Consider the following 57,671-nt stretch of genomic DNA (forward strand, 5'->3'; position numbering starts at 1 on the left):
CCGCAGTTGCTAAAATCGCATCTAAGTCTTCAATGGTGCGATAGACATGACAGTGTGCATGTTGGTTGCCTTTGACAGGCGGGACAAAAGGATAAGAACCAGTGGCGAGTACCAATTTGTCAAACTCAAGCGTATTGCCTTTGGCCGTTGTTACGATTTTACTTTGCGCATCGATTTGGTTAACCGCTTCGCCTAAATGCAAAGTAATGCCCGCTTGCTCATAGTTTGCCAAATCCACTAAATTAAGCTGACTGGCGTCTTTGTGTTCAAAGTAACTGGATAAATAGACACGGTCATAGGCTGGGCGACTCTCAGCACTAAACACATGGATTTGGTAAGTTTGGTGTAGGCGTTTTTCAATCGCTTTTTCGATAAAGTGATGACCGACCATGCCATTACCGATGACGATAAGATTTTTCATGTATTTATCCCTTCTAACGAAACATTGGCTTCTTGACTAGGATAATGACTGGCTTTTGGCGTGTATTATCCTAAGTTTTTCTATACTGCTATGTAAGCAAAATTTATGCCAATATTTAAATTAACTATAAATTTCAATGGGTTAAAAAATATAGGTTAATTGTCTATCAAGCATAACCTAAATTACATTGTTAGTAATTTAACGCAACCAGTAGCCAAGTGATGAGCAACAGCACCGTTAATATGCCACTGACCAGTTGCCAAAATAGCACAGGATGTTTGTCAATCAGCGGCTGTTTGGCTTTATCGTCGGCATGGCTTTTGGGGTCAAGGTCGGTGAGAAAATCACCAATGCTCTGATAACGGCGGTTGCTATCTGCTTGCAGCGCACGAATAAGCACGTCATTGACCCAAAATGGCAAATCCGTGCGCACTTGTCGCACGTTTTTGAACGCCAGTTTTTGGTTGGTTTGGGCGGTCATCGCAGTGGTCAAGGTGTCGACATCGAATGGTTGTAGCCCCGTCAGCATCTCATAAGTCACTACACCCAGCGAGAAAATATCGGAATACACCCCTTTTGGTGCATCGCTAAAATATTCGGGGGCAATATAATGCAAATCGCCCACAGGCGGTGTATGCGCTGTTTTTAGGAGTAACGAGCCAACCGAACCAAAGTCAATGAGCTTGATATGACCCGATGGCAGCAGCATGATATTTTCGGGCTTGATATCTTGATGGAGAAGATAATTACGGTGCATGGCTCGCAGCGCCATGCCGATTTGATTGACAATAGCAAAGGTTTGGGCAACCGATAACGGCGGCTGGGTGTCGATAAATTCACGCAAGCTCATGCCTTGCAAAAATTCGGTGACATGGTACAGATACTGGCTATTCATCGGCTTGGGGTAAAATTTTAGTAAGCTTGGGTGATTGAGGCTTAACCCTATTTTTTCTTCTTTTAAAAACAGCCGTAAAAATCCGCTATCGTCTTCATAGTAAGCAGATGGCACTTTGATAATACGCTGATTATCGGCTGTGTCAGCGGTGCTGTCGGTTGCCAAATACACGCTACTGCGTGGCGTGTTTTGCACTACTTTGTCAATGGTAAAATGATCAAGCTTGTCACCGACAGTCAGCACAGGCGGAATGCGTAAACGGGTAACCGCATGACGACTGTCTGTATGTTCGGCAAAGTCAGCTTTGTCAAAATCTGCATTCGCCAAAATTCTCGCAACTTTTGGCAACACCGCTATCATCACGCAACTGACATTGTCGTTACTGCCATTTTCCAATGCCACCTGACACAAGTTTTCTGGCAAATTTTCTAAGTCTAAGGTGGTGGAGTTATCCAGCGCCAACAATTTGCCCAATGCCGATTGGGTGAGTAACAATAATTCATCATCACCGATAAATTCATACACGCCATCGGTCATTATCAAAAACACATCTTCGGGCAACACATCGATTTGGGCAAGTTGTAATTCTACTTGGGCATCTGCGCCAAGTGCAGCGGCTAACGCGCCTTTGTCTCGCCCTCGTTTGTGTCTGTGGTCTTGGGTGAGTACGTGCAGTTTGTTGTGCCTTAGCCGATAGATACGGCTATCACCCGTGTGGAATAACATTGCCGAGTGCTCGGATAATAAAGGCTCGGTAAACAGCATACCAGATAAGGTTGAGAGTAATTTGGGCAAATACCGCTGCGAGGCTGAATCAAAGCTGTCATGGTGATCACTAAAATACAAAAAATCATTGATAATATGCACGCTTTTGGTGAGCATTTGGGCCAGCGTTTCGGCACTGTTGTTATTCAATGAATCGCTAGTAACAGGGCTAGTAATAGAGGTTGTCACCATGTCAGCTTGGTGCATGGTCAATTGGTCGATCAGCGTATCAATCACCCATTGACTGGCGAGCTTTGGCTGTCCGCAGCTGCTGACGCCGTCAGCTAAAGCGGTGACTTGCCATGCAAGCTGAGCGGCGCTGCTATCCCTTGTCGGCACCAGCGTTTGCACCGTCAAGGTGTCTTGGTTTTCCGCTTTGCGCCCTGCATGACTAGCAGCACGGGTCAGCAGTTGCGGCAAGGATTGAAAACTGGGGGTATTTTGCTGAATGGCTTTTGACATGGGTTTTTCCTTACTAGCACGGTTGCTACGCATTGTGCAAAAATGAAAAAAGGGCATACACCCTTTTTTGCCTTACTAACTAGACTTCCTTGTCCGCTGGTCGACTGTTTTTTGGTTGGATTTAAAGAGCGATTACGCTATCGCAATTCGCTCAATCGTGCCATCTTCGTGCACCTCGACCATATGTCCTTGTGGCTCGCTCAGGAAGGTCGCGCCAATAAAGGCAATCCCTGCAAAAATCGCGAGGGTAATAAAGAATCCTGTTGGCGATACCATAGAGAAAATAGTCAAAAACAACACCCCACCTACGTTACCATAGGCACCCGCCATACCAGCAATTTGCCCTGTCATACGGCGTTGAATGAGCGGAACCACTGAATACACTGCACCGCATGCTGCTTGCACAAATACAGAAGTAAGCAGCACGATTGCCACTGCACCCGCCAATGGTAACTTGGTCATTTGCGTCATTAGCAGATAACCCACCGTTTGCCCTGCCAATGCAATCATCAATACTTTACGACGACCGACCGCATCGGACATAAAACCACCGCCAGGACGAGCAAATAAATTCATCACCGCAAAACAGCCTGCAGTCAACCCTGCTAAAGTATGCGATACACCATAGTTGGTAATAAAAAATTGCGGCAACATCGACACCACTGCCAACTCAGAGCCAAAACATGCCAAATACGCCATGTCCAAAATCGCCACTTGTTTGAACTGATAACCATATTCTGGATTTACCGCAGGGCGAGATGTATCAAATAAATGCTTATTGACTGACCAGATTTTGATATATTGATAGACTACAAGCACCGCCACCACCGCATATGCCAGCATGGTTTGATTAGCGGTTAATAATTTTAATCCGCTAGGTGACAAACGCCACGCCAACAAAAACAAAATCGCATAAACCGGTAAAATCATCACCGCATAAAAGTAAAAGTCTGCCTTGTTTGATACTTCCAAGCCGCCTGATTTTTTTGGTTTAAAATAAGTCGCGCCTTTGGGTGTATCACTGACACCACGATAAAAAATGACCGAATAAACAATCGCAATCACGCCTGTGGTAGCAATCGCATACCGCCAACCGTCTGCACCGCCATACATTAAGGCAAGAATCGGCATCGACATCGACGCTACTGCCGCCCCAAAATTGCCCCAACCGCCGTACACCCCTTCCGCCGAGCCGACTTCATTGACAGGAAACCATTCTGAAATCAAACGAATCCCAACTACAAATCCTGCACCGACAAAACCTAGCAAAAATCGCCCAATCGCCAGCATTTGGAAACTTTGAGCAAAAGCAAACACAAAACACAAAAAACCGCTAATCAACAACACAGCACTATATGAACGCTTGGGGCCGTATCTATCGACCATCGCGCCGATTAGCAAACGAGCAGGAATGGTCAAAGCCACATTGAGCATCAAGATCGCTTTGACTTGTCCATCGCTCAAATGAAAATATTGTTTGATGGTGGGCATCAATGCCACATGAGCAAACCAAATTAAAAAGGTGACGAAAAAAGCAAACCAGGTGTAATGTAACACCTTGATACGGGGTAATTTCATAGCAAACAGCGGTAAACGTTGGGGCATCTGCTTCTCCTTTAAGTAAGCCTGTACGGTTCACGGTAACAAGGTAAAAGCAATATTTATGCCATTATCATAAGCTTTTGTTTTTACAATAATTTTTTTGAATGACCCATCAATTAGCTATTTTGCTGTGATAAAACTTTCACCGATTGGCATAAATGATAAAAATTTGATGCTGTACTGCACTATTTTGGTAAGTAATCGAGAAGGTGAAAAAATAATGCAAATGAATAGCGAAACAATTGGCTAAAAACCGTCAAACAGTTATCTACAGTTAAAGAGGTTAAATTCAAAGAGTGGTCAACATCCACCACACTGTCCGACAAATAATAGCCAAAATTTAAAACACCATAAAAAACAGTAAAAAACAACGGTTTAAAACGGTTGGCATAAATTTTGAATTATTAAATTTTAAAGTGCTAGATTCTAAAGTATTAAATATCGGGTCGGATAAGCAAGGTCAGCCAAATAATGCAACACACACACATTCTTATCATAGGGGCAGGGATGGCAGGGACACGCTTTGCCATGCAGTATGCCAAAAGCAGACTGAGTACCCACAGCGGACTGGGGATTGACAGCCAAGGCGAACAAAGTCGAGATGAGTTTGCCATCACGCTTATCAACAGCGAGCCATATGCAGGCTATAACCGTATTATGCTATCGCCTGTATTAGCAGGGGAAAAACGCTTCGCTGAGATTTATCTATTTTCTCAAGAGGAGTACGCCAACCATAATATCACTGTAAAGACAGGTTGCACTGTTAGCGATATCAATCTTGCTGCTCATCAGGTCATCACCGACAGTGGCGAAACTATCGGCTATGACAAATTGGTGTTTGCCACAGGTTCAACGCCATTTATTTTGCCATTGCCCAACCATACCGCAAAAGGCGTCATGGGTTTTCGTACCAAAGCCGATGTGGATGCTATGCTAGATATCGCAAAAAACAATCATAATGGCAAAAAATCTCCAAAATGCCTGGTTATCGGGGGTGGGTTACTCGGTCTTGAGGCTGCCAATGCTTTGGTACAACAGGGAGCGAAAGTCACTGTGGTGCATGGGGCAGGCTATTTACTCAATCGCCAACTGGATAAAACCGCTGCCGATTTACTGCAAACTTACTTTGAAAACAAAGGTATTGAGTTTGTGCTCAACGCCAACTCTCAAACGATTTGCGTGGACAAGGATAACCAGGTCACTGGACTGACTTACACGGATAATGTCGACACATCCATCCCTGCCAAAACCATTGACAGCGATTGCATTATCATGACCGTCGGCGTGCGACCCAATATTGCCCTTGCGCAACAGGTCGGTATCACTTGCGAGCGGGGGATTTTGGTTGATAACCAAATGCGAACCCATACCCCAGATGTGTATGCGATTGGCGAGTGTGTACAGTTTGACAACCAGCTATTTGGGCTCGTCGCACCTGTGTATGAGCAAGCCAATATTCTGCTACATACCTTAAACAAGCAGCCAGGCAGTACCTCGCCCGTGTTTAGCATACAACCAACGGCAACCAAGCTAAAGGTCTCGGGCGTGGCGCTATTTTCGGCAGGTGATATCGATGTGAGTCACGACTGCGAGCAGTTGATTTATCAAGACCCTAGCCATAGCATCTATCAAAAAATCACCGTAAAAGACAACCGTATTTTATCTGCAGTGCTATATGGTGATGTACAAGAGGGCGGTTGGTTTTTTGAACTGATTCAAAACCAACAAGATATTTCAGCCATCAAAGATAAATTACTGTTTGGCAAAGCGTTTTGTGAAGAGTTGCTGGCGGGCTGATCTGACTGGTAGAAATTAAAAATAGTAAAAGGTTAACGTGTGACAACAACTATACAACATTTAGCATCACAAAAATCCCCCCTGACCCAAGTCAAGACCACCTGTGCCTATTGCGGTGTTGGCTGCGGCGTGTTGGCGACGATTGATGAGAATACCCAACACGTCAGCATTGACGGTGATCCAACCCATCCTGCCAACTTTGGCAAATTATGCTCCAAAGGCAAAGCGTTGGGCGATACGCTTGATCGTGACCGCCGTTTGGCACATCCGATGATTCATGGCGAGCCAGTCGATTGGGATACCGCCACCGACTTTGTTGCCAAATCATTGCAACAGATCATTGATGAATATGGCGCCGACAGCGTTATGCTATATGTATCGGGGCAACTGCTCACCGAAGATTATTACGTGGCAAACAAATTTACTAAAGGTTTTTTGGGTACCAATAATTTGGACTCCAATTCTCGACTGTGTATGTCATCAGCGGTGGCTGGCTACAAGCGAGCATTTGGCTCGGACACTGTGCCTTGTAATTATGAAGACATCGAAAACAGCGACCTATTTATCATTATCGGTTCGAATATGGCGTGGTGTCATCCGATTTTATTTGGTCGGTTAAAATCCAGCAAACAAGCCAATCCCAATAAAAAAATCGTGGTGATTGACCCACGAGCCACTGACAGCACCGCGATTGCCGACTTGCATTTGCCGATTCGCTCTGGCACAGATACCCATTTATTTGTCGGACTACTCAATTACTTGCACCAAAACGGCTATGCCAATCACGATTATCTTAGGCATTGTGACAATCTTGCTGATGCGCTTGCAGCCAGTGACAGTTGGACGATTAAAAAAGTTGCCAAAATCTGCGGTGTCGACGAAAGTGATTTAACCAAGTTTTACCAATTGTTTGCCACTACCACGAAAACCGTGAGTTTTTACTCCATGGGTGTCAATCAAGCCAGTAATGGCACCGATAAGGTGAATAGCATTATCAATTGCCACCTTTATACAGGCAAACTGGGTTTTGAAGGGGCAGGGGCATTCTCAATTACAGGACAGCCCAATGCCATGGGTGGGCGAGAGGTCGGGGCGTTAGCCAATCTGCTTGCCAGTCATTTTGAGCTCAAAAACAGCGACCATCGTCAAACAGTAGCCAACTTTTGGCAAGCACCGACTAGTATTAGTGGTAAAGATGGTGTCAAGGCAACCCAATGTGCCGATGCTATTTTGGAGGGGCAAATTAAAGCGATTTGGATTATGGCGACCAATCCTGTAGTCAGTCTACCAGAAGCAGACAAATTTGCCATGGCGTTACAGCAATGCCCACTGGTCATCGTGTCTGACTGCTCAAAAGACAGCGACACGCTCGACTTTGCTCATGTGGTTTTGCCCGCGCAAGGCTGGAGTGAAAAATCAGGCACGGTCACCAACAGCGAACGCCGTATCTCTCGCCAGCGCCGCTTAGTCACCCCATTTGCTGATGCCAAGCCCGACTGGTGGATAGTCAGCCAAGTGGCACAGAAAATGGGTTTTGTGGGTTTTGATTACACCCACGACTACCAAGTGTTTGCCGAACACGCTCGGCTTAGTGGCGAGAAGAATGGCGGTGAAAAAAATACAGATAGTCGAAGTTTTAATATCAGTCATTTAGCCAATATTAGCCAAAACGAGTATGATAATTTGGCACCGTTTCAATGGGGTCAACCGCATTATTTTGGACTACAAAAACAAGACGCACACACCACTATCGGCACAACTTATACTGATACCCAAAAACTGCATTTTGTCACCGTTAATCCTGCGGTACCCAAGTCATTGCCTGATGAGCAATATCCACTAGTGCTTAACACAGGTCGCTCGCGTGACCAATGGCATACCATGACCCGTACAGGGATTGCCCCACAGCTCAATCAGCATTTACCGCACCCACTGGTTGCGATTCACCCGAGTGACGCCAAACCTTTGGGTGTACAAAATAACGATTTTGTGCAAATTAACAGTCCCAATGGTACTATCTTAGTGCGGGCAGATGTGACTGAAAAACAACGCCAAGGCGATGTGTTTATACCTATGCACTGGAATCAACACTTTGCCGCCAATGCGCGTGTCGGTAAGCTTATCAGCAATCATCATGACCCCTTTTCACAGCAACCGCAGCTCAAGCACCAACCTGTCAGGCTGCAAAAGCTAACCATGCAAGCATTTGGATGGTTATTGATTGATAAACACTGTGATGAAAACCTGCTAACTTGGCTTGAATCGCCAGATATGACTTATTGGGTGCGTAATCGCCAGTCAAACAGTAGCCAGTATTTTTTTGCCATTGATAATCAGTCTGCGTTTATGACCACTTGGTTTGATAAACAATATTGGCAACAGCAGTTAAGTGTATGGCTCAATCAACCAGCGCAAGCCTACAACTTTGATATTATTCATTATCAACATATTGATACCGATAACACCAGCCAAGATTTACGACTTGCGATATTGCAAAACGGGCAAGTCCATGCGCTAGTATTTTTGAGCACCCACGAGCATAAACTACCCACCCATAACTGGCTTAATAGCCAATTTGGCACAACGCTCGATAGCCATACGCGTAAATGGCTACTAATGGGCAAACCTGCCACGGGTTTTATTGATACAGGGCGGATTGTTTGCTCTTGTATGTCAGTGGGTGAAAACACCATTGTTGAGACAATAAAAAAATATCACTGTAAAACCGTCGTTGAGGTTGGTAAACATTGCAAAGCAGGCACCAATTGTGGCTCCTGTCTAGGAGAGATTAGCAAAATTTTAGCGGGGTGAAATTGTTATAACTTATTGAAAGGATTATTGGGCGAACTTTAAGCCACTTTATAATTTCGCTTGATGTTGCCTGATTTTACTTGATTACTTATTGATAACTAGCGTTAGATATTCGAAAAAAGGGAAATAATTGGAAAAATTAATTGATAATGATTATCATTTATATTATTATTCTTACCGCTTTGTAACGCTTCTCTTTTTTTATATATCTGAGTAATTTTATGAATACTGCCAATGCTAGTTTACCGCCGCGTGGTGCTTTGCGCTATTTAAGTCTGTGTGTATTAACCACCCTTTATTCACCGTTGGCAACAGCGGGTGAGCCAGAACCCGTCACTACCTTGCAGACCATTACTTTTAATGCCCGTCAATATACCCCAGCAAAACAGACTGAGAACGTCCGCCATGAGAGCTCAGTCAAGGTACAGCAAGCTGATTTACTCAATCAATATTTACCGACGGTTGCTGGGGTGAATGTCGGTGGTACTTCGGGGATGGATCAGCATATTTATATTCGCGGTTTGGGCTCAGACAATGCCGGCAGTGCCTTAAAAATTACCGTGGATGGGGTGCGCCAACCGGAAACGCGCGGCTTTCACCATGCCGGAATTAGTGGACTTGACCCAGATTTGTATAAAACAACAGAAGTGTCAGTGGGTAATAACTCGGTGACTTTGGGCAATAATGCCATCGGTGGCGGTGTGGCGTTTACCACGGTGGATGCACAGGACTTGCTACTACCAGATCAAAAAATGGGGGCAAAAGTTAAACTGGGCTATGCCAGTAACGATCAGCAATTTCAGCGAAGCTTAACTACCTATGCCAAACCCAATGAGCAATTGGACATGATTGTGTCTTATAGTGAGCGTGACAGCGATGGCGGCGAAGATGGCAAAGGCAACCATATCCAAGGTGATGATATTACTATCAAAAGTATACTAGCCAAAGTCAATGTGATGCCGGCAGAAGGTCACAAAATTACTGCCAGTTACCAAAGCTATGACAATGACGGCAACTATCCGTTTCGCCCCAATATCGGCTACCAAGCCAATTTACCCGATAATATTCATCCTGGCTACACCAATAATGAAACCTATGCACTCGGCTATGAGTATAAACCGCATAGCAATTTTGAGCTAAACAGCAAAATTTATCATTTAACCAATGAATCGCTGTCACAAGGACTACGCGGAACGACCCCCATGCGTATAGCCACGTCAGGCAAAACCGATGGCATGACGGCAAGTATCAAACAGCAACTGACGCAACATCATGGTGATCATGCTTTGACCCATACGCTCAACTATGGGGTAGAAGGCTATAAAAAATCAGCGACCTTAGAGAGTAGTGATATCACAGAAGACGCTACCAGCGTAGGGGTGTACTTACAAGACCGAATCGAATTGGGACGATTTGCGCTGACGCCTGGCGTGCGCTTTGACCACTATAAGCCATCAGAGCGCTTAAGCAGTGACGACTATAATCAAGTGTCGGGCGCATTGGCAGGGGAATTTAAACTGACGCCAAACCACAGCTTATTTGCCAGTTATACCCAATTGTTTAATGGACCACCCTTGCCAGAAACCATCCACCAATCTGGGCAAACCTTCGTCAATAAAGACCTCGAAGCAGAAACAGGCGCAAACGCAGAGCTGGGTATCAGTAGCCGTTTTCAGGGGGTGTTTGACAGTCAAGACAGTATGTCGCTGACCGCCAAAGTCTTTGATACCCAGTATGACAATAAAATCGACCGCATAACAGGCATTGACTGTACCACAGGTAACTCAGTGACAGACGGGCAATGTGCTAGCTACATCAATGCCGGCGAGACTACCGTCAAAGGCTATGAGCTGAGCGCAAAATATCGGCTAAATAATATGCGCTTGAATGCAGGCTATGCCCATGCCAAAAGCGATACCGAGCAAGGTTACCAACTCAATAAAGACTCAGGCGATCAGTTAAACCTTGGCTTTAATTATGACATTAATGATAAATTCAGCCTTGGAAGCGCCATCCGCCATGTCAAAGGTTTAACGCGTCGCACCAGCGCTACTGCCGTCGCTGATTTGCCAAGTTTTACCACCTATGATGTATTTGGTAGCTATCGTCCAAGCACTTTACCACAATTAACTGTGGATGCTGGCGTGTATAACCTTACAGATGCCTACTACTATGAGCACGTATCCAATACCGGTGATAAAGCCATGGGACGCAATGTCAAAGTAGCGCTAAGTTATCAGTTTTAAATTGAATGGGTGATAACCATCAGCATGATGGATTGCCCATTGCGGTTTAATATTTTCACAAAATATTGCAGAAAAATTTTAATTATGTCCAAAATCCAATTTTTTACTCGCCCTACTTCCACAAGGTTTGGCGGGGTATCAAGACAATTGCCTAGGGTCTTCATCGGTGTAACCGAAAACGGCATTTTGCGTAAGGTAGTCATCCTACTCGATACTGTAGGTTATCAATAACCTTGTGCTAGTTTTGCCCAAGGTAAAGCTAACACAAAGCGAAGATAAAAAAGTATGAGGTTTTAAAGTTACTTAATTTTAAAGTTACTTTATCTTAAAGTCATTTGATTTTAAAATTATTAGATTTTAAATTTGCTTAAATTAAAGTCGTTGGATTTTATTGTAAAGTCGCTGGTTAAATTAAGCCTAATTTTTAATATTTTTGTTGATAATGATTATCATTTATACTAACATTTAAAGGTAGTTGTTATATTTATCGTGTTATAGGAATGATTATGGATTTTGCAAATTACTGGCAATATACAGATGTAGTGACCAAGACGTTATTTTTTGTGTTAATTGTTTTATCGATGCTGTCTTGGATTACAGGCATTTTACGTATCTTAAATAGCCGAAAAATTGCCAAAACAGTGTCGCAAGATTTGACCGATCAAATTCACCAACAGCAATCTCAACTGACTACCTTATCCCTAGACAATCAAAAATTAGTCACTGAGCAGCAGTTACTGCAACAGCTCAATCGCTACCGTTTTGCCAGTGAGCAGGGCTTAAATATCCTTGGCACGACCGCTGCTATTGCCCCTTTTATTGGGCTATTTGGTACCGTGTGGGGGATTTTTCATGCGTTGCATAGCATTGCTAAGTCAGGTCAAGCAGGACTTGGTCAAGTCGCAGGACCGGTTGGGGAGGCTTTGATTATGACTGGGCTTGGGCTTGCGGTAGCGATTCCTGCGGTCATTATGTACAATGTCGTAGTACGAATCAATCGCAAAGCCATGCACCAAGCGAATGACACGGCGCATACCTTGCTTGCCAACGTGTTGATGAATTCTTCCAGCCCAGTTACGCAAACTAGTTTAGCCACCCAGCCCCATTTGCAAACCAGCTCGCAGCCCAAGCAACAAACTAACGCCGCTGACTTAATGCTGAAAAACACCTAACCTTGACCCAACGCTAAACAGATAAGCTAAACAGATAAATAGATAAACAGGGAATAACTTATGGCATTTCAACTCGGTGATGACGCTTCGACGGGCATGAATGAAATCAATCTGATTCCACTGATTGATATCATGCTGGTCTTGATGATTATTTTTTTGGTGACGGCAACGGTAATCAATCCCAGTGTGCCGCTAAATTTGCCCAAAACCTCGGCACAAGTCAATGAAGCCCCGCCAAAAATGATACAAGTAAGTATTGATAAAGATGGCAAGATTTTTTGGGATGATGCCAGTATCAGTTTGGCGCAGTTAAACACGCGCTTTGCCGAACAAGGCAAATTAAGCGAGACCCCAAGCATTCAGCTACGCGTTGATAAAGACAGCCGATATGATACCGTCGCGCAAATCCTAGCAACAGCAAGCGAAAACAAGCTAACCAAAATTGCGTTTGTCAGTGAATAACCTGATTGAGAAAATTTCTATTGATAATAAGAATAATTATCATTATTATATAAGAAAATTTATCAACGAGGTGCGTATGTTTGTGTGTATCTGTAATGCGGTCAAAGAAAGTCAAATCAAAACAGCCATTGAACAAGGTCATGACAGCTTAGAGGCATTACAAGCTGAGCTTGATGTGGCTACTTGTTGTGGCGGCTGTCAGCCAATGATTGAAGGTTATCTCGAAGAGTACGCCCAGAGCATCAATAACTATACGCACCTATTTATTGAAGTTGCCTAGTGTATTAATGTTGCCTAGTTTATTAAGTTGCCTAATAATCTGGTAGCGTACACACCCAGGCTTATTCATTAATCTCAATGAATGAGCGATTGACAAATATTGTAAATTATTTGCTGCGGTGAATTGTTTTTAACGTCACTTTAATTTAGTATTTCAGATAATACCCAACCTTTGTTTCTGTTCATTTTTCAAGGATATACCCATGAAAGGCAGCCAAGCTGTTATTGATTATCTAAATTTCTTAATTAGTGGTGAACTGGGGGCTCGTGACCAGTACTTTATTCATGCGCAAATGTATCATGAATGGCATTATCTAAAACTTCATACGCGTATGCATCATGAAATGGAAGAAGAAAGCGATCATGCGCGTGCGTTAATCAATCGGGTGTTGATGCTAGAAGGCACACCCAATATGAAAGTTGCCGATATCAACATCGGTCATGATGTGCCAAGTATGCTAAAAGCCGATCTTCAGCTTGAGTATGCGGTTCGTCAACATCTCAAAGACGGCATTGCGCTTTGTGAGCAAGAGCAAGACTATGTAACCCGTGAGATTTTGGTCGCCCAATTGGTAGATACTGAAGAAGACCATGCGCATTGGTTGGAGCAGCAGTTAAGACTGATTGATATGATGGGACTAGCCAATTATCTGCAATCTCAGCTCGGTGATATCTCTGAATAAGGCGACAAAGCAATAAGGCAACTAAGGTAAACATTATGCAAGTCGATAAAGAAATTCTAAGAGCGCTAAACCAAGTTTTGGGTCAGGCATTGATTGCTATTAACCAATACTTCTTACACGCGCGTATCGCCAAAAACTGGGGACTGAGTGAACTCAATGAAAAATTGTATCATCAGTCGATTCATGAGATGAAATGGGCAGATGACCTCATTGAGCGTATCTTAATGCTAGATGGTCTACCAAACTTGCAAGAACTTGGCAAAATTTTAATCGGTGAAAATGTTGGTGAAATTTTGCGTTGTGATTTGCAACTAGAGTATCAAAAAACTGACATCATCAAAAATGCGATTGCTTTATGTGAGCAGCAGCGTGATTTTGTCTCTCGCAAATTATTGGTCAAACTCAAAGACGGGAGTGAAGAGCACATTGATTGGCTAGAAACGCAAATGGAACTAGTGACCTCGATGGGCATCGAAAATTATACGCAAAGTTTATTAGAATCATAGCGCGTATCAGCGTGTCGGAATAACTGTATGAACCATCAATATACCCAAGCCGCGTTGATTTCTGTCATCTCTATACTGATGGCATGGCTTATCATCATCTTAGTGGCAGTAATTTATTGATTGTCGTTTTAGTTGTCGAGTTTGGCATATTGGCATAGCCAAGATGATGGGTCGTCATTTCGGCTGGCAGTGTTCATTCTGTCAGCCGTTTGGTGCGTTATTTTAAGGGTCTGTGTTGCCCAAGATATGTTCTACAAGATGCGTGTTAGAAACCTTCTAGTACAATTTTGCCTTTTGACTTGCCTGATTCAAGCAGCTTATGTGCTTTTTCCAAGTTTGCCGCGTTAATTTTGCCTAGATTTTGGTTAAGCGTACTTCTAATTTTTTGCTGGTCAACTAACTGGGCAACCTGTTGCAATAGATCACCTTGCTTTTCGATATCATCGGTTTCAAACATTGAGCGGGTGAACATGAGCTCCCAATGGATAGAAATAGATTTAGTCTTAAACGGCATAATATCAAAGGTTTGTGGATCATCGATCAATCCAAGCTTACCTTGGGGTGCAATCAGAGAAACTATTTGCTTGATATAGGTGTCTGTATGATTTGTAGAGAATACGTATTTTGGTTTTTCAATACCTAGTGCTTCGATTTGTTCGTTTAAATCTTTGCTATGGTCGATAACATGGTCGGCACCAAGTGATTCCACCCAAGATTTCGTTTCTTCACGTGAAGCTGTTGCTATAACGGTCAGATTTGTTTTTGCTTTTAGGAGTTGGATAGCGATTGATCCTACACCACCTGCACCACCAATAATTAAAATACTGCCAACTTCTGTTTCTGAAATTTGAAACCGATCAAACAGCATTTCCCATGCCGTTATTGCAGTTAATGGTCAATGCTGCTGCTTCTGCATTAGATACTGTAATGGGTTTAAGACTGATAATTCGTTCATCGACTGCTTGAAACTCAGCATTACTACCATCTCGGGTTAAATCGCCAGCATACCAAACAAAATCTCCTACTTTAAACGAGGTAACTTTTGAGCCAACTTCGATAATTTCCCCAACGGCATCCCAACCTAAAATACGATTATTTGCTTCAGACGAATTTTTTCTCACTTTGGTATCAACTGGATTCACAGAGATTGCCTGAACTTTTACCAGTACATCACGCTCCTTAAGCGTAGGCTTCGCTTTTTCAATATCTACCAATGAGTTTTTAAAATCATCATGGTTATTGATAACATATGATACGGCTTTCATGGATTTATCCTTTTGTAATAGTGAGTGGGTTTAATAGCGGGTTAGTTTAATTAAATGCAGTGTTTTTAGTGTATTGCAGACAGGCTGGCTTGGGTCAGTCAGTCTAATCTGATAGAATTAATGAAAAATAGTCGATATTCTTAGTCTATGCTAAAGGTGTAAGGTCAAGGGCGCTAGTTAAGGTCATAGCTTTTGCGCCTGTGTTTTCGCCAAAAATAGCCGTTGGTAAAATGCCGTCATTTATTGTTGTACCAGTGTACCCAATCAAAGGTGGCGAGTGCAACATCATTTACACCTTATCACTTATGCTTGTTTCTTTGTCATGGTTAAAGCAAGCATAAAGGAAGTAATATCAACCTAAAATTTAAGCGGATACAGACATTCCTTACAAGTTAAAGCGCAAATGTTTATGTAACCTTTATACAACAAAGCTATGCGCTAAAGCCGTTTGACATGAATATAACAGTGGTTTAGACTCAATTTTGATGCTAGTCAATGTCGGCTAGTCAATATTGGAGTATTAGTGATGGTTAAAACCGCTTTATATGTCCGTCTTGAAGCTAAACCAGGTAAAGAACAACAAGTAGAAGATTTCCTAAAAGCTGGTCTGCCTATCGTCAATGAAGAACCTGCCACAGTTGCATGGTTTGGTCTACGCCTTGGCCCTTCAACCTTTGGTATTTTTGATGCATTCCCTGATGAAGCAGGTCGCGAGGCTCATTTATCGGGCAAGGTTGCCGCCGCTTTGATGGCTCAAGCAGATGAACTATTTTCAGAACCGCCTTCTATTGAAAAAGTAGATGTGTTGGCGAGTAAACTACCAGGTTAGACTGATGCTTAAATTCTCTAAAGCGCTGCCTGTCATTTGATATTCTAGATGATACGCTACGTAGCGTTTTATTGCATCAGTCTAGTTAAATCAGTCAACTAGCTAGTCGTTGATGCCGTTTTTTACCTATTTTTTATCATCACGCCTCGCTGACTAAATATACGTCAGAACGCTATTTTCTAAACTAGCCAATATCAAGCAGCCTGTAGGCTTAATTTCACACGTTTTGTCAATGCTATCAAGAATGCAAGGCTATTAAATAACAGCTACTCAATAATGGCTACCAGATAACAGCTATCAAATAACGGGTTAATTTGCTCGGTATTTTGCATTTTGCACATACGAACTATCGCTGTGCTCATGTAGCAATAACCCAAATTCTAAAAACTATCAGAGAAAATAACATGAAAATTTTACTTGTTCTGACCTCACATGACAAACTCGGCAATACTGGTAAGAAAACAGGTTTTTGGCTAGAAGAACTTGCAGCACCGTATTACACCTTTATTGATGCGGGTGCTGAAGTTACCCTAGCATCACCTCAAGGTGGGCAGCCACCACTAGATCCGAAAAGTAATTTGGCCGATGCGCAAACTGAAACCACGCATCGCTTTGAAGCAGATCCCGTAGCTATGCAAGCATTGGCACAGACGCATAAACTTAGCGAAATTTCTATCGCCGATTATGATGCCGTGTTTTACCCAGGCGGGCATGGTCCATTGTGGGATTTGGCAGAAGATCCGATTTCAATTGCTCTGATTGAACAAGCGATTGAGTCAGGAAAACCCGTTGCTACAGTTTGTCACGCCCCAGGTGTTCTTCGTCATGTAAAAACCAGTGATGGCAAGCCTTTGGTCAGCGGTAAATCTGTGACGGGTTTTACCAATACTGAAGAAGAAGCAGTAGGATTGACCGAAGTTGTACCGTTCTTAGTCGAAGATATGCTCAAAGAAAAAGGTGGTCATTATTCTAAAACGGGTGACTGGCAAGTGTATGTCCAAGTAGATGGCTTACTAATTACTGGACAAAATCCTGCCTCTTCTGCTGCAACCGCCAGTGCACTCCTTGAATTGTTAAATAAGGAGTAGCCCATGTCTGCGTATGTGGTATTTACCCGTGAGCAAACTACGGACGCTGAGGAACTGGCGCAATATGCACAAAAAGCGCCGCTTGCCCGTGAAGGTCGTGAGCTAACACCCTTGGCTTTTTATGGTCAATTAGAAGTGCTTGAAGGCAATGAAATTGAAGGCGCTGTTATTTTACGCTTTCCTGATATGGCAGCCGCGCGAGACTGGTATCACAGTTCCATCTATCAAGAAGCATTACAACATCGCCTAAAAGGGGCAAATTATCGTGCCTTTATCATTGAAGGTGTTGAAGACGCTATTTGAGAAAAAGCACTTTAAGAAAAAGCATAGCTATCAGATGTACTAACCTACAAGTTAGTACATGAGTGATACGCATTGTTATCAAGTTGATGTCATAGCAGCCCAGTCATACATAATGATTGGGCTGCTATTATAATTTTTGCAGACATCATTGTCGTGAAGCCAAGATAGTGAAGCTAAGTTACTAAGGTTAAGTTAGTGAGGTTAAGCCAGCAAAGCTAACTTTTAAGACTGTCCACTTTTTAATAAAAACGCTGTCGCTTTTAAGGCTTGATGTAATGGTGTTTTATCTTTTTGCAGCTTACTTAATAACGCTGCGCCCATCCACATTTGGTAAGTCACTTGGGCTACCGTCAAGGCATCAGTCTCTGCTTGGATAGACCCATCTTGTTTGCCCAAGACGATGACTTCAGCAATCCGCTGGATTACCTTATCGACGCCATCGGACATAATAGCGCGCATATCTTCAGATAGGTCAGCGACTTCTGCAGCAAGTTTTACAATTAAACAGCTATCTGCCCAACTACATGGCGCATCAGGATCTTCAATCCATAGGTTAAAATATCCGATTAGTTTTTGATAAGCGGATTGGTCGCTATGCCATAGTTCATCCAAACGGCGTTGGTAATTATCTACATAATACTGTACCAACTCACAGCCGAAAGACTCTTTAGATTTGAAGTAATGATAAAATGAACCTTTAGGGATCTCGCAGCTTTGTAAAATTTCTTGTAATCCCAAACCACTAAAACCTTTATGCAAAATCAGGTCAGAACTGGTGTTAAGAATGTGTAAGCGTTTTGCTTCAGACTTCTTGATAGGGGCAGACTCCATAGTTATTGTGTACGCTATTATAAAAAATAGACCAGTCGTATTGTTTTTATTATAACTTATCTACAATGAATGTAAAGACGTTTTCATTGAATGTGTTAACTATTAACATCAATAATTCAATATAAAACAAGTATTTATATAAAATTAGATAGTGATTAGGTGATTGATTCAAACAGTCAAAACCCAATCACATGAGTATGGATTTAGAAGTATGGTTTTAAAATAGGGATTGACGCTAATTGCTATTTGATTATTACAATCTAAAAAATAAAAAACCACTGAGGATTAATGCACCTAAGTGGTTGTTTTATATGGTGGGCCCACACAGACTTGAACTGTGGACCAAAGGATTATGAGTCCTCTGCTCTAACCAACTGAGCTATAGGCCCGAAAGGGTAGCGTCACAAATATTGCTAAGCAAATTTGTCAAAACTAGGCTGATTATAATACCTTAAAAAATTATTTTTGCAATGTGGAAATGGATAATTTTATGCAAAACGTTGATTAAATCAGCATAAACTTGTCTCACCGAATACGCATTATTTGTCTTGTGTCACCGCAATCATCACACCCATATATTTATTTTCATTGCGTGACAGCGTCTGACTATACAATGCCGAGGCACTACCGCCATCCAAAAACAACGCATTGTCACAGCCCAATTGCGATTTGAACAAATCGGCAAACTCATAAAAGCTGACAGGGGTATCGCTTATCACAAATTTGACGCGGCTAGGATTGTCACCACACACGCCAACACCATTGCGGTATTTTCTCGAGGTACTATTGGCATCAAATGCCGGATGGATGTTACCATCGATGACCAGCATGGGTCCAGATTGGGTAGCGAAGGTCGGTTTTGCCCCGTTTGCCAGTTTTTTTGCCATGCTTTGACTTTCAGTGATATGAAAACCTTGACGGTCTTGCCAAAATACCCCATTGGGCATTAGGTGAAAGTTGCCGCCGCCCTGCTTGAGATTTAGGGCTCGGATTTGCTTGCCATTGATGACCGTATATCCAATCGGCGCAAAATTGCCATCGTACATCCCTGCATTCATCGCAAACAACAAGGTTTTGGCAGGTTGCTGGCTTGCCAAATAATCGCGCAGGGTAGTAAAGGTGAGTAGTAATGGGTGGCTCGTGGACGAGGGATTTTGCCACTGCAGTGAAAAATTCGCCGCGTTTTTAGCATCAAGCTCGCAGATACTATAATCGAACGGCTGGCTTTTTTGCTGACAATCTGGCATGGTTTTGACAGTAAACTGACGTGCCAAACCGATACTTGCCACCAATAATAGCGCCAAGCATAGGCTGACAACAACCGCTTGTGTTTTTGTGATATTTGAGAGCGTCATACCATTGAGAGAAAATTTAAGCTATTGGCTACTATATCATAGTTGCGTATCACAGAATATATCCGCCATTTATTACAAAAAACTCGTTCAACTTGATATTCTAGCAATTTCGACTTAACAGTGATGAATTAAACTAGTTTTTGCCCTCAATATCATTATAATAGGCAACTAAGAACAGCACCCCGCGTTTATTCAAATCTTCAAATCACGATTTGACAGAGCCATCGGGCAGGGTATGGGCTGTTTTTACAGTTTCTAGCACTTAAAATCATAATCCCCTTCAATTTTAAAGGAATTTAACATGGCCATTGAACGTACGTTATCAATTATCAAACCTGACGCAGTTGCAGGCAACCACATTGGCGAAATCTACAGTCGTTTTGAAAAAGCAGGCTTAAAAATTGTGGCAGCAAAAATGTTGCATTTAGACAACGAAAAGGCGGGCGGTTTCTACGCTGAGCACAAAGAGCGTCCGTTTTACAACGATTTAGTCTCTTTCATGACTTCAGGTCCAGTGGTTGTATCAGTACTTGAAGGCGAGAATGCAGTGGCTCACCACCGTGAAATCATGGGCGCTACCAACCCAAAAGACGCCGCTGAAGGCACTATCCGTCGTGACTTTGCTAACAGCATTGATGAGAACGCGGTTCACGGTTCAGACTCAACCACATCTGCAGCCCGTGAAATCAGCTATTTTTTCAATGACAATGAAGTTTGCCCACGTACGCGTTAATCTTAACACAACAAAAAACGGCTTAAATTTTAAGCCGTTTTTTTATTGCCTATCACTCAGATGGTTTATCATTAAAAAGTAGCAATGCAACAACAAGGATGCAAAATTAATATTAATAGTTTTATTAAGGAAACTAAAGAAACTTAATTTAACAATTCATAACAAAGAGCACATAGAGCGTAGGTGCAAATCCGCTAAAATAAATTCATCACGACATAAATACAAGCTTTGTTGACTACGATATTACTAAGACAGAATCACTAAAACAAAAAATAAAATAAAAAACGATAAAAATAAAAAAGCCATAATTTGGCATTATGGCTAACATCAGTAAAACAAAGAAGAAGAAAGAAACAATAAAAATAAAAACAAGTAGTGCATTACCCACTCCCATCAAGTTCCCCACTTGATGGGTTTATTTTTATATTATATAACGTTATATAATAAAATACCATAGCAATTTACTAGGATTTATCAATTTTTTTTAAATAATATAGGCTAACTTGTTTAATAGCCGATTTTTATGCTATGTAGCGGTAGCGCCAGCAATGGGGTATTAAAAGTTGCTATTCACAAGTTGTTTTTCCCAATTTGCTATTCCTAAGTTACTAGTCTAAGCTGCCTAGCTACTTGTAAATCATGCTTTAACCGTTAAAATAGAGACCGATAAAATAGACACCATTAAACCAAACAGAATAGCCTACCAAAATCACGACAGTAAGATAAAAAAATAGGATTAACCATGATAAGAATCGGTCAGGGTATTGACGTCCATGCCTTTGTTAATGACGGCACAGAAAACCAATTCATAACATTAGGCGGGGTACAAATTCCCCATACCCACAGTTTGCTTGCGCATTCTGATGGCGATGTGGTGCTACATGCGTTGTGTGATGCGTTGCTTGGTGCATTGGCACTTGGCGATATTGGGCAGTTTTTCCCAGATACCGATGAGCGTTTTCGCAATATAGATTCGACCATTTTGCTAAACCAAGTGTACCAGTTTATCCAATCAAAAGGCTTTGCGCTTATTAATGCCGACATCACTATCATGGCGGAGCGTCCAAAACTATTGCCTTATCGTAACGAGATTCAATCGCGTATTGCCGGTGTCATGGGCTGCGCGATTGACCAAATCAGCGTCAAAGCCACCACGACTGAAAAGCTTGGGTTTACCGGTCGTCAAGAAGGGATCATGGTAAGCTGTGTGGTGTTGCTTGAACAAGTGACTTCATCAAATTAATGGAATTTGCGGGTGATTTTGCTGCTGACTTTTTTGGGGTGGGCATCTTGAATGTTTACTTTCAATAACCATTATAGCGTATAATAGCAACCCTGCACTCATTATTAGTGAGTCAAATTCTAGCTGCGAAGATAGCGCTCTACTTTAAAGGGCTTGATAAAGGAATTTCATATGACTGATATGAACCAAACTGACATCGAACAAACCATCCGTGACCAAATCGCTCAACACAGCGTATTGCTTTACATGAAAGGCACGCCACAGTTTCCACAATGCGGTTTTTCTGCGCGTGCGGTGGATGTGCTAACCCAAATTGGCCGCCCATTTGCGTTTGTCAATATTCTTGAAAACCCAGAAATCCGTGCCACTTTGCCACAGATTGCTAACTGGCCAACTTTCCCACAATTATGGGTGGCAGGTGAGCTGATTGGCGGCAGTGATATTATCTATCAAATGTTCCAAGACGGTGAATTACAGCCTCTAATTGAAGCCAATAGCCCAGCGGTTTAGTTTTACTACGAGTGGGTTAAGGTTATTTCTTTTTTTAACGTTTTTGTTGTCATGTATCCATAACCATGTATCAAGTCCTAGCACGCAAATATCGTCCAAAAAACTTCCATGAGCTGCTGGGACAAGAACATGTGTCCAAAGCATTAATCAATGCCATCCATAACCAGCGCTTGCATCATGCTTATCTATTTACGGGTACGCGCGGCGTCGGCAAAACTACCATTGCGCGTATTTTGGCAAAATGCCTTAACTGTGAGACAGGGGTGACAAGCGAGCCTTGTGGCGTATGTGGTGTATGCCAATCCATCGATAGTGGTCGCTTTATTGATTTGATTGAGATTGATGCGGCATCACGTACCAAAGTTGAAGATACCCGTGAATTACTCGACAACGTACCGTATGCACCAACGCAAGGTCGCTACAAAGTCTATCTAATTGATGAAGTGCATATGCTATCGACGCATAGTTTTAATGCGCTACTCAAGACCCTCGAAGAGCCGCCAGCGCATGTGAAGTTTCTGCTTGCGACCACAGACCCACAAAAACTGCCCATTACCATCATCTCGCGTTGTCTGCAATTTGTACTCAGACCTTTGCCGCAAGTGGCGCTCGCTGAATATCTTGGTACGATTCTGAACAAAGAACAAATCAGCTACGAGCCTGATGCCTTATGGCAGCTATCGAGCAGTGCCAAAGGCTCCGTGCGCGATGCGTTGTCACTCACTGATCAAGCCATTGCATTTGGCAATGGCAATGTCACAGATGAAGTGATTCGCCAGATGCTTGGCTTAATTGACCAAGCCGATGTCATCGCTATCCTTGCCAATATTTATCAGCAAAATACCCAGCAGCTGACGCAATCCATTCAGCTTCTGCGCGAGCAGGTGGTAGATGCCAAAGCCGTATTTGACAGATTGGCTGAGATGCTACATCAATTGGCAATTTTGCAAGCCTTGCCAAATTTTGATTTGCAACTCAATCGCCAGCAAAGCGAGCAATTGCAACAACTTGCTCAGCAGTTACCCGCAGAGCTATTACAGCTATATTATGACATTGTGGTAAAAAGCCGTGAAAACTTGGCATTAGCTAATACGCCGATGCAAGCGTTAGAGATGTGTTTACTCCGCTTGATGGCGTTCAAGCCGCTTCATCGTAATCAAATCCCGCTTCGTTTACCAATCGCTAATAATCCTGATTCTCAAAGTCCCGATTCTCAAAGTCCTGATTCTCAAAGTCCTGATTTTCAAATTGTTGATACAACGCCTAGCGAAGCCATACAAGGTGCAAAATCTTCAGTGCTGGCTGAAGTTAGCGTACAAGTAACTTCGGAGCAGAGTGATAATAACTTATCGGATGACAATCTGCTCAAATCTGCTTCAAACGTTGATAGCGTTGATAGCGTTGAACAAGGCATTGAAGAAAGCATTGAACAACAGGTATTTAATGATAGCCATTTAATATCTATCGATGAAGCCGCGGTCAATACCAGTACACAGCAAACGCCCACCATAGAAGACGATGCCGATGCCAATCGCTTATCTGACTTGCAACCCAGTGACAGTCATCATGAAACTAGCGTGCCTGGTATTGTTACTGCACCTGTCATGGTTACACAGGATAGCAACCCGATAAAAAAAAATGAGCCAGCGCCAGTCGCCGTAGCTACTAATGTCAATGTTAATGTTGATGTTGACAATCCTCCCCAACACATGAGAAGGGTAGAGGGTAGTGATATTGCTGATATATCGCCACTGGCGTTGCTCAAACCCACTGATGTACCACTTGAAGGCGAATGGACGCCTGCCAAATGGGATTATTGGGTGTTTAATGCCCGTGAGCAAGGCTGGCTCGATGATGATGAATTAGTGCTTGCCAAACGCGGGGTTATGACGGGCGAGATTCATGGGATTAGCCAATTTGTCACTGAACAAAGCTTTTTGACCCATACCGCAACTTTTGATAATTTTTGCCAAAAACTTCGACAGCGTTTTGAGGGTATTGATATTCGTTTGGCGGAGGGGGCAAGTAATTTTCAAGCGCTAGAGAAATTAACACCAGAAGCACTCCAAGAAGCCCGCGAAAAACTAGCATTACAACAAGCTACTCATCAGCTTGAACAACAAGCAGTTACCCAGGCACTGTTGCAGCAACACGCCTCGATTAGCTCTGTTAAGTTAATTCAATAAGTCAATTTAATTTATATAAATTCTAATTTTTACTTTTTTAACAGACGAATAATTGAAGAAAACCAATATTTGTTAAAAAAATCAATAAAATACACTATTAAATAGTTGAAAAAAATATTAATAATTTTAGTTAATAAATCCCGATGTCGTTTAATTTATCTTGCTAATAACGTATAATACATCAGCTTTTAACAGTGACTTTGATTAAGTGATAAAATTGGGTGAAATATGCTTGATAATTTAAGAGGCATGGCGGTTTTTGCAAGTGTTGTACGTCATGCTTCATTTAGTGGTGCTGCAAAAGAACTGGGCATAACAACAAGTGCGGTTAGTCAACAAATCCGCTCGTTAGAAAACGATATGGGTGTGGTGTTATTGCATCGCTCGACTCGTAAGTTAAGCTTAACAGAAGCAGGCACTAGTTTTTATGAGAGTGCCAAAGATGTGGTTGCGGCAGCCGAACAAGGTCGTATCCGTGTCAATCAATTACGCGATGAGTTAGCAGGGAACTTACGCATTGCGACCACGCCAGAATTGGGTGTGAATCATATTTTACCGGCGCTGTCGACTTGGATTTCGGCGCATGATGATTTAACCATCCATTTTGAAGCGGACAATCAGTATGTTGACTTGATTGAAGAGCGTATCGATATCGCCCTTCGGATGTCACCAAACCTTAATGACAGTAATTTATCGGCGTTTCCTTTGACTGAGATACGTCAGCTGCTGGTGGCTTCACCGCATTTTTTACGTCAAAATGAAAAATTAACTGAGCCAAAAGATTTAGCCAAACTCAATATGATTGGCATTAGCCTTATCAAAGATCCCAATCAAGTCGATATGATCAATGTGGAAACAGGTAAAAAATCACGCGTGCGTATGCCAACGCGTATTCAAACCAACAACATTATGCTTGCCACGACCCTTGCCAAAGAAGGGCATGGCGTTGCCCGTATCATGTCACTCGATATCCAAAAAGAATTGGCAAATGGCGATTTGGTGGAAGTATTGCCAGGTTACCAATTACCAAGTTATATGCTGTATGCGGTAACACCCCGGCATGAACAACAACCTGCGAAGGTGACGCGCTGTCTTGAAGTGTTGACCAAGTATTTTGCTAAAGTTTAGCGGTTGGACTGTCAGCAGTATCAATAATTAGTAGCAATAAACAGTTAAATAAAAAACAGTGTCATAAAAAGCGAATAGTGAAGCCTATTCGCTTTTTTATTGATGTTGATAGCCACTAAGGCTGTCTGTCAGGCGGCGCTTGGGTGATGCCATAGCGAGCGAGATGTTGATGCAGGATGCGACGTAACTCCAAAATCGCCTGCGGGCTGGTATGAACATTGTGACGACCGGTAAGCACTTTTTCAGATTCCACGCCTTCTAAATGCGAGCTGTTGTACGGCACAATACCATCAGAGACACGGTCGGTTGCGCCATATTTCACCGATTCTAAGAGTTGCTTTTTCTCATCTAGGCTTTGTTTGGCTTGCGCCAGATTCGTGGTGTTATACAGCTTGGTCTCTGTGGCGGGTTTCACGGTCGTGGTTGTATTGTCATTTTTCAAAGATGTTATGGATGCCGATACATCATCAGTAGTACTATTGGCTGCCTTAGCGGTAAGCTGATTGAGCGCATTGGACAAATCCTTATCATTAGTGGCGATGATGTTATTGACCGCAACATTGGGCGCGATGGTGACATCTGCCGTTAATTGGTTAAAGTAAGAGCGGCTGCTCAACTGGCTGGCGCCATTTTCCAAAAATAGCTGTGCCAGCGGATTGCTTGAAACCACGCCTTCAGTAAATAGCGAATTTAAATTGTCATACACGGTGCGGATAAATCCTGCCGGTAGTGAGATGATACGGCGCAAACTGCGAGTAAACCAGCGATCGGCATAATCGGTACCGCGAAATGGCGAAGAGATAAAAATCGCGCGATCGACTTGCGGCAGGGCTTGAAGTTTGAAGCGGTCACTGAGCGTTTTATTTTGCGCATGACGGACAAATGCCGCGTAGCCTGCTGAAAAATTATTCATCTGTGAGTAATTGGCAACCAGCGATTCGACTTTGGGCGTCAAGTCATCATTTGATACCAACAAACGCCCAATCACCCCACCCATACTATGACCAATCAGCACCGCATGTTGACTGGCAACGTCCTGCTGCTTAGGATCGACAATTTTAAAAGTGCGTTCAATCAAGTCATAAATTTGGTGGCGGTTTTCTAGCATCGGGATATTGGTTGGATAAAAAATCTGCCAAACTTGGAAGTTTTCGCGAAGTTTTGGGTCATTAAAAATGTCATTGGTCAGTCCAATCCAAGTTTCAGGACTCGATGCCAACCCATGCATCATGATAATCACGCGCTTATTAGGATTGTAAGGCTCAAGCATAAATAAATGCGGCTGGGTTTGCTGATACGGCGAGGAAAACATACTAAAATAGCTGATATTGCCTAGGCGATTGTCCTGTGACCACAAGCCGTAGGCTGCCGAAAAATTCGCCGATAGCGCAAAATCTTTGTTGAGAATAGAGACACTTTTAAACTGATAGGGATCATAAATATTGAGCGAAAAATCGGTGGTTTTTTGTACCTCATCAATGGTATTGCCTTTGGGCACCAACACCGCGGTCATAGGCAAATGCCCTGATTGGTGGATACGTTCTTCTAACGGTGTATCATTGGCATAGTGTTGCAACAAGTCAATAATCACCGCCGTATTGATGCGACTATTGAGTAGCGCCACATAATTGATACCAAAGCCATCGCGGCGACTGATGGTATTAAATTTTGATAAATTAATCTGGTAGCTTGAAATCAGTTTCATCGATGCCGATTTGTCAGTAAACGGCTGTCCATTGATACTGACACGCAGGTTGTTGCGAGTGATTTGATAATTTTCTGCCATTTTTTGATGATACAAGCGATCACCTAACGCATCGATGGCAGCGTAATACAAGTCCTGAATTTGGGTATCGCGTTGTTTTGGCAGATAATACAATTGTGACGGTTGTTGATTGACGACGGTTGGATTGAGGATATCGTACATCAAATAAATGTAAGAAAACCGAATCGATTGCAGCATATCGTCTTGAAAGGCGATAGTACAAGAAATTTCATCGGGTTTGGGCGCTACAATGTCGGTCTTGCCAACCAAATTTTTGGCATAGTCTGTGGTCAAATCTTTTGGCGGATTGGTACAAGTTTTGGCTTGCTGGCGCTGCTGGGCAGAGGCATAAAACAGCTCGCTAATTGCGCCATAAATCCCTTTATCGGTATTAAGATCTGCTTGCTTGAGCGTCACTACACAGGCAGGCATATTTGCCAAGCATTTCTCTTCATCTAAACCTGCCTGCACTAAACGGCTTTTGGTGTCAGAACTCAAGCGGTTGCCCGATAACACGCTGACGCGCTGATCTATGATGGCTCTTGCAGTATCGCGGCTACCGATTTTGGTGGTGGCGCAGCCACTAAGGGTGATGATAGTAACCAATGTCGTCGCTGTGATGAGAGACTTTTGACAAAATCTAGTAGATTGGTTTGTTAGCGGCATGGTGATTTACTCGGCTAAAATAGAGCAAAAAAGAATAGAGCAACAATGGATATCGCAAAAAATGCAACGCAAAAAATCTGCCTATCACTGAATGATAGGGTGAAAAAAATCACCATGCTAAAATTCAACTATGATGGTGAATTAGCATGGTGACTTAGCAGTGATATTAAACCACGGCTAGGGTATGAACGCAAAAAAATTATTGAACGACTTTTGCAGGGATATCCCAAATATAGTATTTACCGCTATCAATGATGCGTAATTGTTCATCGATATACGGATTGTCTGGGTTTTTGGCCTTAAATTCCGTTAACCGTTGAATGGCACGGTCTTTTTTGTCATCCAATAAATCCGCTTGCGCCAAACTTTGCGTAGCTTCTAGATAGCCCATTTTTTCGGCTTTTTCTAAGTATTTGGCACCTTCTTTAAAGCCGCCACCCTCAGCGAGCATTGCGCCATATAAGAAGTTGGCTTCTGCCGTGTCATTGAGCCTCACGGCACGGGCGATATAATTGCCTGCACGCACGGCATAATCAGAACCTAAATCCAGATTGCGACCCATCGCATTGAGTTTTGCTGCACGCAGTAGCACCTCATAAGAGGCATTTGGATTTTGTGCGTAGGTCTCAATCCATGCGGTCAATGATTTGAGTCGCTCAGTGGTGTTGTAGCGCTCAGTACGGCTCGAAAAAACAGGGGGGTAGTGACGTGCCATTGGGGTAACATAAGTAATAAAATCGTCTAACACGCTGACATCTAACTGTGTACTATTATCCGTGGTTCTTGGAACCAAAATGGTTTTTATTGTTGAGATATTACTAAGCGTTAAAGTCGGCAGTGGGATATTGGCAAGATTTTGCGCTGAAATATCCGTGCCTACCAATTGTACGCTGTTGGTAGATGGATAAATCACGTTGGCAACCGTGGGGGCGGTCAAGACAGGCACTATCATTGAACCTGTATTTGAGGTGGCTGACGGCGTTGTCGTTTGCGGGGTAGTATTCTTCACGCTATTACTGACTGTATCAGCCGATTTTTCAGTTGATTTTTTCGTGTTTTTGGCTTTGGCAACCGTGGTTTTTTTAGTGGCTGTTGTCTGGGTAGCGGGTTTTGCCCCGGTGGTTTTGGTGGTGGTCGTCTTAGTCGTTGTTTTTGCGGTTGCAGCCATTGCTACAGTGGCATTGGTTGCCATCAAAATAGCTAAGGTGTAGGCTAGGGGGGTATAGACTAGGGGTTTTACCATGTGAATCATTGAAATTTCCTTAAAAAATTGGGTGGGATAGATTGCACAAATCAATCAGCTTATCCCATAGTAACAATGTAAAGCAACAATCTAAAAATACTATCAAAAAAAAATAAAGTTATTGTTATATTTTTACGCCAAAACAGCGCGTTTAAGCAAGGTTATAGCAATAAACACGCAGCAAACGATTGAGCCTGTCAATCAGGCTCATTTAAACACGCTCGGCTAAACATGCTTGTTTAAATATGATACGCCACCGTTTTCATGCAATTAGCCAAAAAACGCATCGTGGTTTTGATGGGTAGGGGCAATGGGCTGGCGCCTGATTCGACTGCTTTATCACGGTGATGTAATTCTTCTTTATCCATTTGGCTTAAAATCTCAGCGCTGCGTTTATCTTGGGCAGGCAGCTTACCAAGATGGCTGTGCAAATGCTCGCTGACTTGGGTTTCTGTCTCTGCGACAAACCCCAAACTAAACTCATCAGAAATCAATCCCGCTACCGCACCCATGCCAAACGATAGCCCATACCAAAGCGGACTAAAAATACTGGGATGGCTACCCAATTCATTTAACCGCGTCTCACACCATACCAAATGGTCAATTTCCTCTAGCGCAGATTGGTGCATGGCTTTTTTGACTGTTGCTTGTTTGGCGGTAAATGCTTGACCGTGATACAGTCCTTGCGCGCACACTTCGCCCGTGTGATTGATACGCATGAGGCCTGCGACATGACGCGCTTCTTCCACGGAGAGTTTTGGCACATCGGGGCTAGAGACAGGCAAAGGACGGGTGCTAGGATTGCTGTTTGGAATAAACGAGCGAATCGCCCGATCAAAGAAGACAATATTGCGGTCTAGCTTACTGAGTGATAAGTTGTTTTGTGTTGGTTCAATCGACATAGGCGCTCTATTCAAAGTGTTTGCAATCGCTATTATGCGCAGAATATGGCGTTAATTCTACTCAATATCACAACTTTTGACTAGCAAATCTATGTAGCTGATGGGCGATTTGGCTATTTTGTAAAAATCCCGTGATAGGCTGGGCAATCACGGGATGTTATGTGATAACGATATATTATACGGGTGGTAATTGTGAACGGTAAGCTTCTGCAAAGTTATGACCCGTCAAGGCTTCAGTCGCTTTGACCGTGACATAGCTACCTGGGGCATCGCCATAGGTTGGGATTTCTTTACCTTGGCTATTTTGACCGACAACACGGGCATTGATTTCGTTGCCCTCAAATGGTTTGATCCAGTCATGCCATCTTGTCCACCATGTGTCTTTAACATAGGTGGCGTCTTTGTACCATTGGTCAGCGTCCGCAGTGTAGTTATCATTAGTGTAATAACCATATTTACTACCAGGGGGGTTCATGATACCCGCAATATGACCTGATTCCCCCAACACAAATACTTTTTCACCGCCAAATACTTGCGTGCCTGGATAACAGCTTTTCCATTTTGCGATATGGTCTTGCAAGGTTGCGACCATAAACACAGGGGTTTTAACTTTTGATAAGTCAATTTTCACGCCGTCAATTTCAACCCCACCCGGTTTACGCAGCAAGTTGTTGATATAGAACTCACGCAGTAGAAAATGATGCAGCGCAGCAGTCACGTTGGTACAGTCTGAATTCCAGTATAACAAGTCAAAAGGTACAGGACGCTCACCTTTGAGGTAATTTTGTACGTAGTAATTCCAGTATAGGCTGTTCTCACGGAGTAGGCTAAATGACACGCCCATCATTCGCCCGTCAAACACGCCTTTGTCGGCGTTCTGCTTGTCAATCGCCGCAACGATTTTATCATCGATAAAGACACCGATATCACCTGGATCTGAGAAGTCAATAATAGTCGCCCAAAGTGTCGCACTGGCAATACGGCTTTCTTGCTTGGTCGCGGCAAGATAGCCTAACGTCAATGCGGTCAACATACCCCCAATACAATAACCTGTAATATTGATGGTTTTTTCACCTGTGATGGCTTCAATTTGATCCATCGCCGCAAGCACACCGTCTTTCATGTAAGTGCTCATGCCAACATTTTTGTACTCAGGCGTCGGGTTCGCCCAAGAGATGACATAAACCGTATGACCTTCGTTGACAGCCCAATGCACAAACGAGTTGTTCTCACGTAAGTCCATGATGTAGAATTTGTTGATCCAAGGCGGCACCATCAACAACGGACGTTGTTTTACTTTTTCAGTTGAAGGGTCATACTGGATGAGCTGCATCATGTGGTTTTCAAATACCACTTTTCCTTTCGAGGTGGCGATGTTGTCACCCACCCGAAACGCACTCTGGTCAGTCATACGGATATTGAGTGTATCAGCGCTATTACCCATGTCCTCAGCCAACTGCTTCATCCCTTGAACCAGATTTTGCCCCCGACTTTCGATGGTCAAACGTAGTACCTCTGGGTTGGTCAATAAGAAGTTGGTTGGGGCTACTGCATTGATCCATTGGCGGGTAAAAAAAGCCAAGCGTTGACGGGTTTTTTCATCAATACCTTCAACGCCATCAATCGCATCCATCATCGCTTGGGTAGTTAATAAATAATACTGTTTTAGGAAGTTAAAAATAGGATTGTCCTCCCATTCTTCATCACTAAACCGTTTGTCGCCTTTTTCCGGGCTTGCCACTGGGTCGATTTTCTTACCGGCAAATTGTTGCAGTGTGTTTTGCCACAAGTGCATTTGGTCTTTAAACAACTGCAATTGGTCTTCAACCATCGTGCCTGGGTGATTGGTCACCATCTGACCCATTTTACGCCAACCATCCATTAAATCCATCATGATGGAAGTATTGGTATACTGCGGCGCTTGGTTGGCACGCATCGATTGCTGTGCAATCTGTTGGCTCAGTTTGGTCATATTGCCAAAAAATTCGCTATAGAATTCACCGACCGCAGCATTGTAAGGTGGAATACTAGAGGCCATGTGAGCAAATGGATTGGTTTTACTCAAAAAATCCAGCGGATTTTGAGGTATGCCAAAAGCATTGTTACCAAAAGCATTATTGCCAAAGGGAAAATTGGCAAATGGCGTGTAGCCAAAAGCATTGGTATTGGTATTCTCTGCGCCTTGGGTGTTGGAAGTATTGCTATTTGAAGCGCTATTTGAAGCGTTGTCGCTTGAGGAATGGGCGTTCGCTCCTTGATATTGGGTGTCTTTATTGTCTGCCATGATAAGTCCCGTTATTATGATGTGCTTGATAAGAATTCGTTGTGAATACGCACGCTTACTTAAAAATATGGTGGATTAGGCATCTGTCTAATCCACCACTTTTATAGATTCATAAGCCGCCATTCATCTATCAGGTAACACATAAATAGCGGTTTATAAATGATACAGTCTTAAGAATGACTACGATGCATCAAACTAATTATTTTGCTGCAGGGGTTGTTTTTGCTGCAGGTTTTACCGCTTCGCTATTTTGTGTTTGTGCTACATCATTAGCGGTGCGGGTTGCCGCAGCAGTCACGTTAGTCGCAGCTTTGTTCATGTTTTGGGTGGTTTGTTTAACCGCTTCTGACATTTGGTTTGCCGCTTTGTGCATGTTTTCGTTCACTTTGCGGTTAAAGTCTTCTGCTGTTTTTGATGCGTTGCTAGCAGCGCTTTGCATGGCATCTTGCATGCTGGATGCATTTTGGCTATAGATTTCATTCATCGCTGACATGACTTCATTACGGATTTCGTTGCCAAGCTCAGTCAAACGCTGTGCATCTGACAACATTTTTTGACCCAATTGGTTGAGCAGCTCAGTTTGTTTTTGGTTAAAGCTTGAAGCCGCTTCTGGAGAGTCAACAGAAGAAACATTGCGAAGTTGCTCAAGACCCATCTCTGAGTAATGACGCATTGTTTCTAGAGAAAAGTCAGTCATTTTTTCCGCATTTCGTAACATCGCTTGGTTGAAGCGCGACCATGGTGCGTACATTTGACGTGAACCATCTTTCATTTTATCCATAAAATCGTTGTTCATAATTGACCTCATTAAGCTACCAGAAAAAATAAGAAAGGTTTAAACACCACCAAATTACAATCCATCTTTTAATCAAAAATATGACTAAAATGAATGTGATAAGATTTAAGCATAGTCTATTTGCTTGATATTACAATATCATGAAAAATGGCTAAATTAAACCTTGCGAGGAGCTTAAAAGTAAAAAACAATCGCTATTTATGTTAATATTTGTAATAGTATAATCAACTAGACAGTAAGAGGCTGTAACCGATAAAAATCGGTTATATCTTACCATTCATCCTAAAAAAAGTTGACAGGTTTGTCACTTTTAATTATTGGTTTCTATCGTGATTGCCTGCTCAAGTGATAAAGCTAATTCAAGTTGTTCATCGGTCAATATGACATAAATTTGTTTGTCATCGTCTGAGTTGATTCGTAAAATCGGCACATCAATACGACCATCGATATTTTTATCGGCATCCAAACTAAAACCTAAAAAATCGAGTTGTTCGACAATCATCTGACGGATAATCGCCGACTGCTCACCTATCCCTGCGGTAAAGATAAGCGCATCACAGCCTTTCATACTAACCATCAGGCTTGCGATTTCTTTGGCGGCATGCGTGGCAAAATACGCCAATGCAAATTTGGCGCGTGGGTCATCGCTCGCGAGCAAATCACGCACGTCATTGCTAATTTCAGATAAACCAAGCAACCCCGACTCTTTATATAGGCATTGGTTCATTTGCTCGAGCGTCCAACCTTGCTCGACCATATATAAAATCACCCCAGCATCCAAATGACCCGGACGGGTACCCATTGGCACGCCATCTAATCCACTAAAGCCAAAGGTACTGTCTTTCGACTCGCCATTGTCGACCGCGGTGATACTACAGCCACTACCCAAATGCGCGATGATTAAGCGTTTTTTGGCAATCTTTGGGAGATAAGTTTCAAGTTTGCGCATAATCGCCTGATACGATAAACCATGAAAGCCATAACAGCGCACGCCTTGATCGCGCAGCGATTTTGGCAGCGCATAGCTAGACCAAATCTCTGGGCGATGGTAGTGAAAGGCGGTATCAAAGGCAGCGATGTGCACCAGGTTTTTATCCATGGCTTGCAGCGCGTTGACCACAGATAGGGCGGGGGGCTGATGTAGCGGACAAATCGGTGATAACTCCACCAAATGCGCCATCACTGTCTCGTTAATCACCACAGGAAAATGATAGCGTTTGCCACCATGAACCACTCGGTGGATACAGACAATCTCACGCGCGGGAAAGGCCTGTTTGACACGAGTAAACAAGCTTACCGCGGTGTCTGTCAGGCTATCTTGGGGTTCCCAGTCAGACAAAGATTGTGGCATGGCGTGCCAGACTTTGTTTTTGGTTTTTAGATTGATATTGACATCAAACAAGGGTGACCACGCAAGGGGGGATGAGTCGACTGCCTTAGCCGTGTCATACGCCGCCATTTTGATAGTCGCTGAACCTACGTTAAAAGTCACCACAATCGGGTGAGTCGAGTCAGTATGCCTCATTACAGAATCGTTCATGCTAGTCACCTCAATTAATCTCAAGTAACCTGAATTAACATCAAGCTTGTTTACGCTTTTGCGCAACGTAGGCGCCAAGGGCAATAGAATACAGGCGGTCGAGTTCATCATCCGAACGACTGGTCAACACAATCGGCACTTTTGAACCCATGACAATGCCAGCGGCTTTAGCTTCGCCCAAATAAATTAACTGTTTACCTAGCATATTGCCCGCTTCTAAGTCAGGTACCAGTAAAATATCGACATCGCCGGTGACAGGTGAGTGGATATGTTTGATATCCGCAGACTGTTGGCTAATCGCATTGTCAAACGCTAAGGGTCCATCAAGCAAGGCGCCGGTGATTTGACCCCGGTCTGCCATTTTGCATAACGCCGCGGCATCAATGGTCGATTGCATTTGCGGTTTGACTTCTTCAACCGCTGCCAAGATGGCTACTTTAGGCTGCGCAATGTCTAGCGCGTGCGCGAAATCAATCGCATTTTGCAAAATGTCTTTTTTGGTCAGCAAATCTGGCACCACGTTGAGTGCGCAATCGGTCAAGGTCAAAAGCTTGTGATACGTGGGACTTTCCATTAACCACACGTGGCTCATACGGCGCTCGGTGCGTAGGTTTTGGGTTTTATCAATCAGAACACCCATTAACTCATCGGTATGCACCGAACCTTTGATGATAAAGTCGGCTTGCTGTTCACGAACCATTTTTGCGGCGATTTCAACCGCGTCATGGCTATGCTCAGCATCCACTAACATAAAGCCTGAAATATCTAAATTGGCGTCAGTAGCGGCTTTTTCGATTTTGTGTTTTGGACCGATCAAAATCGGGGTGATGATGTGGTGCTGATGTGCTTGAATACAAGATTGCAAGATGATATCGGTAGTAGGATGCACCACCACGGCGGGGAGAGGCGAGACAAAGCGCCCTTGTGCTAAAAGCTGCGAAAGTTTGGTTAACATCGTGTTGCCCTTATGAGTTGACATAAATAACACTGAGCACTCAGGTTTTGATTAAGCGAGCGGTAAACATTGACATAAACAGTAGTATGAACCCATGACATGACAGCAAGATGAATCGGTTGTTACGGTGTGTTTGCCGCGCCGCTTAACTTATTAGCTTAGCTTATCTTAACTTAATTTGGCTTAACCAAAGCTAGCCTGAGTCAACTAATCTCGGTAATACCGGCACCGATAATTTTACTGATGCCCCCTGTTTGCGGCACTACTTGGATTTGACTGCTGATTCTATCTTTCAGCGCCTGAATATGGGAAATCACCCCAATTAGCTTGCCCGATTGCTGTAGGTTGGTTAGGGTGTCGAGCGCTACATCGAGTGCTTCTTCATCCAGCGTACCAAAGCCTTCATCCAAAAACAGCGAATCTACTTGCATGCGGTGACTGGCCATATTTGACAGTCCCAATGCAAGCGACAAGCTGATAATAAAACTCTCACCGCCTGATAGATTTTTACTGGTACGGATTTGCCCGCCTTGGTAATTGTCCATCACATTGAGCATCAAGGGCTGCTCGCTATCAGCTATCAGTAAATAACGGTCGCTCATTTTTTTGAGCTGTTCATTGGCATGGGCAACCATGATATTAAAGGTCAAGCCTTGGGCAAAGTTACGAAATTTTTTGCCATCGCTTGAACCAATCAATTGATGCAATACCTTCCATTCTTCGGTATGGTTGCGCTGTTGGTTGATGGCATCTAATAGTTGCTGCTGATTTTGTTTAAGGGCTTCATTGGCTGCTAGCTGCTGCTCAACGGCGCCCAATTGTTTTTGATCCTCGCTAAATTGCTGTTGCAATTGCCCAAGCGCATCAAGCAATTGCTCAAGTGACAGCGCAGTTTGGGGATGATCGAGTAACTGCTGCTGTATGCGTTTGGCTTCAGACAGTAGGTTATGATTGCGCTGCTGACTATCATGGAGTTGATTGGCAAGCTGTTGTAAGCGTTCCCGCTCGGTATCGACCAAAACCGCAGCGCGATAATCGGCGTCATCCACAAAACCCAATGTCGCAAAACGCTGCTGAATATCGGCTTGTAGGGTTTGCTGGGCAATTTTTAGTTGGGTAGTGCTAGTGGTCAAAGATGCGATTTGTTGTTGCAAAATCTGCAGCTGACTTAGCTGCTCATGAAAAGCTGTTTGGCTGGCTTGATAATCCTGCAAAGCCTGATTTTTTGCTTGGACTAATGCGTGAGAGACGATGTCTACCGCTTGTTCGCCAAACAAGGCGTATCGCTGCGCCTGTAGCTCGCTAATCTCTCGCGCCAATGCTTGCTGTCGCTGACGGGCTTGGTGTTGATTTTGGGTTAAATGTTGCTGATCTGCCACCAATCGGGTGAGCGTTTGCTCAATACCTGTGATGGTGTCATTGATATGGCTAAGCTTAGTTTCTAATCCTTGATAGCGCTGTAAAAGTTGCGCAAGGGTATCGATATGCTGATTTAATTGGGCATTCGCATCCTGTGTGGTATCAAAGCTAAAAGTGCGTTCGCGCGTTGCAAACGGCATCAGCAACGTGTCAATGCGCTGCATTACTTGATGTTGCTTATCGGCGATAACCAATTGCTGGGCATCAATATCGCGGATTCTGTCTTGGCGATGTTGCTGCTGATTGTGTAGCAGGGTTTGTTGCTGCAAAACATCATGGTATTGCTCGGTTAATGTGGCTAATCGCTGCTGGGTTTGCTGCTGCTCGGATTGTACGGCTTCGATTTGCGTCAGTGACTCTTGCAGTGCTACCAAAGCCTGCTGATTGTTGGTTTTTTCAGTCTGGATTGTCGTCGCCAATGTTTGAACGGCTTGGTGGTCTATATCATTATCAGCGTTAGAGGCTGTAACGGACGGTAATGTTTCAATTGCCTGTTGTACAGGCTTAGCATGTATAAGGTGTTGGCTGGCAAGCTGTAATTGATTTAATAAGCGTTGGTTGTGTGCCTGTAGGTGCTGCAAATGCTCATTGAGCTGTTGCTGGTTATTTGTGAGTGCATGCTCTTCAAGTAATAACTGCTGTAATTGGCGATTGATGTTATCAAGCCGTTGTTTGGCAATCGCTAATTGTTGCTCGGTATCATCGGGCGTGTAGGGCTGATGGGTGGCGAAAGGATGCGCGGTTGACCCACACAGCGGGCAAGGTTCGCCGTGGCGTAATTTATCGCGCTCCTCGGTTAAATTTTGAATTTTTGCCAATAAAATCAAGTTGCGGTTTAACAATTCGACAGTCTGCTCGGCGGCTTGTTGCTGCTGCTCGCTAGTTAGTCGTTGGCTAGCAATCTGAGCCAATTGAGTTTGACCATCGGCTAATTGCTGCGCAAATTGTTGATAGTGTTGTAGGTTGGTTTGCCAAGTCTGCACATCGCTTTGCATGGCGGCAAGCTGCTGGTCGGTTTGCCAATAAATTTCAACCTGCTGTCGCAATGCTGCTGCCGACTGCCCTTGTGTCAGATGATGTAAGTGACTGGTTTGGCTCTCTAAGTTTTGTCGATGCTCAGAAATTTGTGATTGCAACTGCGTGAGCTGTGATTGCAGAGCGCTGGCTTGCTGCTCATTGTGCTGAAAATCACCCTGTAGCTGCTGCTGTTCGTTGACTAAAGCCTGCGCTTGTTCACTGAGTGCTTGGCTAGATTCCTGTAGTTGGGTAAGGGAGGCCAATGTTTGAGGCAAGGTTGTTGCCTGGGGGATTTGCTGCTGCGCTTGGATGAACTGCTCACGCTGTGTTTGCTGGCTAACAAGCTGCTGCTGCTGACTATCAATGCTTTGGGCATTATGCGCCAATTGCTCACTAAGCTGTGACAACTGCTGCGCAATCTCTTGAGCGTACTGATTTTTTTGCCCAAGGGTAGTGTCAAGCTTGCGCACTTGGTTTAATAACATTTGGGCCTGTTGCCAGTCGTTTTCGGTTTGCTGGGCTTGTGCTTGACGCTCATCTTGGTTTTTTTGAGCAAGCTGGTAATTGCGTTCGGCGGTGGGTAGTTGGTGTTGGTAACCCGCAAGCTCACTGAGCTGTGCAGTCAATAAATCGCGCTGATAATCAAGTTTTTTAATATCACCCGACACTTCAAGGGCTTTTAGTGCGCGCTGTAGTCGGGTTTTTTGTGGGGCGAATTGGCTTTCTTGCTCGGCAAGGTCGCGTGCTTCATGCTCAAGTTGGTGAATTTGGTGCGTGTATGCGTCAAGGTTTTGTCGCCATAGCTTATCAGACTCGATTTTGGTCATGGCGGTTTTGGTTTGATTGACGATGTCCACCAAGGCGTTTTTTTGTGAGGTTAGGCTTTGTACTTCTTCATCAGATAACACCGTCATGCCTGATAAGCGATCCGTGAGGGTCTTAAGTTCAGCGTCTGATTGGGTTTTAAACTCGTGTACTTTTTTTGAGATATCGCCATAGATTTCGGTGCCGGTGATTTCTTCGAGCAGATTGGAGCGCTCATCGCTATTGGCTTGCAAAAAAGCGGCAAAACTGCCTTGCGCCAGTAGCATGGCACGGGTAAAACGGTCAAAATCCATGCCGGTGAATTCAGCGACCAGTTTTCTAGTTTTTCTGGTTTGGGTTTCAAGCGGTGGTAAATCTGCAGCGTCATCGGTAAAAGGGGCGATTTCGTGCATCGGCGATTGCAAGTTGCCTTCGGGTTTTTTTCTGGCGCGCTTTTGTAGCCAGGTACAGCGATAACTGCCACTTTTGGTGGCAAAAATTACTTCGCTTCGACATTCGCCGGTATGGCGTGACATGAGGTCATTTTTGCTTTGGGTAATCTCGCCCAAGCGTGGCGTCGCACCGTATAAGGCAAGACAAATGGCATCTAAAATGGTGCTTTTACCCGCCCCTGTCGAACCTGTGATGGCAAAAATACCTTCATCGGCATACGCGGCATGACGAAAGTCAATTTCCCATTCGCCTTGCAATGAATTAAGGTTTTGAAAGCGTAGCTTTAAGATTCTCATTGCTGCCCCCCTTGCAAGCTTTCAAGCACTTCAGTATATCTCGACCATAGCATGGGTTTTTGCTCTTCTAGCACTTGATGGGCAATTAGGCAGCGTTCAAACACTTGTGTTGGGTTTAACTCTTCAAGTGATTCATCTATGCGCTGGCTTTGCATCACCTGATCGCGTTTTTGCTGATTTTTGATGCGTAGTACTTCAAGCCTAGAGTCTTTAACCAGTTCTGCAATTTTTTCTGATAAATCACCCACGACTTCTTGCCCGTCATACACCACTTCAAGCCAAACCGATTGTTGGGCTTTTTTTAGGCTGTGTAAGCGGGTTTTGATGGTTTGCCAATCACCTTTGAGCGTTTGTATGGGTTGGAACACAGGAACAGGCAGCGATTGCAGTAAGGTAGTATCGCTAAGCTTGGCTATATTGTAAGGTTGCCCAATAATTTGTCCATTAGGTTGCCCACTGAGATGATCACTGGGTGTATCATATCCTGCTTTATGGGTCGCTTGAGCATCAACCTCTGCGTTAATCCCAGCCTCTGCATTTATCGCGCCAAGCATGGATGATTCAGGCAACGCTTCATCCGCAAATAAATCCATCGACGTATGGCTCACCATTTTGCGTTTTTTGACAGGGGTTGGCTCAGAAACAAGCGGCTTTTTTTGAATGGTTAAAGTCTGTAATGGCTGTGACAGTAAATCAGAGTTGGCATCAAATCGCAGCAAATGCACTTGTTTTTGCTGGCGACTTTCACCAAAACCCATGGCAATGGGTGAGCCAGCGTAACGGATGTGTGGTTGTCCGCCAACCACTTGCGGAATATGTAAATGCCCAAGCGCCACATAGTCAATCTGGGGGTGGAAAATCTCGGCACCGATACTACCAAGTGAGCCGACATACAAATCACGCACCCCATCGCCTTCCATCGTTTGCCCGCCGACGGTAAATAAATGCCCCGTTGCCACAATCGGAATGCTACGCTTATATTTGGCTTGCAGCTGCGCTTGTTGCGCAATAGCAATATCGGCAATCTGTGCATAATGGGCTTTGATGCCTTGGGCAAGTTTGCGTTCTTTATCATCAAGGCGTTCGCCATGCCCCACGGTTCGCACATCACGGTCACGCAAGTAGGGCACAGCCATGACAATGAGCTCAGGTTGCCCTGCTTTATCTAATAACGTAATCACTTCGTCAGTCGGCGTATCTGTCATACTACCGATGATATGGATGTTAAAGGCTTTGAGTAGCTGTTTGGGTGCCTCCAAAAAACTGGCCGAATCATGGTTGCCCGCGACGATAATCACATGGCGGCACTCGGTATGGCAAACTTGACTTAAAAAATCATAGTATAAATTTTGCGCTTGGTTACTGGGTGCGGTGGTATCAAAAATATCCCCTGCAATCAATAGCACATCGACTTTTTGCTCACGCAGCGTCTGTAACTGCCAGTCTAAAAACTGCTTAAATTCATCGTAGCGTGGCTTACCATAAAGCCTACGCCCCAAATGCCAATCTGATGTATGTAATAAAGTGAGCATAAAAAATTATGCCTCTGTGGCGGGCTTCGCTGAAGTCATGGACTCAGAGTCTGCGGTGGCTGGCGCAGATGCCAATTCGCTATCGTGTAACCCTTGGGCAAACAAGCGACCCAATAGATTAACATCATCGACCCGCGCATAATTGAGACGGGTGACAAACGCCAAGCGGCGATGCGGACCGGCTTCATTAAGCGGCACTAAAGACACATTGTCAGTTTGCTGGCGCACTTGCCCAGCTGCCATTTGCGGGACTAGCGTGGTGCCCATACCGCTGATAGCCATTTGAATTAACGTATGCAGGCTCGCTTCACTAAAGGCGTGTTTGACGCGGCTTTTATCCAGATGACACACCGATAGCGCATGATCGGTCAAACAATGTCCTTCGCCTAGCAGCATCAAGTTACTGTTAGCTAACTCATCAGCATTGATGCTGGGTAAGTTGGCGTGTTTACTGTCTTTAGCAAATACCGCCAAAAACTTTTCTGACCAAAACTCAAATGATAACATGCCGTCAGTATTATAAGGCAGCGCAATAATGGCGGTATCAATCGCGCCATAACGGACTTTTTCAAGCAGTCGCTCAGTTTGTTCTTCTACCACATTGAGCTGAAATTGTGGGAATTGTTGGCGCAGTAGCGGCAATACCTTGGGCAGCAAAAACGGCGCAATCGTTGGGATGATACCAATCGTCATCGGGTAGGCGAGTGGGGTTTGGTGCGTCTGGGCGCGGGTCACCAAATCATTGACTTCGGCAAATATCCGCGTGGCTCGCTCAAGAATTTCCTCCCCAATCGGGGTGATTAGCACTTGCTTGTTGTTACGCTCAAAAATTTGGGTATCAAGCTGCTTTTCCAGCTCTGCAATCCCCAAGCTTAAAGCAGATTGTGAGATATTGCACTCTTCTGCTGCCCGTTTAAAATGCTTGTATTTGGCAACTGCCAATGCAAATTCTAATTGTCGTAATGTAATCATGGTTTGAATTTTAACCTTTAAAATAGCGTAAAATCTTCGCTAACGCGTTTTAGTTAAAGATAAATAAAAAGATAAAAAGGTAAAAAAACTGACGGCTACCCTAGCAAAAAACACGCAAAAGATGCATGCTAAAAACTTCAATCAACCGAATCATTTCAAATTTAGTTTACCATTTTTGTGTGCTTTTACGAGTGGAATATTTTTTAATCTATCATTAATTTGGTTTTGGTATTGAATTCATTATCGAGTCTTTCAAAATAATTACAAGATAGCCTAAAGATTGAAACTACAAGGCAAAAACCTCAAGGTTAATTTAAAAATTTAATCAATCAATTAAAAACTTTAAACTAGACTGAATCTTAAATTGTACTAAGATAGACCCATCGATAACAACGTTTGGTGTGTAAAAAATAACAACCGACTATAGCCTAACAAGCTAGAAGCCTAAAAAGCTAGGTTGCCAATGACATCAAATTTGTGTTATCAATATAGCACTCACTGATTTGGCTTTGTCAAATGGTGATGTTGCTAAATTTTTAACCACAACAATAGCTTATATAAGGAAAAATCCATGGCTGCAATTATCAACCAAACCATTCCAGAATTCAAAACCCAAGCATATGTGAATGGTGAATTCAAAGAAATTTCATCTGATGACGTTAAAGGCAAATGGGCAGTGTTTTTCTTCTACCCACATGACTTTACTTTTGTTTGCCCAACTGAACTTGAAGACATGGCAGACCATTACGAAGAAATCAAAGCATTAGGCGCGGAAGTGTATGCGGTATCGACAGACACCCATTTTGTACACAAAGCATGGGCAGATGCGTCACCTGCAATCGCTAAAGTAAAATACCCAATGCTTGGCGACGGTACTGGTAAAATCACCCGCGGCTTTAACGTGATGATTGAAGAAGACAACGCTGCCCTTCGTGGTACTTTCTTGGTAGACCCAGACGGTAAAATCAAAGTGGCAGAAATTCATGACTTAGGTATCGGTCGTTCTGCCAAAGACTTAATCCGTAAAATCCAAGCGGCTCAATACGTGCGTGACAACGACGGTGAAGTATGTCCAGCGGCATGGGAAAAAGGTAAAGAAACCTTAAAACCAAGCCTAGATTTAGTAGGTAAAATCTAATCTTGATGTTCTAATGTTTCATTGACTGACAATTAGATAAAATTAAAAAACCTCAAATTGAAAGATTTGGGGTTTTTTTTATTCAACGACTGTTGTTAACAATGATAAAATCAGCTTCTTTGAAGCTTGAGAAAATAACTGAGAAATTAACCATGGATAGCGCACAAACCACCCACCAAACTGGCAGTCAGACCACAAGTAGCCATCACGCCTTGCTGTGGGCAGGGGCAGCTGTATCAATCGCTGAGATTTTGACGGGCACCTACCTTGCGCCGTTGGGATGGGAGCGCGGCTTGTTAGCGATTGTCATTGGGCATATGATAGGTGGGGTGCTATTTTTTCTAGTGGGCTATATTGGGGCAACCCAACGCAAAAGTGCCATGGAAACGGTGAAGGGTAGTTTTGGTTTTCAAGGTGGGATGCTTTTTGCTTTGCTAAATCTTTTGCAATTGGTCGGTTGGACAGCCATCATGATTTATGATGGGGCATTGGCGGTCAATGGGATTTGGGCTATCGGACAAGCGGCCTGGTGTGGCGTAATTGGCGCACTGATTGTACTGTGGCTGTGGATGGGCAACCGCTTCTTTGGCAAAATCAATGCGTTGGCGGTAGCGGGGTTATTTATTTTAACGCTTATTTTGTCGTTTAAATTATTTAAGTTAGGCGCTGGGGATGTGGTAGCGACAAAAGACGTGGCAGCAGCGATGAGCTTTGGGGCAGCGGTTGAGCTCGCAGTCATTATGCCATTATCATGGTTGCCACTGGTGAGTGATTATACGCGCCATGCGCAAAAACCTTTGCAAGCGACGCTCGTGAGCACCGTGAGCTATGGGGTGATGAGTGCGTGGATGTATGCGATTGGACTGGGCATGGCGTTGTATACCCAAACGTCGGATTTTGCCCAAATGCTATTACAGCTTGGATTGGGCGTGACTGGGTTATTGTTGATTGTACTTGCGACGGTGACAACCACGTTTTTGGATGCGTACTCGGCAGGCGTGTCGGGTGTCTCGCTGTGGCAAAAACTCCCAGAAAAAGGCTTGGCAATTGGCATTACCCTCATCTGTGCCATCGCAGCGATGCTGTTTCCAATGGATGATATCACTGAATTTTTATACTTTTTAGGCTCAGTGTTTGCGCCAATGGCAGCCATTCAGATTGTGGACTTTTTTATTTTAAAAAATACCGGTATCAAACAGCGTTTTAATGTCAAAAATTTGATTGTCTGGGCGATTGGTTTTTGCTTGTACCGTTATTGGCTTGCCCATCCACTCGATATCGGGAATACCTTGCCGGTGATTATAGTGACGATGCTATTATGCTTCTTGGTTAATGTATTCACAAAAAAATAATGCCGTCAGCCACGCTTAAACCAATTTTTTTATAGTCCAATTTTCTTAAAGTAGGGTTAATTGGTTGATTTAAGCCTTACACTCGCTATCAATAGCAAAAGCCCTGTCACAACGAACAGGGCTTTAATCAAAAAATCGAATTTAGCTTAGAACTTATTTGTTTTTATTGTCTTCTAAGATTTTGTAGATTTCATCCTTTAATTGCAGTTTTTGTTTTTTTAATGCTTCAATTTCGTCGTCACGGCTGCCTGCTGCAACAGGATCTTTTTCTAGGTTAATGATTTGAGCATCTAATTCGTTGTGTTTATCAAATAATTTTTCAAAGTGTTTATCAGAAGTTTTTAGTTTGCTAATAAGTTCGCGATGTTCTGGAAACATAGTCTTTTCCTTTTTTTGGTTGTATGTGAAAAATAATGCAAAGGGGTCAATACATAAGACAAATTTGATTGAGTTTGTTTATTGCATTTGTCTTATTAGCATTGTAACGAAAAATTGTAGGGTTGACTATACGCTAATCGTTAACAATTGGTGATAGGGAAAAAGCCACACTATCAATGGATTGAAGTAATTTATGTATTAATACCCCACTCTCAACTTGAAATAAGCAAATCAAACTGAAGAGGCGGGTTACCAAGTTTTTTGTTGAGTACAAAGCACAGATTGTGTGAAAGAATCTTACGAATCAATCGATGAGACAAATGCCATAAATCTCTTGCTCGTACCCTTTGTATATTAAATCGTTCTGATAGCTGACCAATGACTGTTTCAACGATACGGCGGGCTTTCATCAGCCGTCTTACCACAGGTTTGGGTCTATCCTCTTTCATATTAGCTCTGAGTGGCGTTTGTAAATCCACGCCTTGAGCGTCGTAGTACGATGTCAGACTAGGGCTGATATACCCTTTATCAGCGCCAAGTAGCCCATGAATATGAGTGGTGATTTCTGGGGCAACCGCTCTTTCATCAACATTGGCAGGAGCAAAGGTAAAGCCTTTAATCATGCCCGATAAGTTAACAAGCAAATGTCCCTCAAAGCCATAGTATCTCTCTTGCTTAGCCGCACAGTAGCTAAAAGCCGCTAAGTCTTGATAGTTTTTATGCCGATAAGCGCGTCCATAATGACAGACGGGTATCGGAAAGCCATCCATAAAATGGATGTTGTCACGGCCCTCAAGTTCACTGACTTTATCTTGTATCTGCTGTTTGACTTGCCACAGATTGGCGCAGTGCTTTGCGAAGTTAGGGTATGAGCCGATGGCTGGAAACCAGTCTTGCCAATGCTGGGTAAAGTATTGCCAAATTTGTTTGTCTTGATCTAGGTGTAAAAATTCACCGACCATCTCCATGCAAATAACCTCAGGATCACTTAGCTTTGGCGCGTAACCTGCACTTCGCAAGGGTTTGGTGACGACTATTTTGTAATATTGCTCTACCATTAAATAGATATTTATGATAAATTCGTCTATGGGCATCTCACAACTCCATTGTATTCTTGGTCGAAAACAATAGATTAGTGAGGTGCTCTTCTTTTTTCAATCACTTTCGAAGTTGAGAGTGGGGTATTAAATGATCGTAATTAATTTTAACCTGCCATTCATAAAAGGAATTTATTATGGTAATAATCAGCCATAAAAAAAACACAGTTAATAATCTTCGTCATTCAAAAGAGTTGTTATTACTTTGTAGCAGTATGCTACTAATAGCTTGTAGCTCAGCACCTGCGCGTACAGGAACAGTGACTAGTGTAAGCGGTGATAATCGCGCCCCTACGACCGCTACCATCAAAGCTAATAGTCAGGTCGCCAAACAATTAAACCTTAACGATCAGCAAGATTTCACAGACGCGCGTCGCGGACTTATCGCCAGTCCTAAAGATTTGAAAATCCCATCCTCTAAAGACGCCTCGAAGAACGTCTGGAATATGAGTGCTTATGATTTTATAGAAGGTGAGGCTCCTGCTACAGTCAATCCTAGCCTGTGGCGACAAGCTCAGCTCAATAATATTCAAGGACTATTCGAGGTAACACCAGGTATTTATCAAGTTCGCGGTTTTGATTTATCTAACATGACGTTAATCAAAGGCGATAGTGGCTGGATTATTATTGATACGATGACCTCAAAAGAAACCGCGCGCTATGCTTATGACTTCGCTATGCAGCATCTAGCTAAGCGCTATCCGAATACAACCAACGTCAGTGCTATTTTATTTACGCATAGTCATGTTGATCACTTCGGCGGAGTATTAGGCATTGTTAGTCAGCAAGATATTGAGCGTAAGAAAATTCCAATTATTGCACCTGCTGGGTTTATAGAAGAAGCGACCAGCGAAAATATCATTGCTGGTAATGCTATGCTACGCCGCGCCGTTTACATGTACGGCAAAGACTTGGCGCGTGATGAATTCGGTCATATCGATACTGGCTTAGGAAAGAGCCCAGCTTTTGGAGAGGTCAGTATTACCAAGCCTACGGTATTAATTGATCGCACTCCTACTAAACTAAATATAGATGGCGTCAAGTTCGAGTTTCAGTACACGCCTGAGTCAGAAGCTCCAGCAGAACTAACCTTCTATCTACCAGAATACAAGGCTTTTGGCGGTGCAGAATTGGTGTCACGAAATATGCATAATCTGTATACGCTACGCGGTGCAAAGGTACGTGATGCTTTGAAATGGAGCGGTTATATAGAAGAGGCGCGTAATATATTTGGTGATGCCGATATCTATTTCGGTAGTCATCATTGGCCTATGTGGGGGCAAGACAATATTCAGAAATTCTTAAAGCAACAGCGCGATACTTATAAATTTATTCACGATCAGAGCGTGCGCCGTATGAATAAAGGTATGACACCAGGCGAGATCGCTGAAGATATTACTTTGCCTACTAGTTTGTCGCAGGAATTCTATAATCGCGAGTATTATGGCACAGTAAAACATAATGCACGTGCTGTCTACCAAGGTTATTTAGGATGGTACGATGGTAATCCTGCCCATTTAGATCCGTTACCTGATCCACAACGTGCTACCGCTTACGTCGATCTAGCTGGTGGTAGTAATAATGTATTATTAAAAGCGCAAAAAGCCTTTGATGAGGGTAACTATCGCTGGGCCGCTGAGCTATTGAATCATTTGGTATCGGTTGAACCCAAAAACATAGTAGCGCGCGAGCTGCTAGCGCGTAGCTATGATCAATTAGGCTATCAAGCGGAATCAGGACCGTGGCGTGATGTTTATTTGACCGGTGCTTTAGAGTTACGTCAAGGAACATCCAACACCAGCGTGAATCTTGCCGCTACTAAAGACCTATTATTACAAACGCCAGTCTCTAACTTTTTCGATACTTTAGCTGTGCGTTTAAAATCAGAAGATGCAGCTAATAAAGACACTAAGATAGTGATTAATTTTACGGATCTAAATGAAAGCCATCTCTTATGGATTGAGAACTCAGTGCTCCATCATCGTTTAGTTGATGATTCTAAGCCAGTAGAAGAGAAGGTTAATGCTACGTTGAATTTACCTCATGCTATGTTTGTCGATTTATTAGTAGGTGAAACAGATTTTAAAGGTATGTTGTTATCTAAAGAGTCTAAGGTTGACGGTAATCCACTTGGCTTGATAGGCTTCTTTAGATTGTTTGAGAAGCCTAATTCTTCATTTGGTATAGTGTTGCCAGATGAGTAAGGCAGCTTGTTTTCGACTATAACTATTAAGGCCTTGCTAACAGCAAGGCCTTAATAGTTATATATATTTTATTATCTCATTGCTTGGGTGAACTATCCATTTCTTGTAGTCGTTGAAAGACGGTGTCTGAAAATGGTTTGAAGTAATTCCATGACTTATATTTTTGATTGTACTGACCACCGCCTTCGTTACGCCATTGCTTTAGTATCTCAATGACATCATGGTTGTAGGTCACACACTTGATAGACATCATGCCTGAATTAAAGACCCTGACATCTACCCAAGCATGGTTGACGGTAAAGCGATAGATGGTATAGCCTTTATCAAAGCTTCCGTTGCTATTCTCATCAGTACTGCTCTGGCAATTATAAAGAGGCTCAGGTGATGGTGTAGGGGCTATTGTTAATGATTTCGGTGCTGGAAATATCCACTGCTTATTACTGACACAGTCTAGAATATAATCTTTGGCTTCCTCACTTGGCAACTCAATACCTTGTGTGAGGATTTCTCTCAAATCGATCTCAACGGTCTTAATACCTAATTGCTTAATAAAATCTGCTTTATCAGTATCGATGAAAGAAGTCACAGCAACTTCAATAAACATCATTTCTCCGTCAACCGTTGCGACTATATCAGGTCGAATACAGCCAACAGCTTGCTCTTCGATTAGTTGATCAAACTCCCAAGTTTTATCTTCACTATTTTCGTCATCAGGTAGTGATGGTAGTGTTAAATATTTCTCTTCCATAATGACTTGCTTAGCAAACTTGTGTAGGATACTTTCAGGGTGAATCGTGCAGCTTTCTTTATTACTTAGATGCGAGAAGTGATGCTCATTTTTCTCACCTTTACGAGCCACCACAGGTTCCGCGCATTCAAAGCAAAAACACATACAAGCCAGCCCTCGCTCGACTTGCTTAACATTGACGATTTGCTTCTGCTCATTAACAGCAATTGACATAGACATAGTTACCATCCTTTTGTTAGTTGGTTAGGAGTGAGGTAACTATGCGATAAAATTTGATCTTGAAATAGGCTGCTATAGGGATGTTAATAGGGGTTTAATCGGTGCAATTATATGGAAAACAATCACTTAGTAGTATTCAATGAACTGCATGATCAGCTGATGAATTATCCCCGTGATACGCTTTGGGATACGTATTTAAAGATTATCGTCAGCGAGCAGCTAAGAAAAATTGAGTATTCGGAGTATTAATATTTTGTTATATAAAATAATAAACGTTTTGTTTTTTAAAACATAGCTATCAACTTTCTCACATTGTCAAAGCCTGCAAAAATCACAATAATAAGGTTAACAAAATGACTTACCCAATGACTAGAAGGAAAATGCCATGTTAGATCAAGGTTTATTAGATGCAGTGAAAAGTTATAGCGAACGTATGACTCGCCCGATTGAGTTTGTGTTGGGTGAGGGTGAACATGAACAGCGCGCTGAACTGGTGGATTTTTTGACCCAAATTGCAGGCACTACTGATAAGATTAGTTTGAGTCAACAATTCGATGCCAATCTATCACCGATGAGTTTTAAAATCCGTAGCCAAGACAAAGATACGGGTATCATTTTTAGTGGTATTCCAGGTGGTCACGAATTTACCTCATTGATTTTGGCGATTTTACAATCAGGTGGTAGTGAACTCAAACTTGACCCAGGTATTCAAAATATCATTAAGGCGATTAAACAACCGCTAAAATTTGAAACTTTCGTCTCGTTGTCTTGCCACAACTGTCCTGACGTGGTGCAAGCGCTAAACCAATTTGCGTTACTCAATGACAACATCAGCAATGAAATGATTGATGGTGGTGTGTTCCAAGACATGATTAACGAGCGCAATATCCAAGGCGTACCTGCGGTATATTTAAATGGCAAACCTTTTGCCAATGGTAAAATTGACACTGCCAAACTCATTGAGAAACTGCAACAGCAATATCCAGATTTGATGAGTGGTGCCGCAGCAGCCGAACAGCTTGAGCAGCAAGATGTGACCATCATCGGTGGCGGACCTGCGGGTGTGGCGGCAGCCATTTATGTGGCACGTAAAGGCTTAAAAGTGACCATGGTAGCTGATCGTATCGGTGGGCAAGTGAAAGATACCCAAGATATCGAAAACTTGATTTCAATCCCATTGACCAATGGTAATGAATTATCTGCCAATTTTGTCAAACATATTACCGCTTATAGTATCACGGTTAAAGAAATGGTAAGCGTGACATCCATCACCGAAAATTCTGCACAAATAAATGAGCAAGGCGAGGATAAGCTAACCTACCAAATTACCTTGAATACGGGTGAAAGTTTTAGTACTCGTGCGATTATCGTAGCGACGGGGGCAAAATGGCGTAAGCTTAACATCAAAGGTGAAGATGAAAATATCGGTAGTGGCGTCGCATATTGTCCGCACTGTGATGGTCCGTTCTTTAAAGGCAAAGACGTGGCAGTTGTGGGCGGCGGTAACTCAGGGATTGAAGCGGCAATTGACTTGGCAGGCATTGTCAAACACGTGACAGTGTTAGAATTTGCTGACACGCTCAAAGCAGACCAAGTATTGATTAATAAAGCCAAAGAGCGCGATAATATCGATATCATGACAAGTGTAGCGAGCCAAGAGATTAAAGCAACTGATGGTAAAGTCAGTTCGCTAATTTACCAAGACCGTACCACCGGTGAAAACAAAGAATTGCCATTATCTGCTATCTTTGTGCAAATCGGACTGGTGCCAAACTCGGAAGTGGTCAAAGATTTGGTACAGGTGACCAAATTTGGTGAAATTGAAATCAATGAGAAATGCCAAACCAACAAACCCGGAATTTTTGCCTGTGGTGATGTCACTACCGTGCCGTTTAAGCAAATTAATATTGCGATGGGCGAAGGTAGTAAAGCGGCACTCAGTGCGTTTGAATACCTTATGTTGCAATAATTTTTCACCTTTTTTTTTAGTTATTTTTCAAAAAAAGCCAAACCTCATAGTTTGGCTTTTTTTTTGGCGGCTAATTTTTTTTGGCGAGTAACTTTTTTTGGCGGGCAATATGGTGTTGCCTTGTCAGTCTATATTGGTGCGGTAGGCATACTACCCAAAATCCGCTACAATAACTTGCAAACTATTAATAGCGATTTAAAGGAATAAATCATGACAACAGCAAATACTTCATCCATCAAGCAGGTCACGGTAGCCGGCGGCGGCGTACTGGGTTCTCAAATCGCCATGCAAAACGCCTTTTTTGGCTTTAACGTCACAATCTTTGATAAAGAACCCGAAAAGGTCAAAGAGCGCATCGCAAAACTCATGCCCATCTACGCCAAATTCTATGACAAAAGCCCAGTACAAGCCCAAGTAATCACCCATGCGATTCGCTATGTGACTGACTTAGGCGAAGCAGTGGCACAGGCTGATTTGGTGATCGAAGCCTTACCAGAAATCCTTGATATCAAAAATGAATTTTATAAAGCGCTGGCAAAGGTAGCCCCTAGCCACACGATTTTTGCCAGTAACAGCTCAACGTTGATTCCTAGCCAAATGGTCGAGGCTACAGGTCGCCCCGATAAATTTTTGGCGTTACACTTTGCCAACCGTATCTGGGTGAACAACACCGCAGAAGTCATGGGCTCAGCGCATACCGACCCTGCGGTATTTGACAGCATTGTTGCTTATGCCAAAGCCATTGGCATGGTGGCGTTACCACTCAATAAAGAACAGCCTGGCTATATCTTAAATACCCTATTAGTGCCTTTTTTAAATGCCGGCATGCACTTGTATGCCAATGACATTGCCGATCCCCAGACCGTTGACAAAACCTGGATGATTGGCACAGGCGCACCGATGGGACCGTTTGCCATGATGGATATCGTAGGGGTTAATACCATTGTTAATATCAGCCAGCAAAAAGCCAAAACAGGCTCAAAAACTGCCGAGCGATTTATCCAAAAACTGCAAACCGAACTGATCGATAAAGGTCGCACAGGGTTTGAAGTGGGGAAGGGTTTTTATGATTATCCAAACCCGGCTTATAAAGACCCTGATTTTTTAAAATAAGCGTCAAAAAAGTTTAAAAGTCAGTATTTGAAAGTCAGTAGATGACAAAAGCCCATTGACCTAACATGGGCTTGGTTTTTTATCTTTTATTGCGGCAGCACCCACCGCTAGCACTTGCCAAAGCCAACAATTTACCCCAAAATGATAAAAAATTGTTGCCAAAAATCCCCGATGAAGCCAACCATAGCCCAACAAATCAACACCTTATTATATTATTTGCAGACCAAACAGACACCGCCGTTTGAGATACTGTTTTGGGAAAACTTGCAAAAGATTGACTTTGATTATTCAGCCAACAGCCTACAACAACTCAGTCGGTTTTTTGCAGCAATGGCAAAACGCCACATTCAGTTGCCACAATTATTGGCACACCAAAGCGGGCAAGCACTTATAGTAGCGCTCGCCGCCTATATTGCAGACTATTTAGCCAAAACCACCGGGCAACCGATTGCTTGGTATGACTATGACAGGATGTCAGCGCAACTGGCACGGCAAAATAAGTACCCCATCCAGTCACAGTTACCTGCCAATTTTTACAGCTCACTCACCGCGCGCATCGGGCACAAAGTCTATTGCCAACCGCTTAAGCTATTACCAGATTTGCTGCAGGGTAAAGATGTGTTGCCACAGTTTATTGCCCAGATGACGCAGACCGTGTATCAGCAATCGCAAGTCAACTTATTGCAATCGCCTGAGGCGGTGTGTCAGGGCTATTTGGCAAAAGTGAAAACAGGCAAACTACAGGATGCCGCTATCGCATTTTCTACCTATCTGGCAGCGGTGAATTTTGATTATAGCCGTGATAGTTTGGTGCAAATTGATGAGGCGTTATCGGCTATTCAGCAGGCGTTTGGGTTTACGCAAGCGGATTATCTGGACTTTTTGCAAGATGCCTCACGTCAAGCATTTTGCTATTTGCTGGGGTTTTATATTGGCGTGACCAGCAGTCGCTTGGCCAATGCGCCCGTGCGCTGGGTATCTTTTGCCCAGATGTATGACAGCTTGGGCGAGACGTTTGCTGAATGCCTTGAGCATAGTTTTGTGCTGCTGTTTGAGGACTGCTATCGCACACCGGTGCTGGTAGTGACCAATCGCTTATTTGGACTTGCTAGGAATTTTCCGACCACCGCTGCTGAGTTTGCGGATATTTTGCAACGGCAAAATGCAGGTCACATAGCGGTTTATCCTTATCAAGACGCTGTGAGCGCTACCGCTGACTTGCCAGCGCCTTGGACGTCAGCCATGCAGGCGGCGGGTGCTTTAGTGGCGTCTGTGCTATCAAGGCTATCACAAGGTGAGCCGATTTTACCTTGTGTGTATCAAGCCCATAGCAGCGACAATACAGGGGATGAATTAACCGCATTTAATCCATCCAATATTGCGCTGTTATCTCCTAGCGATACGGATTTAGATACAGCCACAGATACAGACACAGACACGGTGATTGATAGCCTCTACCAAACGCTGCATCAAAACCCACAGTTAGCCCGCATAATCGTTGGCTGTTTTGATAGCTATACCAATTTGCCGATGAGGCGCACTGAAGGGATCGTGATTGAGATATGGGTGTATGACAACCCTCGCTTACAGCTGCAGCTTGTGTTGCCGTATCAGCCCGCGAATGATTGGCACAGTCTAAAAATTTATCCGTTAGTCAGTCATCAAAATGGCGCACAAACAGCGATTACATCCGAACAAGTAGCCGCGTTAACCACTCACTTTTACCAAGCACTGCTAAGCACACCACCAACACAAAATACCGCGGTCAAAACGCTGTGGCAAGATGCCTATGTCAATCAACTTGATAGCTGGGTATTGCCGCCCAAAGACCAGCGTATCCAGCAACAAAACGCGCAGCTGGTGACGCATTTTGATTTTGCGCTATTGCCGATACTCGATAATCAACCCACTGTGAATATGGCAGCTTTTGACTATACCAGCATTGATTGGCGCGGGTTTGATTTGGCGAAACATATTTTGCAAGCCAGCCACCATGAACAAAGCTATTTGCAGGTATACGTCAGTGATAACTTGATTAAAGATGAACTATATCGGCAAGTAGAAGCGACTGAGGATTTATATCGCTTTGGCAAAGTGGTGTGGGGCGTTGTGATAAAATCTGATGCGGCGTTAACCAAGCCTATATCAGAAGAGGAACGAGACACGCCTTTTACCAACCATCGGATTAGTTGTGCCGACATTTTGTTTGATCCAAGCGGGCAAGCAAGGGTAGAAGACTTGCAAGCCAAGGCAAGTCAATTAATGGATGCGATTGGCACAGTCAATCAGCCGACAAATGCTACGCCCGACGTGGCGTTTTATCAATTACATTGCCAAGACGACACATCTAGGGTGTTTAATTTGGCTTATCCAGCCAGTATCGCAGCGACAAACTATCGGATAACTACCAGTTGGATTTGGCGGCGTCATTTGCCCAATGGCATGTTATCAAATAGCGTAGTGCCCATTATTATTCATACTGATGCTTACCAAAATAAAGCCGAGCAGGGCGAAATTATGGTATTGCCTAGCCAATTATGGGATAAAGCCTATTATCACTATTGGCTGAGCTTGGCCTATGAGCAGTTTGGGCAAGATTATGATTTACTTCCCTATATCCACTGGCAGCAAAAATACGGACAGGATAGCACCGATGCCGCAACCCAAAAGCGGCTATGGCCAAAATTTAAACCCAATCGAGCACCCAACCGAGCATCTAGCCGAGAACAAAGTTCAGCTATCGGATTGATGTCAGACAAGCTAGAAAATCCAATATCAGCTACTGCTAAGCAACAAGGAACTATTCAACAAGCTGCTGTTCAACAAGCCACTATTCAACAAACGACTGGGCAAAAACTTGGTGATGTAAAGCCAACTTTACAGCCCTTCATAGCGTCAACCTCACAGACACCAAAAGCGTCGCCATCCTCGCTGTCCAATGAGCTGACGCAGCAACTTATGAATGACAAGCTGCGCTTACAAACCCAATTATCCACCAAAGATACAGCCAAAGATAAGAAACTCCTAGTGATTGCTATCGGTGGGGTGCTTGTTTTGATTATCATGATGATACTGGTCAAATTGATGCGATAAATTTCCCCAATTTTTATTGGAAAAAAGTCAGCATACGCATCAAAAGGTCATAAAAATTTGTTATGCTAACGGTCTGTAAGTTGGATGTTGACAACAAAAAGAAAGATAGGGATACAATATGAAAATTATTGCTGATGGCAATATTGCTCATTTAAGCGATTTTTTTAATGAACACACTTTAGGGCGACCCATCGAATTGATTGCGATGGCAGGGCGTGAGATTGACGCGGCTGTGATAGATGAGCATCAGCCTGATATTTTGCTAGTACGTTCCGTCACGCCTGTCAACAAACTGTTATTAGACAACAATAAAAGCGTCAAATTTGTCGGTAGTACCACCATCGGCATCGACCATGTCGATGTGGAGTACCTCGCCAAGCGCGGTATCATTTTTGCCCATGCCGCTGGCTGTAGTAAGCATTCGGTTGCCCAATATGTGGTGGCAGCGATTGCCAATTTGCGGCCTGATTATTTATTCAAACCCATCAACCTTGGGATTATTGGGGTGGGCAATATCGGTAATACGCTAGCGCAATATGCGATTTCCTATGGCTGGAATGTGCTGGGCTATGACCCACTCAAACCACCGTCGGTAGTCAACAACGCCAAACTTGAAACTGTACTGCAAGAAAGCAATGTGATTAGCTTTCACGTGCCACTCACGCATGCGCACAACAGCTCATATCCCACCCATCACGACTATCTGATGACCCAAGCGCGTTGGCAAACCGTATCCGACACTGCCATCATCATCAATACCTCGCGCGGTGCAGTCCTCGGTCGTGATGATATTGTCGCAAGCCCGAATGTGTGTGTACTCGATGTGTTTGAACACGAGCCCAATGTCGATGCACAGCTGCTCAAAGCCTGTAGTATCGTCACCCCGCATATCGCCGGTTATACTCTAGAAGGCAAACTTAGGGGTACACAGTTTGTCTATAATGCCTTATGCAAATATTTACAGGTTGCCCCAACGGTTGATTTTCATAGCTTGATGCCAGCTGAAGTGCCGCTGTTTCAAGAAGTGCATAACCCACTCAAAGACCACGAGCGCCACCAACTGCTCAATAAAATTCCTGTGATGTATGATATCAAAGCCGATGACAAGCGTTTACGTAGTGTGGCAAACGCAAACGGTGATATTGAAGGCAAAGACTTTGATAACCTGCGTAAAAATTATCCGCTGCGCCGTGAATGGCAATCATACGTGTTCAAAATTTGATAAAAATGTTCACCATGACATAAAGCAAAAATAGCCAGTATGGGAAAATACTAGCTATTTTTTTTGGGTCTGCTAATATTGTCGCAAATCCACCTATCCAAACTGCTATGTCAACCACTTATCAACCTACTTGCACCCTACAAACCGCCCAAGCCCGTGCTGCGATGTACGCCACCATTCGCCAGTTTTTTGCCGAGCGACAGGTGCTAGAAGTGCAAACCCCAGTGATGTCACAGGCGGGCAACACCGATATATTTTTGCAATCCGTCTCTAGCAATGTCACTGTGAGTGACCATCCAACAACCTATTATCTGCACACCTCACCCGAATTTGCCATGAAGCGTCTATTGGCAGATTGGCAAGTGCCGATGTACCAGATTTGCCCCGTGTTTCGCGACAACGAAATTGGCAGCCGTCACAACATTGAATTTACCATGCTTGAATGGTATCGTCCCAATTTTAGCTTGGATGAACTGGCAAAAGAAACCAATGATTTGGTGTCCGCGGTACTCGGCTATCCGGTGATTTTTGACCATTATCGCTATGTCGATGCCTTTATGGATTTTGTTAAAATTCATCCCTTCAATGCCAGTTGCGATACCCTCAAAGCCATCGCCAAAGATAATGGTCTTAACATTGATTTAGGGGAGGATCACCAAGGCTGGTTAGATTTGTTATTTAGTCATTTGGTAGAGCCTAATTTGGGAAAAGCGCTACCGACACTCATCTACGATTATCCTGTCGCTACTGCCGCCCTCGCCAAGACAGTCACAGACAAAGACGGCAATCGGGTGGCTAGACGCTTTGAGCTGTATATCAACGGTCTTGAAATCGCCAACGCATATGATGAGCTGGCTGATGGACAAGCGCTGCGTCTGCGCTTTGATGAAGACAATGTGGCGCGTAAAAAACGCGGGCTACC

43 protein-coding genes, 1 tRNA gene and 1 pseudogene (1 of these 45 running past the window's edge) are annotated in these 57,671 nt (G+C 43.5%); 25 read left to right on the plus strand and 20 right to left on the minus strand.

What is annotated here, in order from left to right; all coding sequences use genetic code 11:
* The 3 genes from RTS09_RS07435 to RTS09_RS07445 form a co-directional block, all read right to left on the minus strand.
* A partial coding sequence (locus tag RTS09_RS07435) for an FAD-dependent oxidoreductase (protein WP_312535706.1) occupies nucleotides 1–421 on the minus strand: 421 nt, incomplete at its 3' end.
* A 190-nt stretch (nucleotides 422–611) separates the two neighbouring features.
* Entirely contained in the window at nucleotides 612–2,543 is a 1,932-nt protein-coding gene (locus RTS09_RS07440) for a bifunctional protein-serine/threonine kinase/phosphatase (protein ID WP_312535709.1), read from the minus strand.
* Between the two features lie 132 nt (nucleotides 2,544–2,675).
* Nucleotides 2,676–4,148 (minus strand): MFS transporter, encoded by a 1,473-nt coding sequence (locus RTS09_RS07445; RefSeq protein WP_050323933.1) that lies wholly within the window; start codon nucleotides 4,146–4,148, stop codon nucleotides 2,676–2,678.
* Between the two features lie 468 nt (nucleotides 4,149–4,616).
* On the opposite strand from RTS09_RS07445, the gene RTS09_RS07450 reads away from it, so the two are divergent.
* From RTS09_RS07450 to bfr (RTS09_RS07485), 8 genes are all read left to right on the plus strand, one after another.
* The gene (locus RTS09_RS07450) at nucleotides 4,617–5,942 is read left to right on the plus strand and encodes an NAD(P)/FAD-dependent oxidoreductase (RefSeq protein WP_312535712.1); all 1,326 of its coding nucleotides are present in this window, start codon (nucleotides 4,617–4,619) and stop codon (nucleotides 5,940–5,942) included.
* A gap of 39 nt (nucleotides 5,943–5,981) precedes the next feature.
* Nucleotides 5,982–8,753, plus strand: a complete 2,772-nt coding sequence (locus tag RTS09_RS07455) for a molybdopterin-dependent oxidoreductase (protein ID WP_312535714.1) — start codon at nucleotides 5,982–5,984, stop codon at nucleotides 8,751–8,753.
* A 221-nt stretch (nucleotides 8,754–8,974) separates the two neighbouring features.
* The gene (locus RTS09_RS07460; protein WP_312535716.1) at nucleotides 8,975–10,999 is read left to right on the plus strand and encodes a TonB-dependent receptor domain-containing protein; all 2,025 of its coding nucleotides are present in this window, start codon (nucleotides 8,975–8,977) and stop codon (nucleotides 10,997–10,999) included.
* Nucleotides 11,000–11,505: 506 nt separating this feature from the next.
* Nucleotides 11,506–12,171: a MotA/TolQ/ExbB proton channel family protein gene (locus RTS09_RS07465; protein ID WP_312535718.1), complete on the plus strand. Its 666-nt coding sequence runs from the start codon at nucleotides 11,506–11,508 to the stop codon at nucleotides 12,169–12,171.
* A gap of 60 nt (nucleotides 12,172–12,231) precedes the next feature.
* On the plus strand, nucleotides 12,232–12,633 hold the full coding sequence (locus RTS09_RS07470) for an ExbD/TolR family protein (RefSeq protein WP_060996274.1): 402 nt from the start codon (nucleotides 12,232–12,234) through the stop codon (nucleotides 12,631–12,633).
* Between the two features lie 76 nt (nucleotides 12,634–12,709).
* The gene (locus tag RTS09_RS07475; protein WP_007116452.1) at nucleotides 12,710–12,913 is read left to right on the plus strand and encodes a (2Fe-2S)-binding protein; all 204 of its coding nucleotides are present in this window, start codon (nucleotides 12,710–12,712) and stop codon (nucleotides 12,911–12,913) included.
* A gap of 202 nt (nucleotides 12,914–13,115) precedes the next feature.
* The gene (bfr, locus tag RTS09_RS07480) at nucleotides 13,116–13,595 is read left to right on the plus strand and encodes a bacterioferritin (protein WP_282850562.1); all 480 of its coding nucleotides are present in this window, start codon (nucleotides 13,116–13,118) and stop codon (nucleotides 13,593–13,595) included.
* A 35-nt stretch (nucleotides 13,596–13,630) separates the two neighbouring features.
* On the plus strand, nucleotides 13,631–14,101 hold the full coding sequence (gene bfr, locus RTS09_RS07485) for a bacterioferritin (protein ID WP_309596856.1): 471 nt from the start codon (nucleotides 13,631–13,633) through the stop codon (nucleotides 14,099–14,101).
* Nucleotides 14,102–14,366: 265 nt separating this feature from the next.
* Here the strand turns inward: bfr (RTS09_RS07485) and RTS09_RS07490 are convergent.
* A pseudogene (locus RTS09_RS07490) lies at nucleotides 14,367–15,366 on the minus strand (zinc-binding alcohol dehydrogenase family protein).
* 526 nt (nucleotides 15,367–15,892) lie between these two features.
* Between RTS09_RS07490 and RTS09_RS07495 the strand changes: the two are divergent.
* The 3 genes from RTS09_RS07495 (at nucleotide 15,893) to RTS09_RS07505 (ending at nucleotide 17,586) form a co-directional block, all read left to right on the plus strand.
* Complete coding sequence (locus RTS09_RS07495) at nucleotides 15,893–16,195, plus strand: putative quinol monooxygenase (protein ID WP_065253682.1); 303 nt, start codon at nucleotides 15,893–15,895, stop codon at nucleotides 16,193–16,195.
* 404 nt (nucleotides 16,196–16,599) lie between these two features.
* Nucleotides 16,600–17,283 (plus strand): type 1 glutamine amidotransferase domain-containing protein, encoded by a 684-nt coding sequence (locus RTS09_RS07500; RefSeq protein ID WP_128680684.1) that lies wholly within the window; start codon nucleotides 16,600–16,602, stop codon nucleotides 17,281–17,283.
* Between the two features lie 3 nt (nucleotides 17,284–17,286).
* Nucleotides 17,287–17,586: a DUF1330 domain-containing protein gene (locus tag RTS09_RS07505; protein WP_312535725.1), complete on the plus strand. Its 300-nt coding sequence runs from the start codon at nucleotides 17,287–17,289 to the stop codon at nucleotides 17,584–17,586.
* 222 nt (nucleotides 17,587–17,808) lie between these two features.
* On the opposite strand, the gene RTS09_RS07510 is transcribed toward RTS09_RS07505, so the two are convergent.
* The 3 genes from RTS09_RS07510 to RTS09_RS07520 form a co-directional block, all read right to left on the minus strand.
* Entirely contained in the window at nucleotides 17,809–18,417 is a 609-nt protein-coding gene (locus tag RTS09_RS07510) for a TetR/AcrR family transcriptional regulator (RefSeq protein WP_312535727.1), read from the minus strand.
* Nucleotides 18,418–18,729: 312 nt separating this feature from the next.
* Nucleotides 18,730–18,806: transfer RNA gene (locus RTS09_RS07515), tRNA-Ile, on the minus strand.
* 150 nt (nucleotides 18,807–18,956) lie between these two features.
* Nucleotides 18,957–19,772, minus strand: a complete 816-nt coding sequence (locus RTS09_RS07520) for a phosphodiester glycosidase family protein (RefSeq protein ID WP_312535731.1) — start codon at nucleotides 19,770–19,772, stop codon at nucleotides 18,957–18,959.
* A 301-nt stretch (nucleotides 19,773–20,073) separates the two neighbouring features.
* Here RTS09_RS07520 and ndk point away from each other — a divergent pair, with 301 nt between their 5' ends.
* The 5 genes from ndk (at nucleotide 20,074) to RTS09_RS07545 (ending at nucleotide 25,572) form a co-directional block, all read left to right on the plus strand.
* Nucleotides 20,074–20,505, plus strand: a complete 432-nt coding sequence (ndk, locus tag RTS09_RS07525) for a nucleoside-diphosphate kinase (protein WP_007116442.1) — start codon at nucleotides 20,074–20,076, stop codon at nucleotides 20,503–20,505.
* A 742-nt stretch (nucleotides 20,506–21,247) separates the two neighbouring features.
* Entirely contained in the window at nucleotides 21,248–21,748 is a 501-nt protein-coding gene (gene ispF / locus RTS09_RS07530) for a 2-C-methyl-D-erythritol 2,4-cyclodiphosphate synthase (RefSeq protein ID WP_065253686.1), read from the plus strand.
* Between the two features lie 171 nt (nucleotides 21,749–21,919).
* Entirely contained in the window at nucleotides 21,920–22,258 is a 339-nt protein-coding gene (gene grxD / locus RTS09_RS07535) for a Grx4 family monothiol glutaredoxin (RefSeq protein WP_007116440.1), read from the plus strand.
* A gap of 65 nt (nucleotides 22,259–22,323) precedes the next feature.
* Entirely contained in the window at nucleotides 22,324–24,444 is a 2,121-nt protein-coding gene (gene dnaX / locus RTS09_RS07540) for a DNA polymerase III subunit gamma/tau (protein ID WP_312535734.1), read from the plus strand.
* 228 nt (nucleotides 24,445–24,672) lie between these two features.
* Nucleotides 24,673–25,572, plus strand: coding sequence for a LysR family transcriptional regulator (locus tag RTS09_RS07545; protein WP_076774597.1), 900 nt, complete (start codon nucleotides 24,673–24,675; stop codon nucleotides 25,570–25,572).
* Between the two features lie 115 nt (nucleotides 25,573–25,687).
* On the opposite strand, the gene RTS09_RS07550 is transcribed toward RTS09_RS07545, so the two are convergent.
* The 10 genes from RTS09_RS07550 to RTS09_RS07595 form a co-directional block, all read right to left on the minus strand.
* Nucleotides 25,688–28,003, minus strand: coding sequence for a lipase family alpha/beta hydrolase (locus RTS09_RS07550; protein WP_312535741.1), 2,316 nt, complete (start codon nucleotides 28,001–28,003; stop codon nucleotides 25,688–25,690).
* Nucleotides 28,004–28,202: 199 nt separating this feature from the next.
* Nucleotides 28,203–29,255, minus strand: a complete 1,053-nt coding sequence (locus tag RTS09_RS07555; protein ID WP_312535743.1) for a tetratricopeptide repeat protein — start codon at nucleotides 29,253–29,255, stop codon at nucleotides 28,203–28,205.
* A 230-nt stretch (nucleotides 29,256–29,485) separates the two neighbouring features.
* The gene (coq7, locus tag RTS09_RS07560) at nucleotides 29,486–30,148 is read right to left on the minus strand and encodes a 2-polyprenyl-3-methyl-6-methoxy-1,4-benzoquinone monooxygenase (protein WP_076774590.1); all 663 of its coding nucleotides are present in this window, start codon (nucleotides 30,146–30,148) and stop codon (nucleotides 29,486–29,488) included.
* A 175-nt stretch (nucleotides 30,149–30,323) separates the two neighbouring features.
* Nucleotides 30,324–32,432, minus strand: coding sequence for a class I poly(R)-hydroxyalkanoic acid synthase (gene phaC / locus RTS09_RS07565; RefSeq protein ID WP_138018853.1), 2,109 nt, complete (start codon nucleotides 32,430–32,432; stop codon nucleotides 30,324–30,326).
* Between the two features lie 199 nt (nucleotides 32,433–32,631).
* Complete coding sequence (locus RTS09_RS07570; protein WP_159675955.1) at nucleotides 32,632–33,228, minus strand: phasin family protein; 597 nt, start codon at nucleotides 33,226–33,228, stop codon at nucleotides 32,632–32,634.
* A 310-nt stretch (nucleotides 33,229–33,538) separates the two neighbouring features.
* Nucleotides 33,539–34,768, minus strand: a complete 1,230-nt coding sequence (locus RTS09_RS07575; protein ID WP_158071775.1) for an acetate/propionate family kinase — start codon at nucleotides 34,766–34,768, stop codon at nucleotides 33,539–33,541.
* Nucleotides 34,769–34,808: 40 nt separating this feature from the next.
* A complete protein-coding gene (locus tag RTS09_RS07580) occupies nucleotides 34,809–35,723 on the minus strand; it encodes a bifunctional enoyl-CoA hydratase/phosphate acetyltransferase (RefSeq protein WP_312535751.1) in 915 nt (304 codons plus the stop codon).
* A 203-nt stretch (nucleotides 35,724–35,926) separates the two neighbouring features.
* Nucleotides 35,927–39,712 carry an AAA family ATPase gene (locus RTS09_RS07585; RefSeq protein WP_312535754.1) on the minus strand — a complete coding sequence of 1,262 codons (3,786 nt, stop codon included), beginning with the start codon at nucleotides 39,710–39,712 and terminating at the stop codon, nucleotides 35,927–35,929.
* Entirely contained in the window at nucleotides 39,709–41,244 is a 1,536-nt protein-coding gene (locus tag RTS09_RS07590; protein ID WP_312535757.1) for an exonuclease SbcCD subunit D C-terminal domain-containing protein, read from the minus strand. Before RTS09_RS07590 ends, RTS09_RS07585 begins: the two co-directional genes overlap by 4 nt.
* Before the next feature lie 6 nt (nucleotides 41,245–41,250).
* Nucleotides 41,251–42,216 carry a hydrogen peroxide-inducible genes activator gene (locus RTS09_RS07595; protein ID WP_159675960.1) on the minus strand — a complete coding sequence of 322 codons (966 nt, stop codon included), beginning with the start codon at nucleotides 42,214–42,216 and terminating at the stop codon, nucleotides 41,251–41,253.
* Nucleotides 42,217–42,787: 571 nt separating this feature from the next.
* Here RTS09_RS07595 and ahpC point away from each other — a divergent pair.
* Together ahpC and cytX are read left to right on the plus strand one after the other, a co-directional pair.
* The gene (gene ahpC / locus RTS09_RS07600; protein WP_076774574.1) at nucleotides 42,788–43,354 is read left to right on the plus strand and encodes an alkyl hydroperoxide reductase subunit C; all 567 of its coding nucleotides are present in this window, start codon (nucleotides 42,788–42,790) and stop codon (nucleotides 43,352–43,354) included.
* Between the two features lie 152 nt (nucleotides 43,355–43,506).
* Nucleotides 43,507–44,706, plus strand: a complete 1,200-nt coding sequence (gene cytX / locus RTS09_RS07605) for a putative hydroxymethylpyrimidine transporter CytX (RefSeq protein WP_312535761.1) — start codon at nucleotides 43,507–43,509, stop codon at nucleotides 44,704–44,706.
* 153 nt (nucleotides 44,707–44,859) lie between these two features.
* Here cytX and RTS09_RS07610 read toward each other — a convergent pair whose 3' ends face one another.
* Both RTS09_RS07610 and RTS09_RS07615 read right to left on the minus strand, forming a co-directional pair.
* Nucleotides 44,860–45,084, minus strand: coding sequence for an HP1242/YdcH family protein (locus tag RTS09_RS07610; protein WP_007116424.1), 225 nt, complete (start codon nucleotides 45,082–45,084; stop codon nucleotides 44,860–44,862).
* 212 nt (nucleotides 45,085–45,296) lie between these two features.
* A complete protein-coding gene (locus RTS09_RS07615) occupies nucleotides 45,297–46,178 on the minus strand; it encodes an IS982 family transposase (RefSeq protein WP_036598391.1) in 882 nt (293 codons plus the stop codon).
* Between the two features lie 140 nt (nucleotides 46,179–46,318).
* On the opposite strand from RTS09_RS07615, the gene RTS09_RS07620 reads away from it, so the two are divergent.
* Entirely contained in the window at nucleotides 46,319–48,385 is a 2,067-nt protein-coding gene (locus tag RTS09_RS07620) for an alkyl/aryl-sulfatase (protein WP_051500319.1), read from the plus strand.
* Nucleotides 48,386–48,461: 76 nt separating this feature from the next.
* Here RTS09_RS07620 and RTS09_RS07625 read toward each other — a convergent pair whose 3' ends face one another.
* Entirely contained in the window at nucleotides 48,462–49,352 is an 891-nt protein-coding gene (locus RTS09_RS07625) for a competence protein CoiA family protein (RefSeq protein WP_036598423.1), read from the minus strand.
* Nucleotides 49,353–49,463: 111 nt separating this feature from the next.
* Between RTS09_RS07625 and RTS09_RS07630 the strand changes: the two genes are divergently transcribed.
* The 6 genes from RTS09_RS07630 to epmA form a co-directional block, all read left to right on the plus strand.
* Complete coding sequence (locus RTS09_RS07630) at nucleotides 49,464–49,601, plus strand: hypothetical protein (protein ID WP_156652230.1); 138 nt, start codon at nucleotides 49,464–49,466, stop codon at nucleotides 49,599–49,601.
* Nucleotides 49,602–49,737: 136 nt separating this feature from the next.
* Nucleotides 49,738–51,321, plus strand: a complete 1,584-nt coding sequence (gene ahpF, locus RTS09_RS07635) for an alkyl hydroperoxide reductase subunit F (protein ID WP_312535766.1) — start codon at nucleotides 49,738–49,740, stop codon at nucleotides 51,319–51,321.
* A 210-nt stretch (nucleotides 51,322–51,531) separates the two neighbouring features.
* Nucleotides 51,532–52,434, plus strand: coding sequence for a 3-hydroxyacyl-CoA dehydrogenase (locus RTS09_RS07640; RefSeq protein WP_076774571.1), 903 nt, complete (start codon nucleotides 51,532–51,534; stop codon nucleotides 52,432–52,434).
* 171 nt (nucleotides 52,435–52,605) lie between these two features.
* Nucleotides 52,606–55,527 (plus strand): hypothetical protein, encoded by a 2,922-nt coding sequence (locus RTS09_RS07645; protein ID WP_312535770.1) that lies wholly within the window; start codon nucleotides 52,606–52,608, stop codon nucleotides 55,525–55,527.
* A 118-nt stretch (nucleotides 55,528–55,645) separates the two neighbouring features.
* Entirely contained in the window at nucleotides 55,646–56,749 is a 1,104-nt protein-coding gene (locus RTS09_RS07650; RefSeq protein WP_312535773.1) for a 4-phosphoerythronate dehydrogenase, read from the plus strand.
* Between the two features lie 107 nt (nucleotides 56,750–56,856).
* Nucleotides 56,857–57,671 carry the 5' portion of an EF-P lysine aminoacylase EpmA gene (gene epmA, locus RTS09_RS07655; RefSeq protein ID WP_312535775.1) on the plus strand. Its footprint extends 151 nt past the window's final position, so only the first 815 of its 966 coding nucleotides appear in the window; it begins with the start codon at nucleotides 56,857–56,859; its stop codon lies off the right edge, out of view.

Source organism: Moraxella sp. CTOTU47618 (assembly GCF_032017425.1).
Classification (GTDB): domain Bacteria; phylum Pseudomonadota; class Gammaproteobacteria; order Pseudomonadales; family Moraxellaceae; genus Faucicola; species Faucicola tetraodonis.

What these genes read in the sequence shown, in the direction of transcription:
- ahpF (WP_312535766.1), top strand. Translation starts at nt 49,738, where the DNA reads ATGTTAGATCAAGGTTTATTAGATGCAGTGAAAAGTTATAGCGAACGT.
- RTS09_RS07615 (WP_036598391.1), bottom strand. Translation starts at nt 46,178, where the DNA reads ATGCCCATAGACGAATTTATCATAAATATCTATTTAATGGTAGAGCAA.
- RTS09_RS07575 (WP_158071775.1), bottom strand. Translation starts at nt 34,768, where the DNA reads ATGAACGATTCTGTAATGAGGCATACTGACTCGACTCACCCGATTGTG.
- RTS09_RS07585 (WP_312535754.1), bottom strand. Translation starts at nt 39,712, where the DNA reads ATGAGAATCTTAAAGCTACGCTTTCAAAACCTTAATTCATTGCAAGGC.
- phaC (WP_138018853.1), bottom strand. Translation starts at nt 32,432, where the DNA reads ATGGCAGACAATAAAGACACCCAATATCAAGGAGCGAACGCCCATTCC.
- RTS09_RS07630 (WP_156652230.1), top strand. Translation starts at nt 49,464, where the DNA reads ATGGAAAACAATCACTTAGTAGTATTCAATGAACTGCATGATCAGCTG.
- RTS09_RS07580 (WP_312535751.1), bottom strand. Translation starts at nt 35,723, where the DNA reads ATGTTAACCAAACTTTCGCAGCTTTTAGCACAAGGGCGCTTTGTCTCG.
- RTS09_RS07470 (WP_060996274.1), top strand. Translation starts at nt 12,232, where the DNA reads ATGGCATTTCAACTCGGTGATGACGCTTCGACGGGCATGAATGAAATC.
- cytX (WP_312535761.1), top strand. Translation starts at nt 43,507, where the DNA reads ATGGATAGCGCACAAACCACCCACCAAACTGGCAGTCAGACCACAAGT.
- bfr (WP_282850562.1), top strand. Translation starts at nt 13,116, where the DNA reads ATGAAAGGCAGCCAAGCTGTTATTGATTATCTAAATTTCTTAATTAGT.
- RTS09_RS07555 (WP_312535743.1), bottom strand. Translation starts at nt 29,255, where the DNA reads ATGATTCACATGGTAAAACCCCTAGTCTATACCCCCCTAGCCTACACC.
- RTS09_RS07650 (WP_312535773.1), top strand. Translation starts at nt 55,646, where the DNA reads ATGAAAATTATTGCTGATGGCAATATTGCTCATTTAAGCGATTTTTTT.
- RTS09_RS07550 (WP_312535741.1), bottom strand. Translation starts at nt 28,003, where the DNA reads ATGCCGCTAACAAACCAATCTACTAGATTTTGTCAAAAGTCTCTCATC.
- RTS09_RS07445 (WP_050323933.1), bottom strand. Translation starts at nt 4,148, where the DNA reads ATGCCCCAACGTTTACCGCTGTTTGCTATGAAATTACCCCGTATCAAG.
- RTS09_RS07570 (WP_159675955.1), bottom strand. Translation starts at nt 33,228, where the DNA reads ATGAACAACGATTTTATGGATAAAATGAAAGATGGTTCACGTCAAATG.
- RTS09_RS07625 (WP_036598423.1), bottom strand. Translation starts at nt 49,352, where the DNA reads ATGTCTATGTCAATTGCTGTTAATGAGCAGAAGCAAATCGTCAATGTT.
- bfr (WP_309596856.1), top strand. Translation starts at nt 13,631, where the DNA reads ATGCAAGTCGATAAAGAAATTCTAAGAGCGCTAAACCAAGTTTTGGGT.
- RTS09_RS07520 (WP_312535731.1), bottom strand. Translation starts at nt 19,772, where the DNA reads ATGACGCTCTCAAATATCACAAAAACACAAGCGGTTGTTGTCAGCCTA.
- RTS09_RS07460 (WP_312535716.1), top strand. Translation starts at nt 8,975, where the DNA reads ATGAATACTGCCAATGCTAGTTTACCGCCGCGTGGTGCTTTGCGCTAT.
- ispF (WP_065253686.1), top strand. Translation starts at nt 21,248, where the DNA reads ATGATAAGAATCGGTCAGGGTATTGACGTCCATGCCTTTGTTAATGAC.
- RTS09_RS07610 (WP_007116424.1), bottom strand. Translation starts at nt 45,084, where the DNA reads ATGTTTCCAGAACATCGCGAACTTATTAGCAAACTAAAAACTTCTGAT.
- RTS09_RS07465 (WP_312535718.1), top strand. Translation starts at nt 11,506, where the DNA reads ATGGATTTTGCAAATTACTGGCAATATACAGATGTAGTGACCAAGACG.
- ahpC (WP_076774574.1), top strand. Translation starts at nt 42,788, where the DNA reads ATGGCTGCAATTATCAACCAAACCATTCCAGAATTCAAAACCCAAGCA.
- RTS09_RS07510 (WP_312535727.1), bottom strand. Translation starts at nt 18,417, where the DNA reads ATGGAGTCTGCCCCTATCAAGAAGTCTGAAGCAAAACGCTTACACATT.
- RTS09_RS07595 (WP_159675960.1), bottom strand. Translation starts at nt 42,216, where the DNA reads ATGATTACATTACGACAATTAGAATTTGCATTGGCAGTTGCCAAATAC.
- RTS09_RS07495 (WP_065253682.1), top strand. Translation starts at nt 15,893, where the DNA reads ATGGTTAAAACCGCTTTATATGTCCGTCTTGAAGCTAAACCAGGTAAA.
- RTS09_RS07640 (WP_076774571.1), top strand. Translation starts at nt 51,532, where the DNA reads ATGACAACAGCAAATACTTCATCCATCAAGCAGGTCACGGTAGCCGGC.
- RTS09_RS07500 (WP_128680684.1), top strand. Translation starts at nt 16,600, where the DNA reads ATGAAAATTTTACTTGTTCTGACCTCACATGACAAACTCGGCAATACT.
- grxD (WP_007116440.1), top strand. Translation starts at nt 21,920, where the DNA reads ATGACTGATATGAACCAAACTGACATCGAACAAACCATCCGTGACCAA.
- RTS09_RS07545 (WP_076774597.1), top strand. Translation starts at nt 24,673, where the DNA reads ATGCTTGATAATTTAAGAGGCATGGCGGTTTTTGCAAGTGTTGTACGT.
- RTS09_RS07590 (WP_312535757.1), bottom strand. Translation starts at nt 41,244, where the DNA reads ATGCTCACTTTATTACATACATCAGATTGGCATTTGGGGCGTAGGCTT.
- dnaX (WP_312535734.1), top strand. Translation starts at nt 22,324, where the DNA reads ATGTATCAAGTCCTAGCACGCAAATATCGTCCAAAAAACTTCCATGAG.
- RTS09_RS07620 (WP_051500319.1), top strand. Translation starts at nt 46,319, where the DNA reads ATGGTAATAATCAGCCATAAAAAAAACACAGTTAATAATCTTCGTCAT.
- RTS09_RS07475 (WP_007116452.1), top strand. Translation starts at nt 12,710, where the DNA reads ATGTTTGTGTGTATCTGTAATGCGGTCAAAGAAAGTCAAATCAAAACA.
- RTS09_RS07645 (WP_312535770.1), top strand. Translation starts at nt 52,606, where the DNA reads ATGAAGCCAACCATAGCCCAACAAATCAACACCTTATTATATTATTTG.
- RTS09_RS07440 (WP_312535709.1), bottom strand. Translation starts at nt 2,543, where the DNA reads ATGTCAAAAGCCATTCAGCAAAATACCCCCAGTTTTCAATCCTTGCCG.
- ndk (WP_007116442.1), top strand. Translation starts at nt 20,074, where the DNA reads ATGGCCATTGAACGTACGTTATCAATTATCAAACCTGACGCAGTTGCA.
- RTS09_RS07505 (WP_312535725.1), top strand. Translation starts at nt 17,287, where the DNA reads ATGTCTGCGTATGTGGTATTTACCCGTGAGCAAACTACGGACGCTGAG.
- RTS09_RS07450 (WP_312535712.1), top strand. Translation starts at nt 4,617, where the DNA reads ATGCAACACACACACATTCTTATCATAGGGGCAGGGATGGCAGGGACA.
- coq7 (WP_076774590.1), bottom strand. Translation starts at nt 30,148, where the DNA reads ATGTCGATTGAACCAACACAAAACAACTTATCACTCAGTAAGCTAGAC.